We start from the raw sequence: 57,671 nt of genomic DNA, 5'->3' as shown, positions 1-57,671 counted from the left end.
ATCGGAACACCATAAGCCTGAACCTTTTTCATTTCAGCCTCACGTTTTTCAGGAGTTAAATGAGCACAGGACAGAATAGCTATTGTAATATACGGACATACTTTTTCTAAGTATTCATCTGTCCATCTGATTGAAAAATCGTATGCGATTGGTACGCCTGTTGCTTTTAATTCTGCAAGATTTTCTTCAATATAAGAGTTTAAATTCGTATAAATGATCTGAAATTTCTTGATATAATCAAAATCTTCCTGTGTAAAATCAAAAGAATACTCTTTTGCTATTCCTCCTTTATTAGATCCAAGAAATACACGATCATTGTCTTTAAGAGTAACCAGGGCGAAACCATTTTCACCTTCAAAATGCCGGCTGTGACTATCATCAATTCCAAGCTGTGCTAAGGTATTCTGTACATGTTCTGCTACTTCATCACTTCCATACTTTCCAAGATATGCAGCCTCTGTGCCATTCATTTTTGCATAAACACAGGTATTCACACATTGTCCACCAGGATACATTTTTCCACGAGAAAGATACTTATCGCATACGTTATCTCCAATGGAAATAATTCTACAATTCTTCATTTTTCCTCTCCTATCCATATCCGATATCAGATATCAAAGTTAATACTCAACCTTCCACATATAACGACGAGTAGTTAATGGATGCTCACGCACTGCAGCCAATGCTTGGTTATATACCGGATAAACATTGTTGAAAAGAGAATGGTTGAAGTAGTCAACTACAGAAGCATCAATTGTGGAAAGTCCAAGATCCTTTGCATCCAGAATTTCAATACGTTTTGCATAGGTATTTAAAAACTTCAGTGCACGCTCATCCAGTGTACGAGTAGAACCTTCTGAAATCTGAATTACAAATGGAATGTTTGCATCTGTGATTTCGAATGGTCCATGGAAATATTCACCGCTGTGAATGCTGCTAGAATTAATCCACTGCATTTCCATGAAGATACAGATGCTTTCCATATATGCTGCGCCGTATCCTGCACCACTTGCCATAGTGTAAATTACTTTGTCATCTTTATGAGCTTCTGCAAATATCTGTGCTCGTTTCTCTACATGCTTACATGCATTCTTTACAATACGATTAATCATACCAACACCCTGCAGGAATTTATCATAATTCTCATATCCTTCTGTCTGTTTCAGCAGTTCAACAGCAACAAGCAGTCCGCATATAGTTTTTTCTCCTGCAATATCTTTTTCATCACCAAACGTATAACGTACAATGTAATCACCATACTGAATAATTTCAGACTCTTGGAACCAAGTAAGAATGATAACAGTTGCTCCCATCTTCTTTCCAAGTGCTGCTGCTCGGATGGTCTCTGGTGTATTACCTTTGTGGCATGCAAGGCAGATGATAGAGTTCTCTCCAAAATCTTTCGGTGTGCTGTGAACAAATTCATTACTGTTGATCCATGCAGACTTGATACTTGCACATTCCTTTTCCATAAAGATCTTAGCTGGATAAAGAGCTCCTAATGAACCGCCGCACCCAACAAAATAAAGTGATTTTACTCCGCCTTTGTCTTTTTTCTCTTCTAAAATTTCTTCAATAATTTTTGTAATATCTGTACTCTTGTATCCCATTATATTTTCTCCTCCATCTATTTGAAATTTCATACTTGTTGTTCACTTATATTTCAGCGAGAGCAATCTCTCTTAGATATATGGGTTGAATTGCTGAATAATCTTTGTTGCACGGCTCTTGCCTCGAAGCATACATTCCGGAATCGTTTCCCCTAAACTGACACCATAAGTAAATGCAGCTATATAAGAATCTCCGGCTCCCACCGTATTAATTACCGGAACGTTTTCCGCATGCATTTGGTAAAACTGATTTCCATCATAAGCAAGGCTTCCATATTCACCAAGCATTGCGATAACGCATCCAGTTCCCTTCTGTTTGGTTTTGATCATAAAACTTCTGATATAATCATCATCCCTATCGTAGGAAAAGAAAGCATAATCAATATAAGGTAATATAGCATCATTACTTTCCAGCTCCAGGCGCTTAGAAAAATCATAAACCCAAATCTGACCAGGTTGCTTCAGTTTCTTGATATAGCGGTCAACTTTTGTCCACCGCTCCGCATATACAATGTCAAACTGCTTTACAAATTCCAGATCCTCTTCGGAAAGTTTAATCTCCTCCATGGCATTTCCCTCGAAATGAATATGTTTTTTGTCACCATCTACAATGTCCATAGTTGCCATTCCCGTTGGGCGATCGACCTGTTTGATCACACGCAATGGAATCTTACGTTCTTTCAACCGCTCTTCCAACGCTATGGCAAAGACATCATTTCCGAGAATAGTCATTTCTGACACATCGCCGCCCATATCCTTATAATTCAACGCAAAATCAATACTATTTCCCGTCAGATAATAACGGTCAAGCTTATAATAGACATCAATACAATTGTCTGCCATTGCAATTGCTTTTTTCATCTTTCTATTCCCCTCTTTCACCCATTATATAGATCATGAAGTGCCTATTTTTAATTCCATCATATTCGCAAAAATAAATATCCACAGCATGTCCAAGCTTCAACTTTCCATTCATAATGGGAAAGACACAATGATTTCCTGTCAACAGTGATTTTAAATGGCCAGGTGCATTCCCTCCAATTGTTCCATAACTCGGTAAATAGTGATTATGATTATACGGATAATTTTCAGGTGCAAGTCTATCTAAAGTTTCCATAATATCTGCTTCTACGCATGGAAGGCTTTCATTCACAGTGATTCCTGTTGTTGTATGTTCCGTTATAACAAAAACTACTCCATTTTCGATCCCGCTTTCGGCGATGAAGTTTCTTACTTCATCTGTAATCTTGATCATCTCAAATTCCTTATCAGCACAAACTGCAACTTCCTTTAGTTTGAATTCCATTTACTCATTCCTCCATTCCAAGAAATCTCAGTGTATTTTTGTAATATATTTTTTCAAATGTCTCGGAGCAAAAATCAAGGCTGTCTAAGCCTCTCTTGCTTCGCACCGGACGGATTCTTGGAGAATCAGAACCAAACATGATCTTATCTGCAATATTATGTTCAACCCAATACTCACCCATATCTTCTTTAAATACCTTATGATAAATCTGATAAGGTCCATCAAAATTCATCAACGCTGTATTTGCATATGCATTAGGATATTTGAGCAACAATGCTGCTGTCTCCTGGACCCATGGCCAGCCAAAATGTGTAAGACATATATTAATATCCGGATAATCATGAATTACATCTTCAAAGTCTACAGGACGAGAATAGCGGGCTAAAGCATTTTGCTCCAGGCAGATTCCTGAGTGAAAAATAATGGGTTTATAATATTTCCTGCATACTTCATACAATTTATACAACTTCTTATCATAAGGATACATTTGGAGCCGGGCCGTATTGATCGTCAATCCTTTCAACTTCAATGTATCAAAAGCTCTTTCTAATTCTTCACTGGCATTTTCATTTCGTGGATCTACGGAAGCAAATCCATAGAAGAAGTCCTTATCATAAGAAACAAGTTCTGCAATCTCATCGTTTGATATAGCAGGATCCCCGGTTTCTGCAGAACAATCTTCCGGCAACAAAAATGCTCGTTGAATATCTGCAAGGGCATATTGTTTTTTCAGAAGATCAATTCCTGACGGACTCATAAGATGATAATTCATCTCATCGCAACGCTGTTTAAACCGTTGCTTATCTTTGCATATTGGCGCAAATAGTGCCGGATGAATATGCGTATCTATAACCATAGTAAAAACCTCCATAACTACTTTTTTCTGAGTGAAATCTATAATAAGTTCTCTGTTATTTAAATACAGATTCCGATAACATTCGTAATTCAATGAAGTATTACTTCAACTCATCGGTATTGGCCTGCAGCCATGCAACAATATCATCAATCGCCTTATCTGGATTGCAGTAATAGCGGCGATCACATATTTCAAATGAGCATGTACCATCATATCCATGAGCCTTGATTGCATCAAAATAATCCTTCATGGGAAAATCAGCATCTCCCGGAACTGTATGTCCGCGGTCATTAAAATGAATGTGTCTTAATTTGTCACCAAGATTATTAAAATAATCAGCTACAGTCTCTCCGGCATAAGTCATCTGATCCATATCAAGCATTCCAACCACATTCGGTGAATCAATCTCCTTGATCATCTTCGCCAGATCCTTACTAGTAACAAGTACATTTGTAGTTGTTACTTTTAGTTCCTCAAGGAAAAGTGTTACATTCTTCTTTTCGCAGTATGCCGCAAGCTGTGCCACAGATTCGCGGCAATTCTTCCATGCTTCTTCACGCGATGCATCAAAGTATCCAAATCCAGTACTTATTTGGATGTTCGGACATTCTAAAAACTCCGCAGTATCGATTGCTCTCTGATAATAACGAAGACTTGATTCTCGTGTTATAATATCCTGTGTACAGAAATTAACAGGATAAGTGCAGTTTTCAGGTGTCATCGCCATGACTTTCAGATGTCGGCGGCGGATCTCTTTATCCAGATTTATTAAACGGCTGAGTGGATAATCAAACATATTAAGTTGTGGAGCAGAACAGTATAAATCTATACTATCAAACGGGGATCTTTCCACCTTATCAAGAAATTTTGTTATTGGATAACGCAGGTAATGGTAGCTCATAGGAGCAAATTTCATATGAATAACCTCCTTTAATTTTACAAATCAAAGACCGCAGGCCGAAGCTAATCTGCAAGTTTCAGTCACTATACCAGCTGCGATCCAATTAAGCATTTAACAGTTGATAATTGTTATTAGAATACGATTGCACCAAGACCAATAGCAACCAGTACAGAAACAACTGTACAAACCAAACCAGGAACCATATAACTATGATTTAATACAAATTTTCCAATCTTTGTTGTACCTGCAGAATCAAATGCAATAGCAGCAACACATTGACCTGATGCAGGAATAAAATAGTTAGATGAACAAGCTATCCATCCAGCAACAATAATATTTGCAGGAAGACCTAAAGCGATACCGATGGGAACCATGATCATTGTTGTAGACGACTGACTAGTTGTGATAGCACCAACGATAAATACGGCAATAATGTAGATCCAAGGATACTGTTTAGTTAAAGAAGACATGTTTTTAGTAATGAAAGAAGACTGGTCTCCAATAAATGTATTTACTAACCAGCAAAGACCAAAGGCTAAAACAACTGCAAACATACCTGTACGAAAAACTGGCTGATCCAAAATCTTATCACTATCAAGCTTACAAGCGATAACCATAATTGCTGCAGCTACAAGCATAAAGATTTCAATTACGGAAGTCATAGGTAATACAGTTCCATTAGCAAATTTAGGAAGATGCGAACTGTATGCGCCTAATGCAACAATTACTACCATTGCAATTAAGAAGATTGCTACTGAAATCTTTGCATTCTTTGTAGCAGGTTTTTCTTCAACTGTTTTCTTTGAAAAGTCCTCTATAAGTCCAGCAGCCACACGAGCCTGAAATTCAGGATCACCAGCTAACTCTTTGCCCTTTTTAATAACAGAAAATGCTGCGGCAATTGTTCCTATCAATGTTGCAGGAACACATACAAGCAACAATGTGAAAAGGTTTACCGACTTATAAGATGAGTCCGCCATAAAAGCAAGAATTGCAACTGTAGCTGCAGCTATCGGACATGCTGTGATTGCTTGCTGAGAAGAAACAATGGCTGCAGATATTGGACGTTCCGGACGAACACCAGTCTCAATGGAAATTTCATTGATAACCGGAAGCAAGCTGTAAACAATATGGCCGGTACCACACATAAATGTGAATAAGTAAGAAATAACTGGTGCTAAAACAGTAATCATTTGCGGATTCTTACGAAGAATCTTTTCTGCCAGCTTAACCATAAACTCTAGACCTCCACAGGCCTGCATAGTTGAAGCCGCACAGATTACTGCAATCATAATTAGAATAACTGTGATTGGCGGATCGGATGGGGGTACACGAAGAATAAAAGTCATAATTAACATACCAATACCACCGGCCATAGCCAGAAATGTTCCTCCCTTACGAACGCCCCAGAAAATAATAGCTAGTACAATAATCAACTCTACCCAGAACATAAATTTACCTCCTCATATGTTGAAATTTTTAGTATTTGTACACGTTTTCTAAAGATGGTGCGCACATCTTTTAATTTAATAATACAAAAGCAATTCAGATTCTCTTTAATTTTATTGTATTCATTTGTATTTAGTTGTATTGCTTTGTATCTAATACAATATTATATTCTTTTTGGAGTCTTGTCAATAAGTATTACTTATTTTATCTGTATAATATAAGTTTTTTATACGTTTTCAAAAATAGTAATACATTATAATACATTTTATCGCTAAGCAAATCTAAAAACTCCATAAAATGCATTTTTTCTATTTTGGTATAATTACTGCATATTTCAGACTTAGCCAACCATTTATTGATTCAATGATTGAATTATCTGTTGGACGGGTACATTTAATTTAAGTTAAGAAAAAATTTAGGGATGCGAATTTAAAAATAGAATCAAAGCTCCATTAAAAAGATAAAACAAGGGATGAGCGACCTCCGTCGGCTCAAAAATGCCTCCTACGGCCACTCACCCCTTTAACCAGCTCTATGCATTTACAAAGTAGTATTTTCTAGATTACTTCTTCCAAATTATTTTTCTTGTTTATTTGCTTAATTGTGTTTTCTTCAAAGTAACCTTCATATTACTTCGTATATTCTATAGTTACTTCTTCAACCATACATGTACTATGTTCCTGTATGGTTGAAAGTTATCCACAATTAGGAAAAAGCACAAATTCTTAGAGACTAAAAAATAATCTAAGATACCCTTGCATACACAAAAACTTAAGAGAAATCTTAGATTATAATGAAAAAACGTTAACAATATTGTAGCACAAAGCATAAGAGAATCCGAGAGAATTTTAGTGGAATACATGGAAAAAACGATTAATTTTGAGGGACAGGAAGAACTGTCTATTAATAATATCGAAATAGGACATAAAAATGGTTACACCCTATGTCGGCCGGTTACGTTCATTAATCAATTACACCACATCTTTTAGGCAAATCTCCTAATGGCTCATAACTCGGCTGCGCCTCAAACAATTCGCCATCTTAACGGAAATTTGCCTAAAAGACATGGGTAATTGCTAAATTCACTCCAAATGCCGACGTCGGCTGCAACCATTTTTAATGCCCTAACTCTTAATATCCACAAAATACTCTTATTATATTGTTTCTGTTGCCTTCTTATCTTAATTCATTAACTTCAAAATATATTTTGGTAAAATACATAATTTCCTTAAGACATAAAAGAGCGGTGTCTTTTTAGGCACCGCTCAAGGAAGTCTGATATTTAAACTCTTCAGATACGCTCTTTATACCAGTTCATCGCCTGTTTCATAGTTGCTTCAGGATCCATAATATATCTACGATCCAATATTTCAAGGCCTAAATAACCCCTATAATCAATATTTTTTAACGTCTGCAGCACCTTATCCAGATTTAATTTTCCATCTCCAGGAATAAGATGTCCACCAGGATTTCCGTCAACAAAATGAACATGTGCCAAGTTCTCCTTGCCCAGCATACTTACAAAGGTATCAAAAGTATCAACACCAGTAGTTGCTATAACATCAGTATCTGCTAATCCTTTAAGCATAGGGCTGTTAACCTCACGCAGCAAGCGCAAAAGTTGGCTTGCTTCATTGCATATATGTGTCGTAAATTTTGTGAATGGTTCTAGGGCTAAAGTCACACCTTCTGTTTCTGCTTTTCTACAAATTTGGATAAACGCATCTACGCACCAGCCAAATGCATCTTCAGGATCAATATCTAAATAAGCAAATCCCGTAGAAACCACCATCTGATTACAGTCAAGTCTAACTGCAGCCTCAATATGCTGTTTAAAAAATTCTATAGTCCTGTCTCGGTATTGCTTATCAGGATGCGAAACACTTATAGCATATACACATTGTTCCGGAGTGAAGCATGCAAGTTTTAGATGATGTGCTTTTATTGCTCGTTTTAAATTATCAAGACCATCCTTATTAAAATCCTCTAAGTGTAAATGTGGTCCTGATGCCCATAGTTCTATAGCATCAAACCCTAATCTTTCTGCAGAATTCAAAAAATATTCTAAAGTATAGCGCTTGTAATGATAATTAGCCGCGCAAAGTTGTGAACAATCCATAACCTTATCCTCCCTAAAAATTGATTTCCCTATCCTAAGCTAGAAATCATCTCTCACATACATATTAATACTCAACCTTCCACATATAACGACGAGTAGTTAATGGATGCTCACGCACTGCAGCCAATGCTTGGTTATATACCGGATAAACATTGTTGAAAAGAGAATGGTTGAAGTAGTCAACTACAGAAGTATCAATTGTGGAAAGTCCAAGATCCTTTGCATCCAGAATTTCAATACGTTTTGCATAGGTATTTAAAAACTTCAATGCACGCTCATCCAGTGTACGAGTAGAACCTTCTGAAATCTGAATTACAAATGGAATGTTTGCATCTGTGATTTCGAATGGTCCATGGAAATATTCACCGCTGTGAATGCTGCTAGAATTAATCCACTGCATTTCCATGAAGATACAGATGCTTTCCATATATGCTGCGCCGTATCCTGCACCACTTGCCATAGTGTAAATTACTTTGTCATCTTTATGAGCTTCTGCAAATATCTGTGCTCGTTTCTCTACATGCTTACATGCATTCTTTACAATACGATTAATCATACCAACACCCTGCAGGAATTTATCATAATTCTCATATCCTTCTGTCTGTTTCAGCAGTTCAACAGCAACAAGCAGTCCGCATATAGTTTTTTCTCCTGCAATATCTTTTTCATCACCAAACGTATAACGTACAATGTAATCACCATACTGAATAATTTCAGACTCTTGGAACCAAGTAAGAATGATAACAGTTGCTCCCATCTTCTTTCCAAGTGCTGCTGCTCGGATGGTCTCTGGTGTATTACCTTTGTGGCATGCAAGGCAGATGATAGAGTTCTCTCCAAAATCTTTCGGTGTGCTGTGAACAAATTCATTACTGTTGATCCATGCAGACTTGATACTTGTACATTCCTTTTCCATAAAGATCTTAGCTGGATAAAGAGCTCCTAATGAACCCCCGCACCCAACAAAATAAAGTGATTTTACTCCGCCTTTGTCTTTCTTCTCTTCTAGAATTTTCTCAATAATCTTCTTTATATCTGTGCTCTTGTATTCCATTGTCTTATTCTCCTTTTAATATGTGTATTTTATTGTTTCATTATTAAGATAATACATTATGATACATTTTGTCAATACGTATTTTGAATTTTTTAATATATACAATGTTCCTTAAATGTATTATAATTAATCATAAATATCGGGCATAAATATTGATAAGAGGATGGAATATTCATATGAAACTAGATAATACAATAGCAACTCCCTTGTATAAGCAGCTAGAGGAGATGTTACGAAAAGAAATTGAAACTGGAGAACGTCCAGCTGGAAGCAAAATTCCAACGGAAAACGAATTAAGCGAACAGTACAATGTAAGCCGTGTAACAGTTCGAAAAGCTCTGACCAAGTTAACTAATATGGGGTATCTAGACCGAAAATCTGGAAAAGGAACCTTTGTTGCCGAAAAAAAATTGCAGCGTGGACTTTCAAATAGAGTTATCGGTTTTACAGAAATGTGCAATTTGATGGGAGTAAAGCCTGGTGCAAGAATCATCAAAATCGCATTAGAAGACCCTTCTCCGAAAGAAGCGGAATTATTGCATCTAAAAACAGATGAAAAAGTACTTGTGCTTGAACGCATCCGGTATGCAGATGATAAACCAGTTATTTTAGAATTAAACAAATTCTCTGAATCTTTTTCCTTTTTATTCAATGAGAATTTCAACGATACTTCTTTGTACCAAATTCTCAAAGAAAAGCATAATATTATTTTTAATCATTCTTCAAAAACACTTGATATTATATTTGCTTCCTCCAAAGAAGCAAAAGCTTTAAATATTTCCAAAGGTTATCCTCTCTTAAGGATAGATAGCGTTTTACAAGATACAAATAATGATATATTTAATCTTTCTCAGCAACTTTGTATTGGTGATAAGTTTAAATTAATTGTTTAATGGCGGAGTTTTATACTTAACCAAAGATATCAAGAAGGTTTACGCGCAGACTTCACAGCTTTAGTTTTCTCCGTCATATAAAAAGTCTGCAAAATCCTACGCTTTCCTGGAACATAAAAAAAACAGCCGGAAAGTGGGGGACCAACCGACTGCATGTTCTATATTAACTATTTTAAAGGGGATGTTTCTTTCTTATGGTTATATTGTAAACGATATTTATGACTTTTATGTGTACATTTTGAGTATTATTTGTTAATTATAAAAATAATGAGGAACCTCAATTCAGCACAGCTGAATTTCTACCTTGACTTTACTCTCTTTATTCTTTCTTAATAAGTACTTCATCTCCTACAAACTTTAATTTTATCTCATTGTGATACTCTCCTCCGCCTTCATGTCCATTAAAGGGATATATTTTTATATACTTTTCTCCTTTAATTCTGTTATATGTAGCAAAATAAAGTTTTCCAGGACATATATTGTCTTTCAGTCCTACAGAAGCTAGTACTTTACAAGTAATTTTATCAGCCATATTCATCGTATCAAAATAACTTAGAGTCTCAAATGCTTTTTCTATCTTATCGGGATAATGCTTAAGATAATCCGTCACACTGCTGAATGATCCAAAAGCTCCTTCAACCCTCTTCTGAATATTACTGTTACTTGGCACATCTGCCAAAGCTAAATACGGTCTTGAATCTAACGCACATACAGCCATAGTTAAAGCCCCTCCCTGACTGCCGCCTTCAATAATAATCTTGCTCTGATCCACTTCTTTCTGCTCACAAGCAAAATCAATAGCCTTAAGGCAGTCCATATAAACAGCTCTATAGTAATATTCCTCCTTATTAAGAATACCTTTACAATTTAAGTTGGTAGTATATCCATTTGTGTACTCAGCACTATTACCAGTTTGTCCACTTTGATCTCTGCAATCCACAGAAACCACTGCAATACCCATCATGATCCACTGCATAAAGTCGGCTGGTTTTCCGCAGTTTCCACTGAAACCGTGATAGTGAATAAGACAAGGATATTTCTCCTTTTTGCTCAAGAAATTAGGCACAAGGTATAATCCATGTATCCTTGTTTCATCAAAACCATTATATGTAATAGAATATGCTTTCACATAAGGACTCGGATAATCATACACCTCCTTTTTTATATTCATTGGAATAGATTTAGCTTTACTTATTGTATTTTCCCAAAACTCATCAAAGTCTTCTCTTTTTGTAAGCTCCGGAAGGTAAGTATACAAATCTCTAGATATATCATCTATGTAGCCCAAATTAACATCTCCAATCTCCGATTTTATATAGTATTTCGATATTTAAATTGTAATACTATTTTTTATCCAATTCTATCTATCTGGTTTAAATGCTAATATAATACATCCTATAGTTATTTTTTTATCTAGCTTTACGTACACGCCACCATTTTTACAAACAATACAAACCTTTATATTGTAATGCTTATATTAAAGTGTTAGTCTACTTATATATAAGTTAAGTATTGCGTGTAAATTTAAGGTTGCTGTATTTGATTAATAGTAAAATTTTAACACATACAATGTATAATTTAATTCTTTATAGGTAAACGCTAAAGGAGAGCTGATTTTGTATGGGAAACATTCATAATTCTAATATGATTAATAATCTTGACTTAAAAATGTATTACTGTGGTACTCAAGCCTGTCCTTCTAACCATTCTTGGGGCCCAGCTATAAAAGAACATTATAAAATTCATTACATACACAGCGGTAAAGGTATTTTCAAATTTAACGACAAAACCTACCACTTAGAGAAAGGTCAGGGTTTTCTGATCTGCCCTAATGTTGTTTCTTACTACGAAGCGGATAGTGTAGACCCCTGGGATTATTCTTGGTGTGCCTTCGACGGATTTAATGCTGATAGTTATCTTAATAGAGCTAATCTAAGTATCGACAATCCTATATTTAACTACAATAAAAATGACAAATTGAATGAATGCTTTAAGCAAATGATGGAAGCTATCTATGTCAAAAAAAGTAACGATTTAAGACTACAGAGCCTGCTTTACCTATTTTTAGCTATAATAATAGATGAGTCTGATGAAACTGCAGCCTCAAATTTACGCTCAATAAACAAAAATATGTATGTAAGCAAGATAATCGAATTTATACGGCTTAACTATTCTCATAAAATAAAGATTGGTGAACTTGCTAAACATATTGGTTTAGATAGAAAGTATATGTCATCACTCTTTAAAAGCGCAGTAGGAATTACTCTGCAGGATTATTTAATCAATTTTAGATTAAACAAAGCTAACGATATATCTCCTAAAGAATATCGAAACCAAAAGGGTTAAGACATCAACAATTTCTATTTTTGCTGATTCCTTAACCCTCTCTTTTTCATGTTGATTTCCTTTTTTACATTCCTACTAGATGTTTCAACAGTTTCATCACTATTATATAGATGTATTCTCCCTTAACCAACTAAAGCCAAAGTCTCCAAGCCCAATCTGAATAACTTTCACAATAAACATCCCCTAACTGCTATTAGCTATTTAATATTGTTTCTATCTTAGTTAGTTCATCCTCTGAAAACTGGAGATTATTTAATGTAGCTACATTTTCTTCAATCTGACTTACTCTGCTGGCTCCTGTAAGCACTGAAGTTACATGTCCTTTCCTCAAAACCCAAGCAAGTGCCATCTGAGCCATACTTTGGCCTCTTTCCTTCGCTATTTCGTTCAGAAGTTTAACCTTCGCCACATTTTCTTTAGTTATACTGGACTTTATCCAGGCATTATGTGCTGCTCTTGAATCCTTTGGGATGCCATTTAGATATTTATCAGTAAGCAACCCGCTTGCTAGAGGACGGAAAGCTATCATACCTACTCCTTCTTCCTCTAACACTTGCTGAAGCCCATTCTCAACCCATCTGTTAAACATCGAATAATCAGGCTGATGTATCAGACATGGAGTGCCTAATTCCTTAAGTATTTTTACAGCTTTCTCAGCTTCTTCTGCTCCATAGTTTGATATACCTACATACAGCGCCTTACCTTGTCTTACTATAAAATCAAGTGCAGCCATAGTCTCTTCCAGAGGAGTTTCTGGATCAGGTCTGTGATGATAAAATATATCTACATAATCTAAGCCCATTCTCTTTAAACTCTGATCTAAGCTTGCTACTAAATACTTCTTTGAGCCCCAATTACCATATGGTCCCGGCCACATATCAAAGCCAGCTTTAGAAGATATAATAAGTTCATCCCTATATTGTTTTAAGTCTTCTCTAAATATCTTTCCAAAATTCTCTTCAGCTGAACCATATGGTGGTCCATAATTATTAGCTAGGTCAAAATGAGTTATGCCCAAGTCAAAGGCTTTATGCAGCATGCTCCTCATATTGTCCATAGTGTTGTTGTGCCCGAAATTTTGCCATAATCCTAACGAGATGGCTGGCAGCTTTATTCCGCTTCTTCCACATCTGTTATATATCATTTTAGTATATCTATTTTCATCTGCTATATAAGTCATTTTTTTAACCTCCTTTTGTATTTATATAAAGCTTACCACCATTTTTATATCTTATTTAAAAGCTATCTTATAGATTTCAAGGATTTCTTCTTCAGAAGTATCTCTTGGATTTCCCGGTGTACAAACATCAGCAAAGGCACTCTTTGCAAGCTTTGGAAGATCCTCTTCCTTAGCTCCAATCTCTATTAAGGTCTGAGGAATTCCTATCTTCTTTGATAACTCTTTTACTGCATCGACAGCTGCTTTTCTGTACTCTTCCTGACTCATGGAATCAACATTTTGAACTCCCATCTGGCGGGCTACTTCCCTATATTTATCTCCTGTCGCTGGGGCATTATACTCCATAACGTATGGAAGAAGAAGTGCATTTGCTACGCCGTGAGGTGTATCATAAAAAGCACCAAGTGAGTGAGCCATTGAGTGAACTATTCCTAGCCCAACATTTGAGAAGCCCATACCTGCGATGTACTGAGCAACTCCCATAGCTTCTCTTGCCTGCATGTTTTTAGGCTCAAAAACTGCTGTTTCAAGGTTTTTAGCTATAAGCTCTATTGCTTTTAATTCAAAGGTATCAGTAAGTACCCAGGCACCTTTTGTTATATATCCTTCAATAGCATGCGTAAGTGCATCCATACCAGTTGATGCTGTAAGTCCTTTTGGCATAGAAGACATCATTTCAGGATCTATAACAGCAATGATTGGAATATCCTTAGGATCTACGCATACCATCTTCTTAACTGCTTTTTCATCAGTGATTACATAGTTTATTGTAACCTCTGCTGCAGTACCTGCTGTTGTTGGAATAGCTATTATAGATACTGACTTATTCTTTGTTGCAGCAACTCCTTCCAGAGATACTACGTCTGCAAATTCTGGATTATTTATTATGATACCAATAGCTTTTCCGGTATCCATTGAGGAACCGCCGCCAATAGCAACTATGAAATCCGCACCGGATTTTTTATAGCTTTCAACTCCAGTTGTAACATTTTCTGTAGTTGGATTAGGTTTTACATTATCGTAGATTTCAAAAGGTATGCCTGCTTCTTCTAATTTAGCTGTTACCTTCTGGGCTACATTGAATTTTATGAGGTCCTTATCTGTTACTACAAAAGCTTTTTTAAATCCTCTGTTTTTAATTTCGTCTGGAATGACACCTATCGCTCCCTGTCCAAAATATGAAGTTTCATTAAGCACTATACGGTTTACCATTAATACCACTCCTCGTTAAATATATTAGCCCAAAAATTTTTCGGGCAAACTAACATTAAAATCTTTTGCCAGATCTCTGAAATTATCCGAAGTTATAGTCTGCTTCTTTCCTCCCATGGATAATACCTTTACTAAGATTTCTGCTGATTTTTCAGCTGTATCCATAAGACCAAAAGCCAAATCCATTGTCTCCCCAGAAGCAAAGGTTCCATGATGTGCCCAGACTACTATGTCAAATTCCTTCATAAGTTTGCTGGTTTCCTTAGCTATGGCAGCTCCGCCAGGAACCATCCACGGAACTACACCAACACCAGAAGGAAATACAACTGGGCACTCTGTAGCCATTTCCCAAAGCTCTCTCGTAAATACCTTGCTATCTAAGGGTAAAACAAAGGTTAAAGCAATAATATTTGTAGTATGTGAATGAAGAATAACCCTGTTCTTCCCATTAGTTACTTCCTTCTTCACAGAATGACTCATGAGATGTGATGGAAATTCACTAGTTGGTCTTGCACCATTTATAAGTCCCCAAACCACTTTATAGTTTTTACCTTTTTCATCAATTTTAGCAATTCCAATATTTGCTTCCGGATCCAGTATAACGTTTCTCATATATTTTCCACTGCCAGTAACAAGGAAATATTCATTAGCTAAGTTAGGAACTGATACCCCTATAGGAGTACACTCAGAAGTTTCATTAATTAATTCCTTTAATTCTGCTACTTCCTCATCTTTTATTCTATAAGAAAAGTTTCCGCCATTGCGCTCGTGCCATCCTTTAAGCCATGCATCATGCGTAATCCTAACAAAATCCTTAACAAACTTTAATTCTTCTACTTTCATCTGTACGCCCTACTTTCTTTTTGATAATACTTCTTTTTCGTATGCTTTTACTTCTTCTAACCACTGCTCTTTAACTGGTGTATTGTTGATTTGGCAGTAATAATTCCATATGTCGCCTAACGGATATGTCTTAAACTCCTCCATTAAGACCAATCTCTCAGTGAAGTTTCCTTCGTCCTGAAGCTGCTTTAACTTTTTATTAGGCATTAGCATAGCTGATAGAAGTGCCTTTATCATATTTCTTGTTCCAATAACCCAAGCTGCTATTCTGTTGATACTTGCATCAAAGAAATCTAACCCTATAATTACTCTATCTAAAGCATCATTTCTTACTATCTCTTTTGCAATTTCTTTAAGTTCATCATCCAAAACTATAACGTGGTCGCTGTCCCATCGAACCGGTCTGCTTACATGTAAAGCAACCTTATTTGAGAATAAGAGCATCGCTGAAAGTTTGTCGGAAACCATTTCTGTAGGGTGATAGTGACCTGTATCAAGCAAGGATAAGATGTTGTTCTTAGCTGCATAATTTATATAAAACTCACTGGAGCCTACTGTGTAGGATTCTGCTCCTAAGCCAAATACCTTCGACTCTACAGCATCAAGATTATATTTATTATCAACTTTTACCTTAAATATTTCGTCTAAAGCATCCTTTAGTCTCTGTCTAGGTCCTAGTCTATCACTTGGAATATCTTTGTAACCATCTGGTATCCAAATATTCGTCAGGCAAGGTTGTCCTAATTCTTTTCCAAAATATTCTCCAATTTTTCTGGAAGCTATGCAGTGCCTTATCCAGAAATCACGGATATCTTTATTAGGATGAGAAAGTGTTAAGCCATCAGCAGCCTTTTCATGTGAGAATATAGTAGGGTTGAAATCAAGTCCTAGACCTCTCCTTTTCGCCCATTGAACCCAATTTGCAAAATGTTCTGGCCTTAATTCATCTCTTTCTACCTTTTCTTCACCAGTTTCTGCATATATTGCATGTAAATTAACCTTGTGCTTTCCAGGAATAAGGCTTAATGCTTTATCTAAATCAGCTCTCAGCTCAGCCGCATTTCTAGCTTTTCCCGGGTAATTACCCGTAGCTGCAATACCTCCGGATAATTCCTGGTTGCTGTTCTCAAAACCTGTAACATCATCTCCCTGCCAGCAGTGTACAGATATTTTTACGTCTTTAAGCTTATCTAAAACCTTTTCTACATCTATTCCCCATTTTTCATATTCGTTTTTTGCCGCTTCATATTTTTCCCTTATATTCATAATTCTACCTCCATTCTAGCGTTTTATAAACGTTTTTATGTCAAAGGATTGTCTAATTAATTTTCTTACCTCACCTAAATCTTTAATAATGCCTAGACTTATAAGTTGAGCTGCAATATTTCCTATGGCTGTTGCCTCTGCAGGTCCTGCAAGGACCTCCTTTTCAGTTACATTTGAAACTATTTGATTTAAAAGATTATTTTGGCATCCACCTCCGAAAATGTTAATTCTTTTGAATTGCTTTTCAAACACTTCTTCTAATGAAGTCACTGCTTTTTTATAACTATATGCCAGACTGTTAAATACACAGAATGCTATTTCTCCAACTTCTTCCGGAACCTTTTGAGCAGTTTCCCTGCAATAGTTCCTAATTTCTTCTATCATGTTGTCTGGCTTTAAAAACCTATCGTGATCTACATCAATAACTGATGGGAAATCCATGTATTCTCTTGCTAAATCCACTAGTTCCGCAAAAGAATGTTTATTATTTAAATTTCTCCTAACTTCTTGTATTATCCAAAGCCCCATAATATTCTTCAAAAACCTGTACCTATAATCTATTCCACCTTCATTAGTAAAATTATAATTCATTGCCTGCGGAACACATATCGGAAAGCGGTTTTCAACTCCTATTAATGACCAAGTTCCCGAGCTTAAATAAATACTATCACTGTCATTACAAACTGATGCTATAAATGCTGACCCTGTATCATGCGTAGCTGTAAGTATAACATCCATATCAAAGCCAAATTCTTCTACAAGTTCTTTTCGCAATCCTCCCAAATTTGTTTTAGGCAGTTTTATCTCTTGGAACATGTCCTTATTGATGCCATATTCCTGTAATATATTTTCATCCCAAACTCTATCAAAAGAATTAACCAATTGCGTAGTTGACGCATTTGTGTATTCATTCACCTTTTTTCCCGTAAGCAGATAATTTAAATAATCTGGTATCATTAGAAAAACCTTTGCTCTTTCTAATATTCCCTTGTTTTTATTCTTTATTGCTAAAAGTTGATATAATGTATTAAATCGTTGAAACTGAATACCTGTGTATAGATAAAGCATATCCTTAGGTATCTTTTTAAAAGCCTCTTCCATCGCCCCTTCCGTTCTGTCGTCTCTATATGCTACTGCGTTGCCTAAAATATCATCATTTTTGTCTAACAGAACAAAATCAACTCCCCAAGTATCAATTCCTATACTTTGGGGTACCTTACCCATTTCTTTACACTTCTTAATACCATCTTTTATTTCGTTAAATAATCCTTTAATGTCCCAGCAATATTCATCACCTAATTTGCTTATGCCATTTTGAAATCTGTATATCTCTTCAATTTTCAGTTTACCTTCATGAATGTAACCAAGAATATGTCTCCCGCTCGAAGCGCCAATATCAATCGCTAAATGGTACTCCATTATTTATCACCTTTCCTGTTATCGTTTACTCATCATGATAATTATATTTCTTAAGCATATGATTTTTAATATCTAAATCAATTATATTTTTTATCCTTATTTGCAAGAAAAAAAAGATGGAAGTGATTTTCACCGACTAAAAAATGCCTTCTCCAATCACTTCCCACTCTAATGCCAAAAGTTTTAATGATCATTATATTTTCTTGGTGTTACACCATACTTCTTCTCAAATATCTTATAAAAATATGTTGGATTTTCGTAACCAACACATTCAATAATCTCTGATATAGAATAGCTGCTTATTTTTAATAATTCTATAGCTTTACTGAGTCTTTTTTCCTGAAGCAATTCCTTAAAAGTCATTCCCGTATGTTTTTTAATCAATTTGCTCAACTTATAATTAGGCTGCTTAAGCTTCTCTGAAATTTCCGCTAAAGTAGCTTTATCATAATTTTGGTCAATATATTTAAACACGTTTATTATTATCATCTTCTCATAATTATTAGTTGAATAAACTTCTATGTTATGAGAATTTCTTGAAAGCTCTACCAGCAATAAACCAACTAAAAGCTTTATGGCGGCAGTACTCAATATAGATGGTTCATATAATTCGTTAATTATCCTCTCCAGCAAATTCTGAATTTCTTTTTTCTCTGATACCTTAAAATACAAATATTCTCCAGCATCATAATCTCTATATAAAGTTGTTATCAGAAATTTACTTATTACATTTTGATCATCTAAAAGCATTAACATATAATCAAAAAACTCTGGTCTGATAATAAAATTTATTATTATATCGTCTTCGTTTGAAGCTTTTATTTCATGAGCAATATACTGATTTAAAAAAATGATTTCACCTTTTTCTAATCTTATTTTTCTTCCGCCTATTATTTGAGTTAAAGACCCTTGATATACATAGTTAACTTCAATATAATTATGGTTATGCTCTGGGAAGTCAATAAATCTAGTATGTTTCCTAATATCAATCAGCTGTCCCTTAGGAAGAAGTTTATTGCTATCTATAATAAACTTACCAGCATCCGTGTACAAACTTTTATTAACTTCGCTCTCTCCATTTAAAATTCTTATTTCTTCCTCCGTTAATGCAGTCAATTTATCATATATATCAGCCTTCATAATCTTATCTCCATCTTTATAGAACTACTTTTTTATATCATTAACATATTCTATCATCATTATAATAAAAAAATCGGCCTGACTCCAATCAATACTGAAGCCAGACCGTTATTTTACGATTTATTTAACTGAAATATTTTTTCCTGTTAGTCCTATAAATGCTCCCTGCGCACCTAAGTCAGTATCCTTATGCCCTATTAACCATTTATTTCTAGCAAAAAGCAAAGCATCTTCGCCAGCCTTTTTAACTTCTTTCACTAAAGGTAAATTTGTATCTTTTGGTAAAACTACAACGCATCTAAATCCGTCTTTGTTTACATTACATGGTGCATAGTGAAGAGTAGTTGCATAAACCTCAATTATAGTTCCTGCAGGTACTTTGAAAGCTTCAATTTTAGAAGTATCATATGTATAATCATCATTTATATCCTGCTGAGAACCTAAAAGTAATACAAGATCAGTTACTGCTATATTTATTTCAGAAGAACGGTGGTACTCAACTGCATTCAATAAGTAGTTATTACCATTGCAATATCCTATCTGTATTGGAAGTCCGCCATATTCCCTTTCCTCTAATTCTTTAGCAAGCTTCAAGCCTTCCAGTTCTTTAATTGATGGCTCATATATTACATCCTCCGGCAGTGGTGTACTCTTCATTTTCTCAATTATTTCTGAACAATCATAGTTTTTCAATACTTGTCCATATTTTTTAAACTCTTTATCGTTAACACTTTTAATAACCATATTTTTATTCCTTCCTTATATATAATTTTAAATATAAAAGGACTTTTTAAATCCATTTTATTAAGTCTATTTTACTTTTCTTTCTAGCAATAGTCAAGGCTTAATGTAAACTTTTTCATATTTTACACTCACACTCTTTTTTCATATATAAGATACATTCCCCATCTCTTCGTCTCTTCTCTGCTGAGTTAATATATTATTATCCCTGATTCTAAATATCTTGTCACATATTTTCAGTGCTGCAGTTCTATGCGTAATAATAATACAGGTTGGTGCGGGTTTTAAATTTTTAATAGCTCTTAGTACTTCTATTTCAGTACCTGCATCTAGTGCGGAAGTAGCTTCATCTAATATCAATATTGGTTTTTTACGCAACAACGCCCTTGCTATAGCTATCCTTTGTGCCTGCCCCTCTGAAATTCCTACTCCTCGTTCTCCTAATACTTTGTCAAAGCCTTCAGGATTGCTTTTAATAAACTCATATGCGCTGGCTGCTTTTGCTGCACAATCTATTTCCTCCTCTGCAGCTTCAGGATTTCCAAATAATAAATTATCCCTAATCGTTCCTGAAAATAATGTATTTCCCTGTGGGACATATGAAATGAGCTGCCTTGTGCTTGAACTTACGTTAATTCTATCGTCATTATCCTTAATGAATATCTTTCCTTTATCAGGATACAGCAGTGCTAACAGAAGATTAATAAATGTCGTCTTTCCCTCTCCGGACGGTCCAACCAATGCTGCTATCTCACCAGGTTCAATATTGGCTGAAATATTCTTTAATATCGGCTTACCCTTCTCGTATGAAAAATCTACATTTTCATATACTATACCAGCAGCTTTTAGCTCTCTGCATCTTGTATCTGAATAGTCTATATCTAAACCCTCTAACTCCTGCAGTCTTTCTGTAGAGCCAATTGCGGCAACAACTTGCGGCAGCAGCATTGCCATACCAGAAAAGGGGCCTTGAATGTTTCCAATAAGGCTTATCATTGCTGTAAGCGACCCGAAAGTTATAGTGTTGTTGTAAAGTTTTAGAGCACCCCAGCCAAAAACCAAAAAGTAATTTATCCAGAAGCCTGATATCAAAATACTGTTTGCAAGAGCAGATACTTTTGCTTTCGATACAGTGAGAGACGTCCTCTCATTTTGTATATTATTTAATGTTGAAATGTTTTTTTGTTCTAAACAGAAGGTTTTTACAACAACCATATTCTGAATTGATTCATTTATAAATGATCTATACTTTGATTCTATCTGCTGAAATTTAAGGTAGAATTTTTTTAGTTTAATTGAAAAGTACTTGCTCAAAAACACAGTAATTGGTGAAAGAACTATTAATAGAATTCCAAGAACCGGATCTAAAAAAAGAAATGCAATAAATGAGCCTATGAGCAATACTGTCAGCGAAACCAGAGTAGGAATAGTCGAGGTTATAATATTTGTTATTGCATCAACATCGCTAGTCATTCTAGTTAATACATCTCCACTATGATATCGTGTGAATTCAGACCACTTTGTTTTCATTACTTTACTAAACAATTGCTGCTGAATATTGTTTGAAATTTTAATATTGCACTTTGAAGATACTAAAGTAACAATCGCTTTTACAATAAGCTCTGTAATGATAGTTGCTGCAATAATTACTATAAGCTGAAACACTATTTGTAACTGTTGTGAAGTAGCCGCATCAACCAATTGTTTTGAAAGTACTGCACGCAAAACATTTATAAGTGATGTTCCTGCTCCAGCTAATATTATTATAAGCAAATATTTTGTAAATGGTTTGGCTATACCAAAAATCCATTTTGTACTAGTCCATAATTTTTTCACTGCTCATACCTCCTTTTGCTGCAGTTATTGCAATACTAATTCCGATATACTGCTTTCAATAACTTCGATCTGTTTCTCTACTGTGTATCCTTCCTTAGGTCGTATTATTCTATATGTCTCAATATTCTTTGCTAACTGCAGACACTTTCTAAAGTAAAGAGGATCCATACCTATATAGTCAATAAGTCCAAAACGAAATATATTTTTAAAAATAGTGATTAGTTTATTCTTACCCGTAACCTTAACGAGCTTTACACTGTCTACGTCATCAGTAATCAATTCATATATAGCCTTGAGCCTAACAGCAGTTTTTCGAAAATTATCATTAATTCTAATTGCGTATTTATCTCTGCCTTCATCTATCTTTCTTATATCGCTGTTATTTCGATATTTAAATTTATCAACCGCATCGCTGCACAATTTCTGTTGAGGATATCCAGGCATAATCACTATATTATTATTTTCATCCTTATCAATAGCAGAAACATCATCTGCCAAAAAGTCATAACCTTTTTCTCTTAATGCTGCTGTTAACGTCGATTTACCAGCCCCACTGTCTCCAGTTAATATTATTCCCTTTTCATTTATCACTACGGCTCCACCATGAATAGCAATACTCTTTCTCATAATTAACAGCATTCCAAGAGCACTGCCTAATAAAAATGTCTTAACACTTTGTTCATTAGCTTCTGAGAAAACTTCGATTTCGATACAATCAATATCCTTAATATAATAAGTCGCTGTATCCTTTATTGAAAACCAGATTTTATCCTTTTTAAAACAGTGATCTTTACCTTCATCAAGTGCTTCTTTTATATCTTTGGGCATATCTTTAGTATATATTCTTACATCTTTTTTGTGTCTATAAGTTCCGTCATATATCTGAAGTTCTGGTAATGGTATTTGCGATTGTACTACAAGTCCATATATCCAATACTTATATTCCATATTTTTACCTCCACCGTTATAAACATTGAAAAAATGTTTATTATATGCCTTCTCGCTATAGTTTAGATAATAAAAATATATCCCTAGAATATTAAATATCTATGGGATATATTTCTATGTTATTATTTTGAATTAGGAAAATGAGAAGAAAACATCACCTGAAGTATCATTGAAAGTAGCATCCACATGGCTAGTGATTTTTGTTCCATATTCAGTATTTTCTATGCCTAATTCATTAATTTCTGGCTCAATCCATTGTTGTTTTTCCATATAGCTCACCCCCTTTCATAAGCTTTTAGAAATTTATAGAAAATTAATACTATAAATAACCTTCTTAAACTTTCTTCATTCTCTTCATCTAATACTTCATCTATCTGCTTTAGTGCCTCCTGTACTTTACCTATATCTATATACTTCTTAATCAGTCCATCATCACTTACCAAACACTCTAGTTCTTTTCTTATATTCTTCCAGTAAGGTTTTAACCTTTGAACCCAGTCAGCACTTTGTATACCCCTTCTTGCTGTATTTAATCTTATTTTATCTGGTATTATCCCCTTCAGTGCCCTTCTAATAAGAAGTCTTTGCTCACCATTTCTTACAAACTGCTCACTGGGCAAACTTAAACAAAATTCAATCACTCTTTTATCTCTCGATGGGTCTCTTATTGCAATTTTATTTGCAAGAGAAATTCTTGTTTCTATAGTTCCAATATGTGAAAATGCAAGTTGGTCAACTATGTATTTATGATTTTGGTATAAATCATAGTATCTTTCTATTGGCTGATTATATCCCTCCATATCAAAACGCTGTCCAACATTCCATTTTTTTATCATATTCTTACTAACCATTACAGAAGAAAATTTATCGTAATTTCTATGTTTAATCTTACTGCTTATTATTTTTCTTATATTATATGGTATAACTACCTTTAAAATGATTTTTTCTATTTTTCTCTTAGGCATTTTTACTTTTTTACTTAACGCATCTATTTCTCTCCTCAACGTTATAAACTTTCCTTTATTAAAGAGTGTTTTTGCATGGACAATGAAATCACCATATGAGATAGTACTATTACCCGATTGTCCATTTAAAAGTACTCTGCATCCTTCTTCATAAGCCTTTTCAGCAAAGCTATTATACCAAAACAGGTTTTGGAACGTTTTATAGGGCTGCTCCAGAATATTTATAAACTCATCTATATTGGTATAAGAATTCATATCCTCATTTCTACAATAATTTACCAGAATGTTATCATAATCATCACTGATGGATTTTATATATTCACTTTCATTAGGAATATAGTATTTTGATAAGCTGTTTTCATATTCCTTTATTGGAATTGAACTATAACCTTTCAGAATTTCGTTTTTATCTGCTAGTTTCCTAGCTGCAACGCAGGCTATAGAACTTGAATCTAAGCCTCCGCTTAGCATTATTCCCACTCCCTTGAAACTTCGCAGTCTGCAGTTTACAGCCTCAAAAAATACTTCTCGAAAAGCCTTATCATATTCTTCATCACTGTTTAATTTTAATTCCTTTATATTCTCCAGCGGCTTCCAGTAATGATTTTTAATTATACCTTTACTGCTTACTATCATTGCATAGGCCGGCGGCAATTGAAAAATATCTTCATAGGGTGTTTCATTACATTCAGTAACATGTAATATTCCATCTACAGCTAAATAATCAGTAAGCCATCTTTCATTTAAACGCATATCAGTTATAGTTAAAAGTGGATTAATAATAGTACTAAAGGCAAATGTATTATTGACATGATAATAATAAAGCGTCCTCTTCCCAACATGATCTCTTGCACAAAATAGCTGCTGTTTTTTTTCATCCCATATAGCAAAGGAAAAATCACCCACTAAATATTTAGGACTGTCTTCCTGCCATTTTTCATATGCAAGTAAAATAAGTCTGCTGTCCGTCGTTTCATTCCACAAATTCTTTGGGATCTGAAATTGTTCCAAAAGCTGCTGCCTGTTATCTATAATTGCATCTGCTGTTATTGATAAGCCTGATGCTTCATATCTTTGTGGCATTTCCTCCAAGCATGACTCAGGTGTATCATACTGTATTCCGCATCCCAAGAATATTTTCTCACGCTGCCAGGCCTGTAATTTATCAAAGGAATAAGTTTTTATTCTTTCAAGCATATTCATGCAATATTCTTTGTTTACTTGATTATCAGCACTGTATATACCAAATATAGTTCCCATTACTTATCCTCTCCCGCATAATTCGCAAACTTGGCTACTTCTTTAAAACCGCCGCGTTCTCTCGCTCCAGTAATTATTACTTTCCCACTTCTAAGCCAAGCATGTGCAAGCAGCTTATTGTCCTCACTTTTAGCTAATCCTAAATACAACGTACTGCTTATCTTTCGCCTTGCTAACATCAGCTGTGCCGTAAGAGCTTTAACAAGACATTTGCTCTGCCAAGGTGTCCTGTAACTCATTTCGCTAACTGCCCATCCAACTCTATAAATAACTTCTTTATGAACTTCAGATATCTCAGTTGAGGTTTCCTGCTTATACTTTCCTAAAAACATCGCTAGTTTCTTAAACTTTATAAAAAGAATTGCAAAACGCACCAATCCCGAAATACAAAAGGCTTCAAGTAATGCATTTCTTTCTTTCGAGGAAAGCTTAATAATTTTTCTTATCTTTCTAGGCAATTTTAACAAGTTCATCATCAACCAGCCTGTCCACAAATTTCATTACAGCAGCTTCACAAGTTTCCTGATCTATATCAAATTCCTTTAATAGCTCATCTACTATTTCTCTTATTGAGATTGGCTTTTCAATTAGCTGCCATATTCTGCTTCCAACTATATTAAAATTGTAGTATTTCCCTCTATCCATATCCATCATAACTGCTTCACCATCTAAATCAGCTGTGTCCAAACCATTTTTTTGAGTGATTATAGAAGTCATTTTTATTAAAATATTTTTTTGCATCATATTTTCCCCCTTTTTCACATTTGTGCCTATATCTGTTTACCAAATTAGCAATTCTTTTACTAGCTTCATCGCTTCAAATATTTTATATAACATCATCACTAAATATACCATTTATGGTTATATATGTAAATAACTATTTAAAAAAATTTTGCTCTTTTTTTATAAATTCAAATATTTAAATAGTCTATATCTATTTATTGACATTGGAATAAAAAAGATAATTGACTTGGCTCTTAGTATATGTCTACTAATATAATGCACCCATGCAACTGGAAGTAACACAGTACATCTTTTAGAGTATGGAAATTCTTCATATATTTTTTTGATATGCGGAAATATAGCTTTAACTATTTGACTTATTATTTGTTTCATTGTTATGATTATATATTTTAAATTATGATTATATATATTAAAAGCTAACTTACCACCATATACACTTGCAAAATCTTTTCTTCCATATACTCCACCTAAACAAATATAATTTATAAATTTATTTAAATTTTCATTTTCATCTTTTATACGGTTATTTACTATCTCAGGGACTTCCATACCAAATAAGCTTTTACAAGCCATAAATACAACTACCATAAGTTTTTCTATTCTGATAGTTCGTATTTTATTGTAAAAAGATTCCCAATTAATAAGATGCCCTTTTCTTTCTATAACAAGTACAACATCACACATCTGTCTTATTCCAAATCCACTGTACACAACATGCCCAGCCATATGAATAAGCAGATGGATCAACATATCTTCCCAAGATAATGATAGAAAACTAGCTTGTCCTATACTCATCTTAATTGTATTATTCCAAATTTCATTTTCTAAATCAGATACATTTCCCTCTCCTCTTTTGTCATCAATCGTCCAATGTAAATCTATATTTAAAAATCTTTTATGTTTAAAACTCAAATGATTTTTAGTAATTCCAAACCTTACGTATCCTAGCTTTAAAAGTATCTTTTCTGAATTTTCAATATCGCCTTTACGTACTAGTAAATCTAGATCAGACATAGTTCTAAACTCAGGTCTCGGGTATAAGTTTCTTAAAGCTGCTCCCTTTAGTCCAATAACAGATATTTTATTATCATTAAATTCCTTAAAAACTTTTTCTACTTGCTTCATATGTTGAATTTGCAATACAGAAGCCAATATAGTGTACCTTTTAACATCATTGAATAATTTATCATTTATTTTATAGATATCATTTCGTAATGACGAATAAACCAGTGGTTTTACATTATGATCTTCTGCTTTTTTAAAAACTTCTAACCAATCAACCTCTCTATCACAAATTGTATTTATCTTATATCCGCGTATTGCTGCAGAAATACATTCTATAAACTGTTTTTCACAACTGTGCATACATATCCCCCTTAACGTTCTATAATAACTTATTTTGAAAATATTTTAATCAAGACAGCTTTTCAATAAGATGAATCTTGGATCGAAATTTCATTAATAGGTCATATATAATATCATTTTTCATCAGAATTAAAAAGAAACCATATATAATAACACTACCTGTAAATGCTGCGATTATTACCAAGATATCCTGATTAATTTCAATTTTGATAAATATTATATATATTAAAATTAATATAGATCCTATAAACGACTGTATAATATTTTTAAAATTTATTCTTATAGAAATATTCTTAAGGGTACAATACATAGAAATTAATAATACAATTAATTCAGATAGTAAAGTAGTAAATGCACAACCATTCTGTTTAAATTTATGAATAAAATACACATTTAGTATAATATTAACAGAGGCGCTTATTATTGTAGCTATAAGAATATTATTTTCTGCTTTTAACGGTAATAAAACTAGTTGCATATAAAAGTATCCAAAAGTACAAAATAAAATAGATATAGATAAAATTCTTAATGTCGGTATGGCTGCAGCATATTCCTTCCCTGCTAAAATTTTAATAATTTCAGGACTAAGCATAAATAAACCTATGACTATAGGAAATACCAATATTATTAATACATCATGTACTTTCATCAGAATACTTTTATATTCTTCTGTACTTGTATTATTATACATAAATGTAAGTCGTGGCAAGGAAACAACTATAATTGCAAATAACACTTGCTTAAATATATTATATATTTTAACTGCCGTACTATATAAACCTACTGAATAGTCTCCAACCATACACCCTAGCATAGTTGTATCCGCACTTGTATAGATAACAGAAGCAATACTGGTAGCAAATAAGATCATTATTGGTTTAAGATGTTTTTGAATATTAAATTGTAGTGTAAATCTTCTCTTACAATATTTTTTAGTGTAAAAGTAATTCAGCACTCCCGCGCCCACGCTGGAGACAACTGTGCTTAATGCATATATACAATAGTCATCTTTCTTTTTAACAAAAAAAATTATAATAAGTAACGCTATAAATTGAAATACTATAGTTCTTATAGAAATATAGATATAATCTTCAAAAATTGAATTTATCCAATCTACACTAAATGTTGTAAATGGAATTAGCATACTCAATATAAGCAATACAGCTCTATAATTATGTAAATACGGATCAAATAGTATAAAAAGTAATAAAATAAAGCAAGAAATAATTGTTGTAACAATATTTACACTATATACTTCAGAAACGAATCTCTCAAATCTCCTCTTGTCATTGCGTATTCCTGCACCTTCTCTAATAGCATATACTGAAATACCTAAAGAGGCTAGCAGTGAGAAATAACTAATAATAGATGATGAATAGTTTACTTTTCCTAAGTTATCTACGTGAAGTACACGTGAAGCATATGGAAAAGTTACTAATGGAAAAATTATTGATGATATTGTTTTTATAATATTTAATACTGCGTTCTTCCCAATTGTTTTATACATAAACTAATCCTCTCATATTTATTATTTATGTAATGCTTTATTTTTAGTTTTCTATTAATATATAAATTATTAAGCTTTCTATATAATAGAAATAGCCTATACTTCTTTTTATGCAATAAGGATAAAGGTATAATATGTTGCAAATATTTAATTGAAAAGACTTTTCTTCGATTATGTTGATATGTGGTTTCTATAGCTTCGTCTATTATTGGAATACTAATGACTCTCTTAAGCTCAACGCATTTTTCCTTAGTACTATAGTCAGTATTCTCATGACATAAATTACTTACTACACCTACCTCAATATGAAAATATATTTGATAGCACATGTTTATATAAAATGTTCTGTTTTTTTTATTTTTTTTATAAAACGCATATATATCAGTTGCAAATGAACATGCATATCTAAGCATTCTGACATTAAACCTTCTTGTTGAAGAATTTGCATTCTTTATAATTTTGTACACAGGAGAATTAACTAATATAACTTTTGTACAATGCTCTAGCGCTTCAATATAGAATAATAAATCCTCTCCTAAACCTAACCCTTCAACAAATTTAATACCATATTTCATTAAATAAGCTCTATTAAAAAGTTTGCAGTAAACACCATGTACAGAATCTATCATACTTTTATATTGAGGTTGTACTATATTTACATATGCTTTTCTATTAAGAGCTATATTTTGTAATTTCTCAGAAGAAATCAAATATCGCTTATTATCACCTGAGAATGTTGAATTCTCATATACTTGGCAGGCTTGTATTATTGGGATATTTTCTGATAAATAATTTGAAAATATATCAATGCATTCCTTTAATAACACATCATCTGCATCAGCAAAAAATATCCAATCACCTTTAGCATGGTTTAATCCAGTATTTCTTGCTGCCGAAACCCCCTTATTCTCTTGTTTATAGACTCTAATTCTAGAGTTCCTACACTGTATATCTTTGCAAACTGAATATGTATCATCAGTAGACCCATCATCTATAATGATTACCTCAAAATCATCTTTTGAATAAAGTAGTTCAGATATACACCGTTCTATGTTTTTTCCTTCATTGTAACAAGCTATTATAAAACTTATCATCTCTAAATCCTCCTCTACGCATCTGCATAATATTAAACCGATACGTTTGAAATAAAATCGGTATAATAACTAATGATGGGTAAAATGGACTAGACTGTGCTAAAGCAGTATTAAAATATAAGAAAACTATCAAAATTTTAATAGATATTGATTCATGAGATACTATAATAGGATAGAATAACCAAGTCAGTATGAAAATAAATGGAATAATCCCTAGCATTGCTCCTATCGTCAATATTGAAGCCGCCACATATCCAGTTTGAATAGTATTTAAAATTATTTGCAAGCCGTCAGCTCCAACCCCCAGTGGATGCTCCAAAATAGTTTTTATACAAATATATATTGTTCCCAATCTATACCTGCCAGTACTAACATTTAAATCAATTGAACCTGATTTAGATATTTTTGAAATTACAACAGAATATATCATACTTCCATTTCCACGTACAATTAAGTCAATTACCAAAAACATTACTACTGCCGCTACTAAACTAAGTACACTAGCCCTTAATTCTTTATAATTTTTCTGCCTAAGCAAATATAAAACCAATATATTTCCAACAAATCCAATATAGCCTGTGGTAGATTGGCATAAAATAATAGTCAGCATAAGAATTAAGAAATATTGGATTCTTCTCTTTGATGATATTGATACCTTATCACAAAAAAATAATAGTAGAAGTATAGCGGAATTTAGAACCATTTGGTAAACACCTGGCTCAGTAAAAATACCTATATTTCTCATATTACCGTTATCTATAAAAGTATATAGAAATAATCCGTATCCTTTAAAACTGTAAGTTCTATATGAATTGCTTGATAACCATACATTGTAATGCCAGGAAGAGTTATAGCACATTAAAAAGGATTTAAGTATATTAGGTGCAATCATTTGTATGCTAAATCCAATAATACTGATGATTGCTAAAATTACAACTGTTCTAATATATCTAATTATAAATTTGTCTCTATCATAAATTACCGCCAATAGTGCTGCCAATATCTTTATAGCCCAATTTGCCCAAGCTGATAGTCCAATTCCTCCTACAAAAATACGAACAAAAAGAATTGAATCCAATAATATTAGTAAGAAAAGTGTTGTATATTGCTTACTACTTCTTCTAATAAATACTAGCAAACATGCAGCCAGTACAACCAGAAAATAATTATACTGTTGGATATACATTTTATATAGTTGCGATTGATTAATAATAAGCATAAAGTATATTAGTGAATATTGGACTATAGGTCTATATTTCATACGAATTGTCATCTTTTTTCCTCTTTCAAATTAATATAGCTTTTTAACCTGTAAAATTTCTATCATTTCTTTCACTCTTTAAATGCAATATCAAGCTACGTTTAACAATACTAATATATGGGCGAATAAAAACAAGCGGGGCAAATATGCCATAATATTTTTTACAATAATGCCAACTAGACCTAGGCGGAATTCCAGTCTTCTTCTGTAAGGCTTTTAATCGTGCAACCAATCCTAAACTTGTGTCTTGCCAAGTCCCTGCAATACTATTTCTAGAACAGTATCCTATATATTCTTTTGCAACATATATCGGGAATCCTTTACGGCAAATTCTATTAGAATAATCATAATCAGCCATAGAATGCTCGAAATAATCGTCAATTGTTCCCACCATGTTATAGACACATGAAGGAATTAAAAAACAGTTCCAATTTGTTTGTTCGCATTTAACGCAAGGAAATCTAGGTTCTATACGTGTTTCTTTTTCATGAATTACTTTTTTGTCCCATTTAATCCCACCATAAGTTAGCTTACCCGTAAGCTTGTCCTTAGTTGATCCTACAATCGATGCGTACCTATCTTGTACACTGTCATAGCTTGAAAGCATAATTTCTAAAGCATCTTCAAAAAAATCGACATCATCATTAATCATAAGATAAAAATCAGGATTGCTCTTTTCTGCTTCTTCTATTGCTTTAGCCATACCCTTTGCCCAGAATAAATTACCAGTTCCTAATATAAGATTCACGGAATTAAACCTTGAATGAATCATTTCATAGGTTCCATCAGTCGAATTATCATCACAGCAAAATATTTCGAGCTCGATTTTATTCGATAGTTTTTTTCCTTGTTTCGTAATTTTTTCTAAACAGTTTTTCGTTTTCTCTATTCTGTTGTAACATGTAAAAATCACAGCGATTTTTAATTTATTCATAACCCAATCCTCAAAATTCATATTATTTAAAAGTACATGAAAATCTTCATAACTTTCATTGCTTACCTTCTCCATGTAATATTTTCTTTAATTACTTTTCCTGGAATTCCCCCTATTATCACCTCTTTACCAAAGCTGCCACTGACTATAGCTCCATATCCAACAACTGAATCTTTGGATATTATTGTTCCTTTTAAAATAGTAGTCCTTGAACATATCCATACATGATCTCCAATAATTACTTCTTCTGCTCCATTAATCTTATTCTTACAACTTATAATGTCATGACCATCACCATCTATAATCGTGACATCCCATCCTATCGCGGTATTACCTCCAATAGTAATCTCTTTCTCGCAAGATATTAATAGGCCACTGTTACTTTCAAAATTGCTCCCTAAATTCAAAATTCCGGCTACATTAACAATTGATGCAGCTGGAATAATGGCAGTGTCTGTAACATTAATTACTCCTGCTTCATTGAAATTAACATAAGTTGGAATACCACGACCTTTTTGAAATGAACCATCCGAGAATCCTATTCTCATAGAGCCATGTTTTACAACTCCACTTGGAAATAAAACTGAACCCTTACGTGGATGTAATATTTGGGAGTTGTACGTACAAAAAACCGGTAGCTTAAGTGCAGTTTTTATGTCAAACAATTTTAAGTTCAACCATAACGTCTTAGGTATAGATAATATTTTTTTTATTAACATAATTATGTCATTTCACATCCTTTATTCATTCCGTAATTTCTGTTTGATTCCCTAACTTAATTAGTTGCTTACTGTATTCATTACTACCATCTTTTATAAAACCAAAGGCTAATACTCCAAATAATATATAAGCAACATCCATTCTTAGCGATGAATTATACCACATAAGAATTATTGAAAGTATGGCTATTATTGTGGTTGATATTGAAATTAATTTGTAATTATCATTCTTTTGTTTCATCGCTGATATTATTATAAAAACAAAGATTAAAATATAAAGTGAAAGCCCCATCCAACCTACTTCAAGTAATAAAAATGTATGCAGGAACCAAGCATAGTTGGTGCGCCAATAAAGTGAATAATATGGGCTGATAAAGTACGATGAATAATCAGCATTTCCAAAACCAACGCCAAATATTTTATGCAATATACCAGTTAAGTAATTTTGAGATATAATAGATAGTCCAGTCAAACGATTTATGGAAGACGATGTATAACTATAGCTGCCGATTGTTGCATACGTAGTTAATGAGCTAATCTTATAGAATTGATATTCCTTGAACCGATTATTATATTTATTAAAATAAGATGTACCAAGAACAAAAGTTGTACATGAGATACAAATAATTAAAATTGTTTTTAAACTAGGCTTTCTTAAAACCACATTTAATATAACAATAATAAAAAATTCATAAAAAAAGAATTTCAATTCAGCCATGATAGAACATGCAAAACAACAAAATAGTATTATTATAATCTTAATTAAACTTATTTTTCTTTGCATATACATTCCAAAGCCATAGGTTATCATGATTACGAATAGGATATTTGAATATGCATTACAACCTGCAGCAGTTCCAAATATTCCGCCTAAATTATCCCCCTTATATCCGAGTATAGAATACTGATATACACTTAGTAAAAAGTTTATAATTAGTAAATAATATAATATTTTCAATATTTTTTTGACATCTGCTTGGCCTAAAAAAGTATAGCAAGCAAAGAAAAAAGTAAAAAATCTCATGTAATTTCTTGTTGCCCATACTGCCAACAATATCGAGGATTGATTTACTAAAACTGAAATTAATGCAAATATAAAAAAGGCTAATATTTCAAAAGTTACAATTCTATTTTTTCTATCAAATAAATAATTAAATTTACGGTGCTGTAATACTTGAATAAATAATATTAATGTATTAACATCTCCTAGGTATAATACAATTCTTGAAGCGCCTTCATTATTAGTTAGATATTGTACTATAAGAATATAGATAAACTGAGAAAATATAATTTTCTTTGGGTTTTGTATATTGAACAATGTATAAATTAGAAATACTTCAGATATTGCCATGCCTACCATAACAAACCTCAACCTTTACAAATTTTACTTTAATTTATTTTTTAATTTTGCTTTTACATATACAAGAATTTTAACCATCAATATGTATTTTCTTAAAATTGCTTGCCTCGTCAAAACTCTGTCTATTCTTTTACTATTCGAATTAATTACTATTTCTATAATTTCAGGTGAATCAAGTATTTCCCGAACATCTGCTCCATTTCTGAAATTAGACTCTATTGCAGCTATGATGAAAGTAAACATAACATTTGACAAGGTATTACTATTCAAATTAATATTCCATTTTTTGTGCAATGCTAGAATATCTTTGTAAATCAGTATAATCGTTCTATAATAATTATCTTTCAATTTCAAAACATAGATTGAAGGATCTCTTCTATAAAAGTATGAAATTTCATCACATATAGATAGCTTCTGAACAAAATCATAATACCTATAATTAAATACAATATCTTGAGACCTTCTTAAATCTGGAAACTTGATATCATTATTTTTAATGATATCAGTTTTAAAGAGTTTTCTTGTAGGTGCACCTAACGCCCCTATACTAAAAAGCCTAATATAATTCTCTCTGACAGATTTTTGTGTTAATAATGTTTCATTATCGTATCTATGAATTCTATCATTTTTTTCTTGTTGTCCACAGATTACGACATCCGTAAATCCACTTAATACAAGATCTACATCCTGCTCTTTTTGTACCACATACATATTCTCAATTAGCTTATCACCTATCCAGTCATCCGGATCTACAAACATAATAAACTTACCACTTGCATGGGATAATCCGTTATTTCTTGCCGGACCAGAACCTTGATTCTCCTGCCAAATTACCTTAAGCCTATTTTCAAGCTTACTATAGCCATTCGCTATAGATAGAGTATTATCTGTAGCACCATCGACAACTACAATAATTTCAAGATTACTATAAGTTTGTTTACTTATTGACATAAGACATTGTTTAATATATTTCTCAACATTATATGCTGGTAAAATCACGCTAATAAGCGGTTTATCATTATTCAAGATTCAACTCATCCCCTTCTATATGTCAACTGCAATATGACCTTTACAGCTTCATCTGCGCCTGAATATCCTTATTGACAATTTCTTCACCTGTAGTTCCAACTAATGCTTCCCTTGATACACAAGTCAACCCATCATTAGCTATACAGTTTTTATCACAAGTTGAGCATGCATCTAATTCCTCTTTAGTAACTTTACCATCTCGATAATCACATACAATCTTATTCTCGTACATAGAATATTTACTACTTTTCCAATAACGTAAAAATTTATGATTGATTACCCACCAGGCTGGTATCCAAATATATTTATGCATTGCTGGAGAAACAGATCCTATCATCCAACAATTACGATCACATTTTCTAACCTTAGCCCGCACAGTATCAGCCCTCGTGCTATTCCAAAGTTCATCCCAAGACTGTTCATTTAGATTGCCCATGACTTCCTTTTCCTTAGTTCCATTGCACGGCATAACATCACTGTAAGGATCGATAAAAAATGTATCAAAAGCCATATCACATTTAAGCAGACGCTTTTGCCCAAATATGTAATTAATAAGTCCATGGTTAAAATAGGCTCTAAACCACTTTTTAGGTTGATTGGATTTTAAAAGTTCATTTATCAAATTTTCAAAATTCTGTGCAACCATCAGCCTATCTCTGATAATATTTTTAGCTTCCACAAAATAGAAAGAATTGTGCAAAGAGGCTGTAGCAAACTCGATATTCAGTTCATCTGATAATCTGTAAAGAGCAACTAAATCTTTTGCATTAGCATCCTGAACTGTCATGCCGAACCCAACATCTGGATGTTTCATCTCAACTAGTTTTTTTAATGTCGTATAACCACGATTGAATCCGTCCTGAAGACCTCTGATTTTGTTATTAGTTTCCTCAAGTCCCTCGATAGATATACGTATGCCCACATTAGGAAACTCTTTGCAAAGATCAATTATTCGATCTGTAAAAAAACCATTTGTAGAAATTACAATTCGATCAGATTTTTTATACAGCTCATATATGATTTCCTTTAAATCGCTACGAATAAAAGGTTCACCACCAGTTATGTTTGTAAAATACATCTGAGGAAGCTTTTTAATTGTTTCAATACCAAGCTCCTCTTCTGGCTTAGAGGGTCGTTTATAGCGATTGCACATATTACAACGTGCATTACAGCGATATGTAACAATAACAGTTCCATTTAACTTCTTCATAATTCATGACTCCTATTCTAAAATTTATGCTGATAGACTTTCATAATTTTATGGTAGTATTGTTCTAAGGTATCAAATTTAATAGTTCTACAGTTTTGACTGAATTTATCTGTTAGCTTTTTATCACTCCATAACTTTTGTATTTTGGCTTTCAATTCCTTCTTATCTCCGCTTCTAAACAATTCACCAGTTTTTCCAACCTCAATTATCTCAGGTATTCCTCCAATGTCAGCACCTAGTACAGGTGTACCATACATCTGCGATTCCATAACTGAAAATGGACAATTCTCGTACCATTCGGACGGATAAATACTAAATCTAGCTCTACGAATCAACATTTCTAACTCTTCACCGGTTTTAAACCCTTCATTTATAATATTGGATGCTCCATTTATCTCCTTCTCAAGAGGGCCTCCTCCTGCAAAAACAAGCTGAACATTCGGAAGCTGTTTGCTAATATCAACTAGTGTCTTAACACCTTTTTCGCTTGAATAACGTCCAAAGTACAAGGCATAATTTTCTTTCTTTATATTTTTCCATTCCACAGCATCAATAAAGTTTTGCAACACTATAGTTTTACTTTTGAATAAAGGATTAGTATCCATTTTAGATTTCATAAATTTTGTAGGACAAATTATTGTATCTATATATCTATAAACCTTTCTCCATTTCCAAAAATGTCCTTCCAACGATCCTATAAAACTTTTAGCAGTAGATCCGTGAATACATTTTCCTCTAGTACAATTAATAAATTTAAATCCAACACATTTCTCACAGTTTTCATGTGTAATAGGATTATTCATCATATGATTAGGGCAAATAAGCTGATAATCGTGTGCTGTAAACACAATTCTAACCTTACATCCATTAGCTTTCTCAAATTTCTTAATTTCCAATATTATTGACGGTGTAAGTTGAAAATTAAAATTATTCAGGTGCACGACATCTGGTCTAAAATTGTCAAGTACTAATCTTATTTTTTCCCTAGCCTCACTTGAATAAATAGTTTTGAATGGATATGTAAGTTTCATCAGCTTACTTCCACCATGAAAGTCCATGCTAGAAGTATAAGAATTAACATTATTACCTACACAGCGTCCTTCATGTTCCATACCAAAGTATTGCACTTCATGTCCTAGTAACTTTAAATAGTTACCCAGTTTAAAAACATAAGTTTCAGAACCTCCATTAGGATAAAGAAACTTATTTACCATTAATATTTTCATACTATTTACCCTCATATTCTAAAAACATCTGGATTTTTTAATTGTATTGCCCACATTTATTCCATATTTATATAAAGTGTATTTTTTCTCATATAATACACGTGCATTCTGTGATAATTTTTCATATAATTCCTTATCCGAATATATTCTTTCTACAGCTTTGATAATAGTTTGAGGATCTTTATCTACAACCAACCCATTATATTCATCTATAACATAATCGTTTGCCAGACAGCTTGGCCTAGTAATAATTATTGGCTTTGAAAAAGACATAGCTAACAATAAAACAGTATCTCCCGACGCTATTTCGCCTTTATCAATAGTAATTACAACACATTTGCAATTATAAAAAAATTTATATGATTCTTCATTCCAAATATTATTATAAATTTTAATATTCCCAGATGGAGAATCTACTCTTAATTCATCACAAACAATTCTTAATGGATATTTCGTTTCTTTAAAACTCTTAATTAATACATCCCAATCCCTATTACTTCTACCAATAGATAAAACAAAGTCACATGTAGGTTTCAATGATGTATCAATCGCTTTTGTCATATCATTAACTCCAAAAGGTAAAAACACAAATTTATCGCGTCTCAAATTAAATACATCAGAGCAAAATTTACAATTTGTGTCAGAAGCACTTGTAAATATGTCAACATATTTTCCCGTAGCAATATATCTCATAAACCTAAAATAAATTTTACCTATAATCCCTTTCTTCGGCTTGTATATAAAATTTTCTATTACAAGAAAATTACTCTTTTTAACATGAAACAATCGACAATAAAAAGCATATATAAGTCCGTAAAACTCTTGCCAACCAATGATGTTATCATACTTCTTTCTTTGTATAAATATCTTGAGCGGGAACCAAAAGTATTTAAAATATCTCTTTAAATTATCAAACTTATTCTTTCTTCCCTGATTACTAGTACAAATTATAGGTTTCCATTCGAGTCCAGTAGATTCTTTTAAGCCACATATAAACTCCTCTGTTTCCTGTAAATTACTATCAATTAATGCGATATTCCTTGCATTCAAAAAAATCATTCCTCTCTCACCATTTTGTAAATAGTAAAGCCTGTCCTTATCCCACTTAACTGTATAGCGCTAATGTCCTAGCCACCACATTACTCCAGTTATACTTGTTACAAATAAACTCTGATGCTTTAACTCTATATTTTTCAACTATAGCTGGTTCATTAATAAGATTCTCCAGCTTATTTTTCAAATCCTGAGCATCAGATTTTTTAAATACAACTGCTTTATCTTCCACCACTTCTGTACATTCAGGAATATCACTTACAACACAGCAATTTCCATAACTCATAGCTTCCAGTAAACTTATAGGCATTCCTTCAAGATCCGAAGGAAGAACATAAATGTACGCATTACTAAATAATTCCTCAAGCTCTTGCCCCTGTACAAATCCAGTTAATATAACTTGTCTATCATTTTCTACAGCTCGAGTAACTTCACTCATAAACTGGTTAGTATCAGATGACCCGCCAGCAATCACAAGTTTCTTAGCTGTATTTAATTGTTTGTATGCATCTATCAAATACAATATTCCTTTTTCTGGAACTATACGTCCTAAAAAAAGAATATAACTATCTTTATCCAGATTCCATTTTTCTTTAATCAATTGTACTTGCTTTATCTGTGGACGTTCTATTCCATTCGGAATAAAAACAGTTTCTCGATGGTATTGTTCTCTAAAATATCGTTCTACATTCCTACTAAGCACTATTATTTGACTAGCATATTTAACTGCTATTTTTTCACCAAATTTAAGATACTTTGTAGCAAACCCGCCCCATTTGGCTCTCTTCCAATCAAGGCCATGAATTGTTACCACCGTCCTGATGCCAAAAATATGAGGTATAATAACCATTGCTGCAGGTCCTTCGGCATGATAATGAATGCAATCATAATGCTTAAACAATGCCATCACTGTGCCAAAGAAGGACGAAGTCAATGCCGCAAGTCCTCTTCCTTCAATTGTCGGTACCGACACAACCGTCAATTCTTTATATCTCTTCATCGTTTCCGAATTACTTGGAGTATCATATTCTTTTCCTCCTACATGATGTCCTTTTCGGTTATATACTGTTACTTTGTGACCTAATGCTGCCATACGGATAGATAGTTGTTCAACTACAATTTCTACTCCGCCTTCTCGAGAAGGTACACGCTTATGTCCAATCATTGCAATACTTAACCGCTTAGCATTGTTATCTAAAGTTACTTTGTCCTTAATTATCTTTTTATTCATAATCATTCCTCACATAGCTTCAGTAAAATATTTTTAAGAAAACATATAATTTTCTTTAAACCATTTATAAGTTGCCTTAATTCCTTCCCTTAGCTCAATTTTATATTTCCATCCTAGACTCTCCAGCTTGCTTATATCCAAGAGTTTCCTTGGGGTACCATCTAGTTTATCAGTGTTAAACTTTATTTCACCTTCAAATCCAACAATATCTTTAATAGTCTCTGCCAATTCAGCTATTGTAACTTCCTTTCCAGTACCTATGTTCATATGTTGTTCTCCATCATAATTTTCCATCAAAAATACACATCCATCTGCCATATCATCAACATGTAAAAATTCTCTTAGAGGCTTACCACTTCCCCAAACTTCCACATAAGATTGATCATTAACCTTTGCTTCATAAAATTTTCTAATCAATGCAGGCATAACATGGGAACTATTTAAGTCAAAATTATCATTAGGTCCATATAGATTAGTAGGCATACAGCTTATAAAATTAGCTCCATATTGTCTCTTAAAGAATTGGCACATTTTAAGGCCAGATATTTTAGCTAAAGCATACGCCTCATTAGTTGATTCAAGATAACCTGAAAGAAGATATTCCTCGTTTATCGGTTGAGGACACATTTTAGGGTAAATACATGAACTTCCTAAAAATAATAGTTTTTTTACGTTAAAATCAAAGGAAGCTCCTATCACATTATTCTGTATTTCTAAGTTCTGAAATATAAAGTCTGCTGGGTATTTATTATTGGCATTTATACCTCCAACCTTCGCAGCAGCAAGAAAAACATATTCTGGTTTTTCTTGCTTAAAAAATTTCCTTACAGCAGCCTGATTAGTTAAATCAAGTTCACTGTGAGTTTTATATATCAAGTTTGTATAGCCTTTTTGCTTAAGGTTTCTGACTATTGCCGATCCTACTAATCCCCTATGTCCTGCTACATATATTCTTGAGTTTTTTTCCACATGAATCCCCCCAATATCAAATTAAACCTCACTAATCTGTAGTCGCTACTTCAAGTTTTGATAAATATTCATCTATATTCATTCCAGCAATTTCCTTCATATCCGATTCCACCATCATCTTCACTAACTCTTTAAAACTTGTTTTTCTTCTCCAGCCAAGCTCTTTTTCAGCCCTTGAACAATCTCCCCAAAGTAATTCAACTTCTGCAGGCCTGAAATATCTAGGGTTAATGTCTACAAGTACTTTACCAGTAGCCTTATCAATTCCTTTCTCATCAACTCCAGATCCAACCCACTCTATATCTATTCCAACTTGTTTAAACGCAAGTTCTGTAAATTCTCTTACAGTGTGTGTTTCATTCGATGCAATAACATAATCTTTTGGCTTTTTCTGTTGAAGCATCAGCCACATAGCCTGAATATAGTCGCCAGCAAAGCCCCAGTCACGTTTTGCCTCCAAATTACCAAGAGACAACTTTTCCTGTTTTCCTATTACTATACTTGCTATAGCTCTTGTTATCTTCCTTGTAACAAATGTTTCACCTCTCCTTGGTGATTCATGATTGAATAATATTCCGTTACAAGCATACAATCCGTAGGATTCTCTATAATTTACCGTAATCCAATATGCATAAAGTTTTGCCGCTCCATACGGACTCTTAGGATAAAAAGGTGTTTTTTCACTCTGAGGTGCAGTATTAGGAATACCTCCAAATAACTCTGACGTAGATGCCTGATAAAACCTACAATTTACTCCAGTTTCTCTTATTGCGTCAAGGATTCTCAGTGTTCCTATGGCATCTGCCTCAGCAGTGTATTCTGGGACTTCAAAAGACACCTGAACGTGACTTTGAGCTCCCAGATTATAGATTTCCTGTGGTTGTATCTTATATATCAACCTGTTTAAATTACTCGAGTCACTTAGATCACCATAATGCAGAAATAACCTTTTATTCCCTATCCCCGGATTGTCATATAAGTGATCTATCCTTTTTGTATTTATAGTACTATGTCTTCTTATAATTCCATGTACTTCATAACCTTTTTCTAATAAAAATTCTGCTAAATAAGATCCATCTTGTCCAGTTATGCCTGTGATCAATATTTTCTTGCCCATACGAATTCTCCTAACTTATTATTACCTAATTTTTTGAAACTTTTCTTATACTCTTTCCTTGCTCACAACCTGCTACTATCCGTACATGCAACATCGTCTGGAACATTTATTAGGTCGTTGATACTTTTCAATCTTAATTCGGATTTATTTAGATTTCTGTTTATACTTACATTCCTTCTTCCTATGGAATAATAATCAATCTTAGCTTGTTCCGCTTCCTCAACACTATAACAATTACGTCCATCAAAAATTACTGGATTTTTCATTAACATTTTGTATTGATCAAGTTTAATTGAAGTTATTTCCTTCCATTCTGTAAATATGAATGCCAAATCGGCATTTTCTAATGCTATTTCTGGACATTTCACATATTCAACTCCCGTTGGGAACAACTTTCTGAAATTATTTACTCCTATAGGATCATATGCGTACACATTTGCACCCTCTTCTAACATCATCTTTACATTAGGTATTGAGGGTGCTTCTCTTAAATCATCAGTTCCCGGCTTAAAAGTCAGACCCAGTACTGCTATCTTAAGTCCTTCAAAACTCTTAAACTCTTTTTTTGCCTTTCTAATAAGCCTAAATTTTTGATTTTCATTTATTTCAATGGCAGCTTTTACTGTTTTGAATTCATAACCATTATCCGATGCTAACCAGTGCAAAGCTTTTGTGTCCTTAGGAAAACATGATCCCCCATAGCCTATTCCCGCTTTTAAAAACTTATCTCCTATTCTGCTGTCATAACTCATTCCTTTTGCCACATCTCCCACATCGGCTCCTACAATCTCACAAAGATTCGCAATTTCATTTATAAAAGAAATCTTCAGTGCAAGAAAATCATTTGATGCATACTTCACCATTTCAGCTGATTTTCTATTAGTTACTACAATTGGAATACCAAATCTTTCATATATACCTCTCAATGTTTTCTCAGCCTTTTTTGTCTCGACTCCAATTATTATTCTTTTTGCTTTCAAAGTATCTTTAACTGCAGTGCCTTGCGATAAAAACTCTGGATTGGAAGCAACCTCTACATTGACTTTATTCCTCAACCTTTCCCTTATAAAAACTTCTACCTTTTCGTTCGTACCTATCGGCACTGTAGATTTTATTACTATAAGACAATCTCTCTCTATGGAATATGCTATCTGATCTGCAACTTTATACACATATTTAAGATTTGCAGATCCATCCGCTCTCTCAGGTGTACCAACTCCTATAAATATAACTTCTGCATTTCTGTATGCTTTTTCATATTCCGTAGTAAAGTGTAATTTTCCTAAATTTATACTTTCTCTCATGATTTCATCTAAACCGGGTTCATATATGGGCGAAACTCCCTGTTCCATTAATGCCACTTTTTCTTTATTTACATCTACACATGTAACATTATGTCCAGAATGTGCAAGACAAGCTCCAGTTACAAGTCCGACATATCCAGTCCCTGCTATGACAATATCCATGTTATTTACCCCCCACTTTATATCTTTCTAAATATTTGGACTAACACTGCTATTAGCTGATTCTACTATTTTTTTAGTCTTATTATCTGTTCTGAAAAAGTCATTATATTTATCCTTAAATAACTTTGTCGGTTTCTTCTCTTTTTCTAATATGCAGCCAAGAACTTTACATCCCATAGTATTAAGTTTCTCCTTGATATTTCTTGCTTCATTCAATTCATTAACCTTATCTTTTAATACAAACATACATCCGTCTGCAGCACTGGTAATGATTTGTGTGAAACTTAAATTTTCAAATGATGGTGCATCGACAACTATGCAATCAAAGCCCTGTTTAAGGACATCAATGGTTCTTTTCAGATATTCCTTTTTCAATATTGGACTATACTTTTCCAAATTGTTTGTACCTAATTCTAAGACTGACAAATAGTCACTCTCAGTTTTTTCAATACAATTTTTAATCTCTAAACCATTTATGCGTGAACCACTAATAGCTTCCACTACACTAACAAATCCCCTTGCATTATCAGAATTATTGTATTTAGTTCTTGAATTCTTGGATAAACTGCAATCAATAAATAATGTTTTCCTACCGCTCTTAGCTAATACCATTGCGATATTCTTTGCTACAACTTCTTTACCTTCTAAGTTACTGTTACTAATAATAGCTAAGCATCTGATGTTTTCTTCACGATAGTTCTCAAACAAATTAAGTAATATTCTATACTTTTCTATAATTTTTTCTTTACTCTTTTTCATTTTTCCACCTACTTCTATTCCACTGTTACTAATACTGGTATGTTTAATAAATCATTGACTTGTTTTTCATTAGATATCTTGAGACTATAAATATAATTCTTAAAAAGTACTATTCCAACAGATAATATGAGCCCAAATAGGAACCCAACTCCAATGTTCATAAGTTTATTTTGAGGAATCGGGCTATCAGGAGTTTCTGCTGAATCTAATACTTTAATTTCTCCTACTGGCAATATATTCATGCTTTCATTAATAAAATTTTTGCAGTATATGTTTGCAATGTTAGCAACATCATTTTTATTGCTGCTTACTGCCGTTAGCTTGATTATTTGTGTTTCTCCAGACGAAGTAGATATTGGTGCAGCTGTTATCATCTTTGATAGTTCTGCTGCTTGATAAGTTCCTAATTCTTGAGCGGATTTGCTTAATACTAGATTAGATTGAGCTATTTGTACATAGGTATCCACCATCTTTTGATATAGGGAAATATCATTTTCAGTATAATACTGGGCTTTATGACTACTCTTTACAACGCTCGTATCACCTTTAACTATTACAGCTGTTGTAGAAGCCATATATATAGGCTTAGTGAGAAACGCCACCTTTATCATCATTATGCTCGTACATATTCCTGTGAGCAAAATAATAAAGACAATTTTTTTTCTTAAGATTTTCATTATATCAACTATAGATAAATATTCTGTGCTATCTACATTATCCAAGTTTTTCACCCTCCTATTTTTTTATAATTCCATATTTATTTGCATAAAGTGCTGCCTCTGTTCTGTCATTAATTTTCAGCTTTTCATATATATGATTAATATGCTTTTTAACTGTGTACTCAGTTATACAAAATTTCTCTGAGATTTCATGGTTATTTAGCCCCTTCGCTATTTCCACCAATATTTCCTTTTCCCTAACAGTTAGAAGTCCTATTTTATCAAGTGTATTTCTTTTACTATCAATTAAATAATCTACAAAATAGGAATCATAGTACTTCTTACCCTTTACAACCTGTTTTATCCCATACATTATCTCGCTTTCATTAGATTTTCCAAGAATATACCCATGAACTCCATACTTTAATGAATTAACAAATAACTCACTATCACCTCCAAAATCCAATACCATAAATTTTGTATTCACAGCTGCTTTTTTAGCCTCCTCTATTAATTCAAGTTCCTCAGTTGAATCAATAGTCATAATCACGATATGTATATCACCATCTTTAATAAAGGGTATTGCCTCCCTTATTGTTTGACATACAAAATCTATGGATAAAATATACTCATACTTTGATATAAGAGCTATTATTCCTTCCCTTATAACATCACAGTTCGATATAATTATTGTTCTCATAATATATCTGTTCCTCTTTCATTGAAGTTCATAGCCTGCATTTTAGTGATGCTAATGTAAATATTTTACAGTAATAATGCTACCACTACATCCATTACTTTTCATCCCACTTTAGTTTGATTTTTTTGTGTTCTATTCATACTACCGTATAACACATTCTTTCCACTTTAGTGGTATATTAACTAATATCAGTTTGGCAGCAGTAGTATCTAAATACTCTCTATAGGACCTAATTTAATTTAAAAAAAACTGTAAATCTAATAAAAATTTTTTTATTACTTTCACAGCCTATTAAAATATTTTAAAAATGCAGGGCAAACATTTTTATATACTATGCCAATAAACTAAGAGATTAATTCCTTTGCTAATTTTATTTCCTGCTCACTGTCCTTGGAAGATATCAGTATATACTCATCGGTTTCTACTACTATAAGATTCTTAACATTATTAAGCAGAGTCTTCTTTTTAGTCATGACTATATTACTTTTGGACTTATACACTTTAATGTTATTATCTCTAACATTTCCCTCTTCATCTTTGGGATTATACCTTTCAATACTGCTCCAATTACCAATATCGTCCCACCCAATATCACTTGGAATTACATACACGCTATCTGCATTCTCCATTATTGCATAGTCCACTGATACACTTTCAACTTCATTGTATCTGCTGCTTAATGCATTTAAGAATTCTCCCTTTCTAGCAGATGATATCTGATTTAATACATCATACGTATGCCGTATATACTTCTTAGTAAGTTTAAGAATATTTTCTGCTTTCCATATAAAGATCCCGCCATTCCATAGATAGTTATTACTATCTATGTATTTTTCTGCTTTTATCAAATCCGGCTTCTCAACAAAACTTGCTACTTTCAAAATATCAACATTATTAATTGAACTTTTAACCTCTGAACACTTTATATATCCGTATCCTGTTTCAGGCCTATCCGGTTTCATTCCAAGTGTGACGATAGCACTTTTATGGTGTTCAATAAACTTCTCTGCAGCATTCAATGTATTTATAAATTTATCTTCATTTCTAATTAGATGATCTGATGGCAAAACAGCAATTGTGGCATTCCTGTAATATTTTTTTATAATGAAAGCTGAGAGTGCAATACACGGTGCTGTATTCTTGCCTACAGGTTCCACGATAATATTTCTTTCATCTATCTTAGGCAGCTGCACTCTCACTAAATCCACATATTGTTTAGCTGTTACTATAAATATTCTCTCTTTAGGTACAATTTTAGCTATCCTATTCACGGTCATCTGTATCATTGTGTTATTTCCAAACAAATTTAAAAATTGTTTGGGCTTTTCTTCAGTTGATAACGGCCAAAACCTAGTTCCCTTACCTCCAGCCATAATAAGTGCACAAAGCATTGTTATTCCCCTCCCTACCTGGCATTCTTATCTCCAAATAATACAAAAAACGTTCTAAAAATAAGCTTTATGTCTACCCATAAATTTCTATCCTTCAAATATTTTATGTCCAGCTCCATCCATTCATCAAAATCAATCTCATTTCTCCCCATTACCTGCCAATAACATGTAAGCCCCGGCTTGGCCAATAATTTTAATTTCTGATATGACGAAAACTGATCAACTTCTCTGGGTAAATTAGGCCTTGGGCCAACCAATGACATATTCCCTTTTAACACATTGAATAATTGTGGTAATTCATCTATGCTAGTTTTTCTAATGAACCTTCCTACCCTCGTTATTCTAGGATCATCCTTCATTTTAAACATTGGTCCAGACATCTCATTTCTTTCTTTCAAATCGCCTAAAAGTTCCTCTGCATTTACTACCATAGATCTGAACTTATACATTTTAAATTCCTTACCATTTTTGCCAACTCGCCGCTGCGAGAAAATAACAGGACCTTTTGAATCGATTTTTATAGCAAGCGCAGTGATAATCAATATAGGACTTAAACATACTAACCCGAAAAATGCACCTATAGTATCAATTATGAGCTTTACAATTGTATACCCCCTTCCCTTCCTGTATTCTGTCTCATTTTTAAAATAAATATAATTGCTGTCGACCCGGACCGGCTCCATAAAATTTAACACCCCCTAAAAATACTTAACTCATGTTATTAATTTAGCCAATAATCCTATATATGCAAAAATTAATCAGACCATTCCACGTATAAATAAGCTAAAAAAGATTTTAATAAGATTACTCTATTTACAACGTGACATTATTCATAAGTAATAATTTATACTGAACATCAAAGGTTCAATATATAATTACCTCCTAATGACTAATTTTACCATTTATTAAATGATTTTCTATGGTCTTTGAGTCTAATTTTTTTTAACTCCTTTTAGGTACTGAGTATGATACACCAATACCTTTCAAGTAGTACTCCTGATAATATCTTCACTATTGCTGAAGCAAAAAATAAAAAGATAATCTTCCAAATTAAGATTATCTTTCTCAAAACTACTAATACCTATTTAATTATTTTCTTATTAACATGCACTTTTATCTACTATACCGCAATTATTAGCAAACAATGCAGCTTGAGTTCTGTCCTTTATATTGAGTTTCTCAAATATGTGATAAATGTGCTTTTTTACGGTGTTTTCTGAAATATGCAGCCTTTCAGATATCCTGCGATTAGTCATCCCTTTTCCTATCTCACCCAATATCTCTTTTTCTCTAATAGTCAACTGTTCTAGATCATCTGTTTCTAGTTTTTCTTCGTTAATCATACTATCTATAAAAAATGCATCATAGTACTTTTTGCCTTTATTTATCTGCCCAACAATATGTAATATTTCAGATTCACTTGATTTTCCCAAAATGTAGCCTTCAACTCCGATTTTTATCGCTTTTACAAATAGCTCTTTGCTGTTGTTAAAGTCTATTATTACAACTTTCGTTCTAATACCTTGTTGTTTTAATTCTTTGATTATGTCCAATTCAGTTGAATTATAGATATGCAAATCAAGAAATATTATATCTATATCATTTGTCCTTACTGAGCCAATCACCTGACTCATCTTCTCCGCCACGGCATCAATGTTTACATTGTCATACCTAGAAATAATAGAGCATAACCCTTCTCGTATTAATGCGTAATTTGATATTATTATCGTTCTCATTTTTAATTTTCCCCCAAAATAGATATTAATATTATTACAAAACAAAAACCGACCATCTATGTATATACTGGCCGGTTGCACCATTAACTCCGCACATCCAAGGTGCCCAGATAGAGGATGTGTTTCTTTATTTCCGAGTATAAAATTGTATGTATCTGCATAAATATGCTTAAGTATGCTCAACAGCGCCGGAATTTAATATGTATATATTTTAGCATCACGAAATATGCATGTCTATACATTGTTACCAATTATTGGTTGACAATTATTTATGTATATTTACTGTTCATCCAATTTTTCACTATGTTAGAGATACCATTTTAGTAGTATACAGGATTATTTTCTCCAATCTTGGGGATATATCATTTATAATTTCAATTTTCAGCTCTAGAACCTAATTCCAGCTGATAAAAATTAATTTCTATACATCAAATTTATTTCACCAATTTTTGTCCTGTATATAAAGTAATTGTGACGAGATTTATAGTGTTAATTAGTATATACTTTTTTCATACAAGCATGATTATTTTTATTCAGGAGGAATTTATATGAGCAATATATTTTTTAATGCACACCATTCACCCATAGGTGCCTTCTCCAGCTTCACTTTGGGTTTCAAGGGTAACGGCGGTGGCCTTGGTCTAGAGCTTGCAGGGCCTGCTAAGCAAAACATATTTATTGGACTTGAAACAGTTGAAGGAGGAAGTTATAATTTTCTGCCTTTCTTTGAGGAATCAGAAGACGAATCTAAACGTTATGATTTAGAAAAGACTGAAGAGGAAGATAAGAAAAGCTTTATTTCGACTTACGCTGATAAAGATATTATAAGAGACTTTAAATTATGCACCGATTCTTTTGAAGCAGGTGATTTAAAGTTTACTATATATTCCCCAGTTACTTCAGTGCCTGATCCTAGCTCAGCTTCAGAAGAGGAATTGAAGAAAGTTATTGTTCCCTCTGTATTTGTGGAGATAACAATAGATAACAGTAACCATGATAAAAAGAGAAGAGCAGTCTTTGGCTATGAAGGTAATGATATCTATAGTGGTATGCGAAAGGTTGATTATACCACTGAAGATAATATTATAGGTGTGGCTCAGGGTAGAATCACAGGTATTGGTACTAAAGACAAAAGTGTAAAATCTGCTTTGAGTTTTAACATAAAGGACTTGCTTTCGGAAAAGCTAACGGAAAATTGGACCTTTGGCTTAGGTTCACTAGGTGCATTAGTAATGGAAGTGCTTCCAGGAGAGAAACGTACCTTTAAGTTTGCTGTCAGCTTCTATCGTCAAGGGATAGCTACCTCCGGCATGGACACAAGCTATTATTACACTCGTTATTTCAAAAATATCGAAGAAGTATTAACTTATTCCTTAGATAATTTTGATGAATTAGTTGAAAACTGCAAAAAAGGCAATGCCCTGGTATATGATTCAAAACTATCTGAGGATCAAAAGTTCATGCTCAGCCACTCCATAAGAAGTTACTATGGGAGTACAGAATTATTGGAGCATGAAAGTAAGGCTATCTGGGTAGTTAATGAAGGTGAATACAGAATGATGAATACCTTCGATCTTACCGTGGATCAGCTGTTCTATGAATTAAAATTTAATCCTTGGACGGTTAAAAACGAACTCGATATGTTCTCAAAACGCTACAGTTATTATGATACAGTTAGCTTCCCTGATGACGATAAACAATATCCAGGTGGAATAAGTTTTACTCACGACATGGGAATAACCAATGTATTCTCTAGAAAGAATTATTCCTCATATGAAAAATACGGAATAAGCGGATGCTTTTCTCATATGACTCATGAGCAGCTCACCAACTGGGTATGCTGTGCCGCCGTTTATTTGGAGAATACAAAGGATAAGGAATGGCTAAAACAAAATCTAAATCTGTTGACGGAATGCTTTAAGAGTATGGTAAATAGAGATCATCCAGACGCAGAAAAGAGAACAGGAATAATGAAACTTGATTCGAGCAGAGTAATGGGAGGAGCAGAGATTACAACTTACGATAGTTTAGATGTCTCTTTGGGACAGGCAAGAAATAATATTTACTTGGCAGGCAAGTGTTGGGCATCTTATGTAGCTCTAGAAAAAATATTTGCTGAAAATAATTTATCTGATCTTTCAGAAGAAGCTGGTAAGCAGGCTGAAAGATGCGCTGCAACATTGGTTGCCCATGTTACAGAAGGCGGCTACATACCTGCTGTACTTGAAAATAGTAATGACTCAAAAATCATTCCAGCTATTGAAGGCCTTGTCTTCCCTTATTTTACAGGAAATAAAGAGGCTTTGGATGAAAACGGAAAATTTGGAGCGTATATAAAAGCTTTAAAGAAACATCTTAAAATAATACTTGTAAAGGGAACTTGCCTATTTGAAGATGGTGGCTGGAAGCTTTCTTCTACTAGCAATAATTCCTGGCTTAGTAAGATTTATTTATGTCAGTTTATTGCACGGGAAATACTTCATTTCGACTACACAGGATCAGCTGAGGCAGATGCTGCTCATGTAAATTGGCTTTTACACCCCAAAGAAAGTTTCTATTGCTGGAGCGACCAAATGATTTCCGGCGTAGCTACCGGCAGTAAGTATTATCCAAGAGGGGTCACAAGCATATTATGGCTAGAAGAATAGAAATTTTATAGCGGCTTCAATTTTAATTGATTCTTCACTATTAATTATTCAGAATCATAAAAGTGCTATTGCTAAACAGCAATAGCACTTTATTTTTATAGAGCCAACCTAAAGCTTTTATTTTTAGCTTCATTTTTCTCTGCTTTAATATATTTCAATACTGATTATAAAGCTTATAACAGCTAGACAAAAATTGGTTAATAAAATATAATAAGCTCAAACAATAGATATATTTGGAGGAAATTCTGCATAGGTGAATTTTAACCTTTATTTCTAATTTTTCATTCCTCATTAAAACATTATGTAAGTAGGTGGCGTTATGCAATTTTATTATGAAAATAGATTAAATGTGCTATATGACAGTATTCAGATGTCCATTTACGAGAATACTGATTTTAGCTATGCTGCCCATTGGCATAACGATTTTGAGCTAGCCTATGTTAAAGAAGGCAGTATAATGGCTGGAGTTAACAATGAAAAGTACTTCTTAGAATCAGGAGATATGCTTATTTTAAGCAGTGGCGACATTCATTATTACGACAGTACCAACCGTTGTTCGAAAATTATGCTGTTGGTGTTTAGCATGGAATTTATCGGCTTGCCTGCTAAATGGCCTCCCAAAGGACATTTTAAATCTCCTTTGATTAAGAAAGACGTAATTAGGAAGTGCAATCTATCAAAAATAGAAAATATCCTTATGAAAATTAATGCCGAAAAAAATGCAAACATCAATCCTTACTCGGAATTCTTTATTAAAGCCTACCTTAATGAAATCTGTGGTATTCTTTTAAGAAACCTAAATACTGATAGCAGCAGCAAAAATGAAAACAATTATTCTAAAAATCTAGAAATATTGCAGCAAGTATTAATATATATAGAAGAGAATTTCTCATCAGATATTTCACTGAGAGATATAGCAGCACATTGTAATATAGACCCCTACAACTTGAGTAAGACTTTTAATAACGTAACGGGAACTAATCTAAAAACTTACCTTAATACGTTAAGGGTATTGAAGGCGGAAAATATGATATTAAATACGGATAAATCGCTTACAGATATTGCCTTGGAAAGCGGATTTAACAGCATACGCAGCTTTAATAGAGCCTTTAAATCAATAAAAAGCATAACCCCCTCAAGCCTAAGAGGTAAATAAAAAATGAAATGTTGTGGCACTACGGAGATTGATCCGTTCATTAAGCACTTGTAACACAAATATTATGAATATATTTTCTATTATGTCTAATAATATTTTTAGAAGCATAGGAGAATACTTGAAATTAAACAAAATTGTTTGACTAGCTATTGTCCTTTATGTTCTATAAATATAAAGTAGGTGAAGTAATGATAGTAATATATCACGACGTTGGAGGTGCACACTCTACAGCAGTAGCTGCCAATATACATATCAACAAACTACCAATGGACAGAGTGCCAAGTAAAGAAGAATTATTAGCACTGCCAACCTTCGATAAAATTGAAAAGAATCAGATGGGACGCTTAATATTTATAGGTGAAGATGAAAAGAAGAATAAGATTTATACACTGGCAAGACAGTATGTACCCCAACTGGTAATACCAGCAGTTTCTGATATGTATTCGATGATTAATGGAAGTACAGAAGGCTTATATATAGTAGACACAAAACCTACTGTGAATCTTCTTATGAACATAGGCGGATATACTTCAAGAAAACTGCATTGGATATGGTTTGGAAGACCAATAGTAACCAAAGGAACGCAACAGGCATATATGAATATAGCTAACATGGTTAGACAAACTAAAGAAAAACTTGTATAAAAGAGAGAAAAGAGAAGGATGAAATTTCCGCCTTCATTCTACTCCTTTCTCTTTACTCTTATAAAATCATAACAATATTGCATTTAATTTTTACTACTTTTCAAATTGCAGAAAACTAATCTACCCCACCGTTGACAAATCCCATTTCTCATAAATCTTAGGTACATCACTTATAAGTCGCTTTGTGTACTTTTCTTTAGGTTTTAAAATAACATCGTCTGCATTACCATGCTCTACAAATTTACCATGTTCCATTATATACACAGTATCAGATACATAGTATGCTAAACCAATATCATGTGTAATGAATACAATTGTCATATTGTTCTCGCTACGTAGTTTTAACAGCATATCGAGTATAGTTGCCCTAGAACATGCATCTACCATGGATGTAGGTTCATCTGCAATAAGAATTTTAGGCTTAAGCAGAAAAATTCTCGCGATCATAAGACGCTGCATCTGACCGCCTGATAATTCAAACGGATATTTATTTGTAAGCTCATCAAACTTTAAATTTACAAAGCTGCAAGCCTCCGTCATAAGCTCGCGCTTTTTCTCTTTGGGCAAGTGCTTGCCGCCTCTCATGTTAATGCAGTCTAAAAGTACTGAATCTATCTTGTAAAACATGTTAAAAGATGCAAAAGGATCTTGAAATACAGCTTGTATCTCTTTCCAATAATTCTCTCTCTTTTTGCGTGACGATATATCTCTTATCTTTCCATCGAAATAAATTTCTCCTTCTGAGATACTGGTGAGGCCTAGAATCATTTTAGAGAAAGTAGTCTTACCGCTTCCACTCTCACCTACAATAGAAATAACCTCTCCTTTAGAAAAATCAAAATCTACATGATCTACAGCCACAGTCCTCGTTCTGCTATTACCAAATATCTTAGTCAATCCTTTGCCGCTTAAACAGGAAACATTTTTTTCACTACTCATCTGCATAAACCTCCTTAAGCTCCTCTATTGAATGAATACATCGATACATTCTCCCATTACCAAACTCGCGTTCAGGAATTTTCTTTTGTCTGCAATCCGAATCAGCATATTTACAGCGCTCTGCAAATCTACAGCCTTCCGGCGGGTGCTTCAAATTTGGAGGAGTTCCCGGTATTACCGTAAGCTTATTGTTCTTTATTCCCATCTCTGGTACTATGATTGATCCCATAAGTCCATTAGAATACGGGTGCATAGGATCAAATACCATTTCCTTAGCATTTCCTTTCTCTACAATCTGCCCTGCATACATAACCATGATATCATTGGTTACATTATAAAGCAGCGGAAGCTCATGAGTAATAAAGATCATTGACTTAATAAAACCTTTTTCCATTAAGTTTCTCAGCATCTTGATAACCATCTTTTGAGAGGTAACATCAAGTGCTGATGATGGTTCGTCGGCAATAAGAACCTTAGGAGAAAGAATAGTTGAAATTGCAATGACTGTACGCTGCTTCATCCCCCCTGATAATTCCACAGCATGTTTTTGCAGCACTTCAGCAGGAAGTCCTAGAAGCTCAAATCTTTCCCTAGCAAGGTCATAAATATCTTTCTTTGGTGTCTTAGGATTATGTGCCCTGATAACATCTTCAATTAAACTTATTATTTTCTGCGTTGGGTTTAGTGCGTTCATGGCTGCCTGAGGAATATATGCAATTTCATTTCCTAAAATTTGCTTACGCACCTCATCTGGCTTCATATTGGAAATATTTTTTCCATCAATGATAATATCTCCGCTAATGTAATGAAGCGGAGCGAAGTAATATCCCATTAAACTGAGGGCTAGCGTAGATTTACCGCAACCAGATTCACCAGCTATACCAAGGGATTTACCTTCTTCAATCTTTAATGAAACATCGTTAACTGCGTAGACATCTTCTCTTAGTCTGGTTATATATTTTGTATTTAATTTATTAACTTCTAACATTATTTTTCCCATAACTGACTCCTTAATCTCTTAGCTGTGGATTGAATACCTGGTCAAGACCTGTATTCATCAAGTTAAGTGAAAATGATATTAATGTTATTGCCAGAATGACTGGTATGAAAGCCCACCATGCTCCAGTAAGAATAGCTTTATATGCCATAGCCCAATTCATCATAAGTCCAAGTGTAGAAACCTTAGTTGTAGCAGGTCCTAATCCAAGCATAGAAAGCTGCGCTTCAGAAAGAATTCCAGAGGATATCTGAAGTATAAACGCCATAACCACATAAGAAGCTACATAAGGCAGAATATCCGTCAAGATAATCCTTGGAAGACTGTGTCCTGATAGTTTGGATAGGTTTACATGGTCTCTATTTCTTAATGAAATTACCTGCGAACGTACAGACCTTGTAGTCCATGGCCAGGAAGTAAAGCCAATAATAGCTGCTGTCAGCATAACCCCTCTTGCACTTTGCCCCACACTAAACGATATTAATATAAGAAGAATGAAGGATGGAACAACAGTAAATATATTGGTTATGAACATGATAAAGTCGTCCAATGTTCCTCCTACGTACCCAGCTAATAATCCTAGCAGCAATCCAATTAGTGTAGCTATAGTTCCTGCTACCAATCCTATTTTTAGTGATGTGCCCATAGCTGCTACAAGCTCTGTAAGTACATCTCTTCCAAAGTTATCAGTCCCTAAAACAAAAGTTTTCTTATTCAAAAGGTCCTTTGTATTTACAAAAGCATGAGAACTAAGTGATGATGGTGCCTCCAACTCTCCATTTTTGTTTTTAGTTGCAATATATATTGGAATGCTGCTTACTAATTTTTTTATTTTAGTATCAAGCCTTATATATTGCTGCTTTTCAGCAGCAAGCAATCCTGTCTGATCTGCACTGACACTATAATTTTTATTCCAAAGTTTAACGAGCTGTGAGACATTTCTGATATCCACCTGAGATTTTTTCACATTTCCAAACTTAACAAGCCAATTAGCCATACTTTTTCTGTCCTCAGTTGATATAGAATTTAAATTTGCTGAAGCAGTGTTTATCTTTAGGGTATATTGTTTTGCCTGAACTGAGTCTTTCACAGAGATGTACGTGCCAGGTTTGTAAAATAATCCGCCTACCATATTTAGCGGGTCTGCGCTTACAAACAATGGATAGAATATAATTGTGAGCAATAACACAATAAAGATTACAAAACCTACAACAAATTTTGGAGAATGAAATACCTGTCTTATCATATTTTTCATAACTATATCTCCCCTCTCATTAGTCCTGCTGTACAGCCTTGACTCTTGGGTCTATGAATCCATAAAGTATTTCTACAAGGAGATTAGCAATAAGCACCATAATCGTAATAATCAAGGTACATCCGGAAATAACAGGATAATCTCTGCCAGTTATCGCTGCCATCAGAGTAGTACCAATCCCCGGGTAACTAAAAATCATTTCAGCCACTAATGCGCCGCCCACCATAGTGCCTAAGGATAATGCAAGTCCTGTAATCTGAGGAAGCATAGCATTTCTGAACACATATTTTACGATCTTTCTATCCTTTATACCTAGAAACCTACTATATTTAACATAGTCAGCATTAAGTTCATAAATTGACATTGAACGCATACCTATAGCCTGTCCTCCGATTGTTATAAGCACAATTGACCAGAATGGCAGTTGATAATGGTAGATAACAGAACCTATAAAATGAAAACTCATATTAGGGTTTAAATCATATCCATATCCCAATGAAGCAGGAAACCATTTTAAGTAAACTGCAAAAAAGAATTGTAACAAAATAGCCATGCCAAATGCTGGCATATTACTTAAAAACAAAAAAGCAGGAAGTATAGCTTTATCCCAGGCTCCTTTTATGTATGCTGCTATAGCACCCAAAACATTACCCAGGAGCCAACCTACAATAATTGCAGGCAGCTGCAAGCATATTGTCCACCATACAGACTTTGCTAACAGATCTGATACAGTCCTTGGATAATATATAAAGGAAACTCCAAGGTCTCCCTTAAATAGATTTTTAATAAATTGAAAAAACTGTACATACATCGGTTTATTTATTCCAAACGTCTTTACATAATCCTCATAAACTTTTTGTACTGCCGTTTGGTCGGTCATACCATTTGCCGTTCTTGCCGCTATGGCTGATACCGGATTTCCTGGCATTAGACGCGGCAAAAGGAAGTTTAACAATACTGCAATAATAAGAGTCAACAGATACCACATTATTTTGTTAAAGTAATACTTTTTATAACCCTTCAAGATGTATCACCTCGTATAATATGTTTATAGCCAAGTAAAACTGGTTATAAACTTATCTTTTTTGTAGTATAGAGGTAGGAGACATCTTTGAGGAATTCTCCCTCATCCTATTTTCATCTATACAATTAATATTT

53 protein-coding genes and 1 riboswitch (1 of these 54 running past the window's edge) are annotated in these 57,671 nt (G+C 33.4%); of the genes, 5 read left to right on the top strand and 48 right to left on the bottom strand.

Annotation, left to right across the window (positions count from 1 at the left end; genetic code table 11):
• From CLORY_RS08115 to CLORY_RS08075, 9 genes are all read right to left on the bottom strand, one after another.
• A protein-coding gene (locus tag CLORY_RS08115) for a fructoselysine 6-kinase (RefSeq protein ID WP_079423107.1) crosses the window boundary here: on the bottom strand, positions 1–581 show its 5' portion. Its footprint begins 307 nt before the window's first position; only the first 581 of its 888 coding nucleotides appear in the window; the start codon lies at positions 579–581; its stop codon lies off the left edge, out of view.
• A 39-nt stretch (positions 582–620) separates the two neighbouring features.
• The gene (locus CLORY_RS08110; RefSeq protein ID WP_079423105.1) at positions 621–1,610 is read right to left on the bottom strand and encodes an SIS domain-containing protein; all 990 of its coding nucleotides are present in this window, start codon (positions 1,608–1,610) and stop codon (positions 621–623) included.
• A gap of 72 nt (positions 1,611–1,682) precedes the next feature.
• Entirely contained in the window at positions 1,683–2,471 is a 789-nt protein-coding gene (locus CLORY_RS08105; protein ID WP_079423103.1) for a PfkB family carbohydrate kinase, read from the bottom strand.
• Between the two features lie 4 nt (positions 2,472–2,475).
• Positions 2,476–2,916, bottom strand: a complete 441-nt coding sequence (locus CLORY_RS08100) for a secondary thiamine-phosphate synthase enzyme YjbQ (protein ID WP_079423101.1) — start codon at positions 2,914–2,916, stop codon at positions 2,476–2,478.
• 4 nt (positions 2,917–2,920) lie between these two features.
• Positions 2,921–3,772, bottom strand: coding sequence for an amidohydrolase family protein (locus CLORY_RS08095; protein WP_079423099.1), 852 nt, complete (start codon positions 3,770–3,772; stop codon positions 2,921–2,923).
• A 100-nt stretch (positions 3,773–3,872) separates the two neighbouring features.
• A complete protein-coding gene (locus tag CLORY_RS08090) occupies positions 3,873–4,673 on the bottom strand; it encodes a sugar phosphate isomerase/epimerase family protein (RefSeq protein WP_242954373.1) in 801 nt (266 codons plus the stop codon).
• A 131-nt stretch (positions 4,674–4,804) separates the two neighbouring features.
• The gene (locus tag CLORY_RS08085; protein ID WP_079423096.1) at positions 4,805–6,124 is read right to left on the bottom strand and encodes an anaerobic C4-dicarboxylate transporter family protein; all 1,320 of its coding nucleotides are present in this window, start codon (positions 6,122–6,124) and stop codon (positions 4,805–4,807) included.
• 1,289 nt (positions 6,125–7,413) lie between these two features.
• The gene (locus CLORY_RS08080) at positions 7,414–8,241 is read right to left on the bottom strand and encodes a sugar phosphate isomerase/epimerase family protein (RefSeq protein ID WP_079423093.1); all 828 of its coding nucleotides are present in this window, start codon (positions 8,239–8,241) and stop codon (positions 7,414–7,416) included.
• A gap of 64 nt (positions 8,242–8,305) precedes the next feature.
• Positions 8,306–9,295, bottom strand: a complete 990-nt coding sequence (locus tag CLORY_RS08075) for an SIS domain-containing protein (protein WP_079423091.1) — start codon at positions 9,293–9,295, stop codon at positions 8,306–8,308.
• Positions 9,296–9,471: 176 nt separating this feature from the next.
• Between CLORY_RS08075 and CLORY_RS08070 the strand changes: the two genes are divergently transcribed.
• The gene (locus tag CLORY_RS08070; RefSeq protein ID WP_079423089.1) at positions 9,472–10,188 is read left to right on the top strand and encodes a GntR family transcriptional regulator; all 717 of its coding nucleotides are present in this window, start codon (positions 9,472–9,474) and stop codon (positions 10,186–10,188) included.
• Positions 10,189–10,507: 319 nt separating this feature from the next.
• Here CLORY_RS08070 and CLORY_RS08065 read toward each other — a convergent pair whose 3' ends face one another.
• Positions 10,508–11,476 carry an acetylxylan esterase gene (locus CLORY_RS08065; RefSeq protein WP_079423087.1) on the bottom strand — a complete coding sequence of 323 codons (969 nt, stop codon included), beginning with the start codon at positions 11,474–11,476 and terminating at the stop codon, positions 10,508–10,510.
• A gap of 332 nt (positions 11,477–11,808) precedes the next feature.
• Between CLORY_RS08065 and CLORY_RS08060 the strand changes: the two genes are divergently transcribed.
• On the top strand, positions 11,809–12,534 hold the full coding sequence (locus tag CLORY_RS08060; protein ID WP_079423085.1) for an AraC family transcriptional regulator: 726 nt from the start codon (positions 11,809–11,811) through the stop codon (positions 12,532–12,534).
• Positions 12,535–12,727: 193 nt separating this feature from the next.
• Here the strand turns inward: CLORY_RS08060 and mgrA are convergent, their stop codons facing one another.
• From mgrA to CLORY_RS07895, 34 genes are all read right to left on the bottom strand, one after another.
• Positions 12,728–13,714: an L-glyceraldehyde 3-phosphate reductase gene (gene mgrA / locus CLORY_RS08055; RefSeq protein ID WP_079423082.1), complete on the bottom strand. Its 987-nt coding sequence runs from the start codon at positions 13,712–13,714 to the stop codon at positions 12,728–12,730.
• A gap of 51 nt (positions 13,715–13,765) precedes the next feature.
• A complete protein-coding gene (fucO, locus tag CLORY_RS08050; protein ID WP_079423080.1) occupies positions 13,766–14,926 on the bottom strand; it encodes a lactaldehyde reductase in 1,161 nt (386 codons plus the stop codon).
• Positions 14,927–14,950: 24 nt separating this feature from the next.
• Positions 14,951–15,769: a rhamnulose-1-phosphate aldolase gene (gene rhaD, locus CLORY_RS08045; protein ID WP_079423077.1), complete on the bottom strand. Its 819-nt coding sequence runs from the start codon at positions 15,767–15,769 to the stop codon at positions 14,951–14,953.
• A 9-nt stretch (positions 15,770–15,778) separates the two neighbouring features.
• Positions 15,779–17,035: an L-rhamnose isomerase gene (gene rhaA, locus CLORY_RS08040; RefSeq protein WP_079423075.1), complete on the bottom strand. Its 1,257-nt coding sequence runs from the start codon at positions 17,033–17,035 to the stop codon at positions 15,779–15,781.
• A 15-nt stretch (positions 17,036–17,050) separates the two neighbouring features.
• Positions 17,051–18,454 (bottom strand): rhamnulokinase, encoded by a 1,404-nt coding sequence (rhaB, locus tag CLORY_RS08035; RefSeq protein ID WP_079423073.1) that lies wholly within the window; start codon positions 18,452–18,454, stop codon positions 17,051–17,053.
• A gap of 183 nt (positions 18,455–18,637) precedes the next feature.
• Entirely contained in the window at positions 18,638–19,594 is a 957-nt protein-coding gene (locus CLORY_RS08030; RefSeq protein ID WP_079423071.1) for an AraC family transcriptional regulator, read from the bottom strand.
• Positions 19,595–19,714: 120 nt separating this feature from the next.
• Positions 19,715–20,338 (bottom strand): DUF4867 family protein, encoded by a 624-nt coding sequence (locus CLORY_RS08025; RefSeq protein WP_079423069.1) that lies wholly within the window; start codon positions 20,336–20,338, stop codon positions 19,715–19,717.
• Positions 20,339–20,479: 141 nt separating this feature from the next.
• Positions 20,480–22,171, bottom strand: coding sequence for an ABC transporter ATP-binding protein (locus tag CLORY_RS08020; protein ID WP_079423067.1), 1,692 nt, complete (start codon positions 22,169–22,171; stop codon positions 20,480–20,482).
• Between the two features lie 24 nt (positions 22,172–22,195).
• On the bottom strand, positions 22,196–23,119 hold the full coding sequence (locus CLORY_RS08015; RefSeq protein WP_079423065.1) for a phosphoenolpyruvate carboxykinase (ATP): 924 nt from the start codon (positions 23,117–23,119) through the stop codon (positions 22,196–22,198).
• A 132-nt stretch (positions 23,120–23,251) separates the two neighbouring features.
• The gene (locus CLORY_RS23235) at positions 23,252–23,389 is read right to left on the bottom strand and encodes a hypothetical protein (protein WP_169911565.1); all 138 of its coding nucleotides are present in this window, start codon (positions 23,387–23,389) and stop codon (positions 23,252–23,254) included.
• Positions 23,390–23,394: 5 nt separating this feature from the next.
• The gene (locus CLORY_RS08010; protein ID WP_079423063.1) at positions 23,395–25,344 is read right to left on the bottom strand and encodes an asparagine synthase-related protein; all 1,950 of its coding nucleotides are present in this window, start codon (positions 25,342–25,344) and stop codon (positions 23,395–23,397) included.
• Positions 25,344–25,817 (bottom strand): lasso peptide biosynthesis B2 protein, encoded by a 474-nt coding sequence (locus tag CLORY_RS08005; RefSeq protein ID WP_139375997.1) that lies wholly within the window; start codon positions 25,815–25,817, stop codon positions 25,344–25,346. The genes CLORY_RS08010 and CLORY_RS08005 overlap by 1 nt, the downstream gene beginning before the upstream one ends.
• Positions 25,795–26,088 carry a lasso peptide biosynthesis PqqD family chaperone gene (locus tag CLORY_RS08000; RefSeq protein WP_079423059.1) on the bottom strand — a complete coding sequence of 98 codons (294 nt, stop codon included), beginning with the start codon at positions 26,086–26,088 and terminating at the stop codon, positions 25,795–25,797. The genes CLORY_RS08005 and CLORY_RS08000 overlap by 23 nt, the downstream gene beginning before the upstream one ends.
• Before the next feature lie 159 nt (positions 26,089–26,247).
• On the bottom strand, positions 26,248–27,453 hold the full coding sequence (locus tag CLORY_RS07995) for a nucleotidyltransferase domain-containing protein (protein ID WP_079423057.1): 1,206 nt from the start codon (positions 27,451–27,453) through the stop codon (positions 26,248–26,250).
• Positions 27,454–27,502: 49 nt separating this feature from the next.
• Entirely contained in the window at positions 27,503–28,960 is a 1,458-nt protein-coding gene (locus CLORY_RS07990) for a flippase (protein ID WP_079423055.1), read from the bottom strand.
• Positions 28,927–30,054 (bottom strand): glycosyltransferase, encoded by a 1,128-nt coding sequence (locus CLORY_RS07985; RefSeq protein WP_079423053.1) that lies wholly within the window; start codon positions 30,052–30,054, stop codon positions 28,927–28,929. The genes CLORY_RS07990 and CLORY_RS07985 overlap by 34 nt, the downstream gene beginning before the upstream one ends.
• Positions 30,023–31,327 (bottom strand): hypothetical protein, encoded by a 1,305-nt coding sequence (locus CLORY_RS07980; RefSeq protein WP_079423051.1) that lies wholly within the window; start codon positions 31,325–31,327, stop codon positions 30,023–30,025. The genes CLORY_RS07985 and CLORY_RS07980 overlap by 32 nt, the downstream gene beginning before the upstream one ends.
• A gap of 31 nt (positions 31,328–31,358) precedes the next feature.
• Positions 31,359–32,324, bottom strand: a complete 966-nt coding sequence (locus CLORY_RS07975; RefSeq protein ID WP_079423049.1) for a glycosyltransferase family 2 protein — start codon at positions 32,322–32,324, stop codon at positions 31,359–31,361.
• The gene (locus CLORY_RS07970) at positions 32,312–32,926 is read right to left on the bottom strand and encodes an acyltransferase (protein WP_139375996.1); all 615 of its coding nucleotides are present in this window, start codon (positions 32,924–32,926) and stop codon (positions 32,312–32,314) included. The genes CLORY_RS07975 and CLORY_RS07970 overlap by 13 nt, the downstream gene beginning before the upstream one ends.
• 67 nt (positions 32,927–32,993) lie before the next feature.
• Positions 32,994–34,328 carry a hypothetical protein gene (locus CLORY_RS07965; protein ID WP_079423044.1) on the bottom strand — a complete coding sequence of 445 codons (1,335 nt, stop codon included), beginning with the start codon at positions 34,326–34,328 and terminating at the stop codon, positions 32,994–32,996.
• Between the two features lie 24 nt (positions 34,329–34,352).
• Positions 34,353–35,354 carry a glycosyltransferase family 2 protein gene (locus CLORY_RS07960; RefSeq protein ID WP_169911564.1) on the bottom strand — a complete coding sequence of 334 codons (1,002 nt, stop codon included), beginning with the start codon at positions 35,352–35,354 and terminating at the stop codon, positions 34,353–34,355.
• Positions 35,355–35,397: 43 nt separating this feature from the next.
• Positions 35,398–36,567, bottom strand: a complete 1,170-nt coding sequence (locus CLORY_RS07955) for a radical SAM protein (protein WP_079423040.1) — start codon at positions 36,565–36,567, stop codon at positions 35,398–35,400.
• 17 nt (positions 36,568–36,584) lie between these two features.
• Positions 36,585–37,793: a glycosyltransferase gene (locus CLORY_RS07950; protein WP_079423038.1), complete on the bottom strand. Its 1,209-nt coding sequence runs from the start codon at positions 37,791–37,793 to the stop codon at positions 36,585–36,587.
• 18 nt (positions 37,794–37,811) lie between these two features.
• The gene (locus tag CLORY_RS07945; RefSeq protein WP_079423036.1) at positions 37,812–38,852 is read right to left on the bottom strand and encodes a glycosyltransferase; all 1,041 of its coding nucleotides are present in this window, start codon (positions 38,850–38,852) and stop codon (positions 37,812–37,814) included.
• Between the two features lie 46 nt (positions 38,853–38,898).
• A complete protein-coding gene (locus CLORY_RS07940) occupies positions 38,899–40,077 on the bottom strand; it encodes a glycosyltransferase family 4 protein (RefSeq protein WP_242954371.1) in 1,179 nt (392 codons plus the stop codon).
• Between the two features lie 33 nt (positions 40,078–40,110).
• Positions 40,111–41,046: a GDP-L-fucose synthase family protein gene (locus CLORY_RS07935; protein ID WP_079423034.1), complete on the bottom strand. Its 936-nt coding sequence runs from the start codon at positions 41,044–41,046 to the stop codon at positions 40,111–40,113.
• 31 nt (positions 41,047–41,077) lie between these two features.
• Complete coding sequence (gene gmd, locus CLORY_RS07930) at positions 41,078–42,163, bottom strand: GDP-mannose 4,6-dehydratase (RefSeq protein ID WP_079423032.1); 1,086 nt, start codon at positions 42,161–42,163, stop codon at positions 41,078–41,080.
• Between the two features lie 62 nt (positions 42,164–42,225).
• Positions 42,226–43,629: a UDP-glucose dehydrogenase family protein gene (locus CLORY_RS07925; protein ID WP_079423030.1), complete on the bottom strand. Its 1,404-nt coding sequence runs from the start codon at positions 43,627–43,629 to the stop codon at positions 42,226–42,228.
• Between the two features lie 27 nt (positions 43,630–43,656).
• The gene (locus tag CLORY_RS07920) at positions 43,657–44,388 is read right to left on the bottom strand and encodes a CpsD/CapB family tyrosine-protein kinase (protein ID WP_079423028.1); all 732 of its coding nucleotides are present in this window, start codon (positions 44,386–44,388) and stop codon (positions 43,657–43,659) included.
• Between the two features lie 14 nt (positions 44,389–44,402).
• Positions 44,403–45,110 carry a YveK family protein gene (locus CLORY_RS07915; RefSeq protein WP_079423026.1) on the bottom strand — a complete coding sequence of 236 codons (708 nt, stop codon included), beginning with the start codon at positions 45,108–45,110 and terminating at the stop codon, positions 44,403–44,405.
• Between the two features lie 13 nt (positions 45,111–45,123).
• Complete coding sequence (locus CLORY_RS07910; RefSeq protein WP_079423024.1) at positions 45,124–45,747, bottom strand: response regulator transcription factor; 624 nt, start codon at positions 45,745–45,747, stop codon at positions 45,124–45,126.
• Positions 45,748–46,091: 344 nt separating this feature from the next.
• Positions 46,092–47,138, bottom strand: a complete 1,047-nt coding sequence (locus CLORY_RS07905; protein WP_079423022.1) for a mannose-1-phosphate guanylyltransferase — start codon at positions 47,136–47,138, stop codon at positions 46,092–46,094.
• A 14-nt stretch (positions 47,139–47,152) separates the two neighbouring features.
• On the bottom strand, positions 47,153–47,821 hold the full coding sequence (locus tag CLORY_RS07900) for a sugar transferase (protein ID WP_079423020.1): 669 nt from the start codon (positions 47,819–47,821) through the stop codon (positions 47,153–47,155).
• A 417-nt stretch (positions 47,822–48,238) separates the two neighbouring features.
• Complete coding sequence (locus CLORY_RS07895; protein ID WP_079423019.1) at positions 48,239–48,874, bottom strand: LuxR C-terminal-related transcriptional regulator; 636 nt, start codon at positions 48,872–48,874, stop codon at positions 48,239–48,241.
• Between the two features lie 61 nt (positions 48,875–48,935).
• A riboswitch (cyclic di-GMP riboswitch) is annotated at positions 48,936–49,018 on the bottom strand.
• A 404-nt stretch (positions 49,019–49,422) separates the two neighbouring features.
• On the opposite strand from CLORY_RS07895, the gene CLORY_RS07890 reads away from it, so the two are divergent.
• From CLORY_RS07890 to CLORY_RS07880, 3 genes are all read left to right on the top strand, one after another.
• A complete protein-coding gene (locus CLORY_RS07890) occupies positions 49,423–51,522 on the top strand; it encodes a glycoside hydrolase family 52 protein (protein ID WP_079423017.1) in 2,100 nt (699 codons plus the stop codon).
• Between the two features lie 319 nt (positions 51,523–51,841).
• Positions 51,842–52,678, top strand: a complete 837-nt coding sequence (locus CLORY_RS07885; RefSeq protein WP_079423015.1) for an AraC family transcriptional regulator — start codon at positions 51,842–51,844, stop codon at positions 52,676–52,678.
• Between the two features lie 188 nt (positions 52,679–52,866).
• Positions 52,867–53,322: a DUF3189 family protein gene (locus CLORY_RS07880; protein WP_079423013.1), complete on the top strand. Its 456-nt coding sequence runs from the start codon at positions 52,867–52,869 to the stop codon at positions 53,320–53,322.
• A 120-nt stretch (positions 53,323–53,442) separates the two neighbouring features.
• Here the strand turns inward: CLORY_RS07880 and CLORY_RS07875 are convergent, their stop codons facing one another.
• The 4 genes from CLORY_RS07875 to CLORY_RS07860 are packed head-to-tail and all read right to left on the bottom strand — an operon-like array spanning position 53,443 to position 57,537.
• Positions 53,443–54,261 carry an ABC transporter ATP-binding protein gene (locus tag CLORY_RS07875; RefSeq protein ID WP_079423011.1) on the bottom strand — a complete coding sequence of 273 codons (819 nt, stop codon included), beginning with the start codon at positions 54,259–54,261 and terminating at the stop codon, positions 53,443–53,445.
• Positions 54,254–55,261, bottom strand: a complete 1,008-nt coding sequence (locus CLORY_RS07870; RefSeq protein WP_079423009.1) for an ABC transporter ATP-binding protein — start codon at positions 55,259–55,261, stop codon at positions 54,254–54,256. Before CLORY_RS07870 ends, CLORY_RS07875 begins: the two co-directional genes overlap by 8 nt.
• 10 nt (positions 55,262–55,271) lie before the next feature.
• Positions 55,272–56,513 carry an ABC transporter permease gene (locus tag CLORY_RS07865; protein ID WP_079423007.1) on the bottom strand — a complete coding sequence of 414 codons (1,242 nt, stop codon included), beginning with the start codon at positions 56,511–56,513 and terminating at the stop codon, positions 55,272–55,274.
• 19 nt (positions 56,514–56,532) lie between these two features.
• Positions 56,533–57,537 carry an ABC transporter permease gene (locus CLORY_RS07860; RefSeq protein ID WP_079423005.1) on the bottom strand — a complete coding sequence of 335 codons (1,005 nt, stop codon included), beginning with the start codon at positions 57,535–57,537 and terminating at the stop codon, positions 56,533–56,535.
• Positions 57,538–57,671 lie beyond the last annotated feature (134 nt).

The organism is Clostridium oryzae (genome assembly GCF_002029235.1).
GTDB lineage: Bacteria > Bacillota > Clostridia > Clostridiales > Clostridiaceae > Clostridium_AE > Clostridium_AE oryzae.
The sequence above is the reverse complement of the archived record's forward strand: the minus strand, read 5'-3'. Positions and strand labels throughout refer to the sequence as shown.

Bases quoted from the DNA above. Each gene is read 5' to 3' on its own strand.
- CLORY_RS07995 (WP_079423057.1), bottom strand. From the start codon at position 27,453: ATGCACAGTTGTGAAAAACAGTTTATAGAATGTATTTCTGCAGCAATA.
- CLORY_RS08095 (WP_079423099.1), bottom strand. From the start codon at position 3,772: ATGGTTATAGATACGCATATTCATCCGGCACTATTTGCGCCAATATGC.
- CLORY_RS08025 (WP_079423069.1), bottom strand. From the start codon at position 20,338: ATGGTTATTAAAAGTGTTAACGATAAAGAGTTTAAAAAATATGGACAA.
- CLORY_RS07945 (WP_079423036.1), bottom strand. From the start codon at position 38,852: ATGATTTTTTTGAATGCAAGGAATATCGCATTAATTGATAGTAATTTA.
- CLORY_RS07870 (WP_079423009.1), bottom strand. From the start codon at position 55,261: ATGGGAAAAATAATGTTAGAAGTTAATAAATTAAATACAAAATATATA.
- CLORY_RS07885 (WP_079423015.1), top strand. From the start codon at position 51,842: ATGCAATTTTATTATGAAAATAGATTAAATGTGCTATATGACAGTATT.
- CLORY_RS07865 (WP_079423007.1), bottom strand. From the start codon at position 56,513: ATGAAAAATATGATAAGACAGGTATTTCATTCTCCAAAATTTGTTGTA.
- CLORY_RS07890 (WP_079423017.1), top strand. From the start codon at position 49,423: ATGAGCAATATATTTTTTAATGCACACCATTCACCCATAGGTGCCTTC.
- CLORY_RS07985 (WP_079423053.1), bottom strand. From the start codon at position 30,054: ATGATAAGTTTTATAATAGCTTGTTACAATGAAGGAAAAAACATAGAA.
- CLORY_RS07895 (WP_079423019.1), bottom strand. From the start codon at position 48,874: ATGAGAACGATAATAATATCAAATTACGCATTAATACGAGAAGGGTTA.
- CLORY_RS08030 (WP_079423071.1), bottom strand. From the start codon at position 19,594: ATGAAGGCTGATATATATGATAAATTGACTGCATTAACGGAGGAAGAA.
- CLORY_RS07950 (WP_079423038.1), bottom strand. From the start codon at position 37,793: ATGAAAATATTAATGGTAAATAAGTTTCTTTATCCTAATGGAGGTTCT.
- CLORY_RS07905 (WP_079423022.1), bottom strand. From the start codon at position 47,138: ATGCTTTGTGCACTTATTATGGCTGGAGGTAAGGGAACTAGGTTTTGG.
- CLORY_RS08085 (WP_079423096.1), bottom strand. From the start codon at position 6,124: ATGTTCTGGGTAGAGTTGATTATTGTACTAGCTATTATTTTCTGGGGC.
- CLORY_RS07875 (WP_079423011.1), bottom strand. From the start codon at position 54,261: ATGAGTAGTGAAAAAAATGTTTCCTGTTTAAGCGGCAAAGGATTGACT.
- CLORY_RS07980 (WP_079423051.1), bottom strand. From the start codon at position 31,327: ATGACAATTCGTATGAAATATAGACCTATAGTCCAATATTCACTAATA.
- gmd (WP_079423032.1), bottom strand. From the start codon at position 42,163: ATGGGCAAGAAAATATTGATCACAGGCATAACTGGACAAGATGGATCT.
- CLORY_RS07925 (WP_079423030.1), bottom strand. From the start codon at position 43,629: ATGGATATTGTCATAGCAGGGACTGGATATGTCGGACTTGTAACTGGA.
- rhaD (WP_079423077.1), bottom strand. From the start codon at position 15,769: ATGAAAGTAGAAGAATTAAAGTTTGTTAAGGATTTTGTTAGGATTACG.
- CLORY_RS08010 (WP_079423063.1), bottom strand. From the start codon at position 25,344: ATGGGAACTATATTTGGTATATACAGTGCTGATAATCAAGTAAACAAA.
- CLORY_RS07975 (WP_079423049.1), bottom strand. From the start codon at position 32,324: ATGGAGAAGGTAAGCAATGAAAGTTATGAAGATTTTCATGTACTTTTA.
- CLORY_RS08070 (WP_079423089.1), top strand. From the start codon at position 9,472: ATGAAACTAGATAATACAATAGCAACTCCCTTGTATAAGCAGCTAGAG.
- rhaB (WP_079423073.1), bottom strand. From the start codon at position 18,454: ATGGAGTACCATTTAGCGATTGATATTGGCGCTTCGAGCGGGAGACAT.
- CLORY_RS07880 (WP_079423013.1), top strand. From the start codon at position 52,867: ATGATAGTAATATATCACGACGTTGGAGGTGCACACTCTACAGCAGTA.
- rhaA (WP_079423075.1), bottom strand. From the start codon at position 17,035: ATGAATATAAGGGAAAAATATGAAGCGGCAAAAAACGAATATGAAAAA.
- CLORY_RS08060 (WP_079423085.1), top strand. From the start codon at position 11,809: ATGGGAAACATTCATAATTCTAATATGATTAATAATCTTGACTTAAAA.
- CLORY_RS07920 (WP_079423028.1), bottom strand. From the start codon at position 44,388: ATGAAAAAGAGTAAAGAAAAAATTATAGAAAAGTATAGAATATTACTT.
- CLORY_RS08005 (WP_139375997.1), bottom strand. From the start codon at position 25,817: ATGAACTTGTTAAAATTGCCTAGAAAGATAAGAAAAATTATTAAGCTT.
- CLORY_RS07990 (WP_079423055.1), bottom strand. From the start codon at position 28,960: ATGTATAAAACAATTGGGAAGAACGCAGTATTAAATATTATAAAAACA.
- CLORY_RS08110 (WP_079423105.1), bottom strand. From the start codon at position 1,610: ATGGGATACAAGAGTACAGATATTACAAAAATTATTGAAGAAATTTTA.
- CLORY_RS08100 (WP_079423101.1), bottom strand. From the start codon at position 2,916: ATGGAATTCAAACTAAAGGAAGTTGCAGTTTGTGCTGATAAGGAATTT.
- CLORY_RS07940 (WP_242954371.1), bottom strand. From the start codon at position 40,077: ATGAATAAAAAGATAATTAAGGACAAAGTAACTTTAGATAACAATGCT.
- CLORY_RS08090 (WP_242954373.1), bottom strand. From the start codon at position 4,673: ATGAGCTACCATTACCTGCGTTATCCAATAACAAAATTTCTTGATAAG.
- CLORY_RS08000 (WP_079423059.1), bottom strand. From the start codon at position 26,088: ATGATGCAAAAAAATATTTTAATAAAAATGACTTCTATAATCACTCAA.
- CLORY_RS23235 (WP_169911565.1), bottom strand. From the start codon at position 23,389: ATGGAAAAACAACAATGGATTGAGCCAGAAATTAATGAATTAGGCATA.
- CLORY_RS07900 (WP_079423020.1), bottom strand. From the start codon at position 47,821: ATGGAGCCGGTCCGGGTCGACAGCAATTATATTTATTTTAAAAATGAG.
- CLORY_RS07910 (WP_079423024.1), bottom strand. From the start codon at position 45,747: ATGAGAACAATAATTATATCGAACTGTGATGTTATAAGGGAAGGAATA.
- CLORY_RS08105 (WP_079423103.1), bottom strand. From the start codon at position 2,471: ATGAAAAAAGCAATTGCAATGGCAGACAATTGTATTGATGTCTATTAT.
- mgrA (WP_079423082.1), bottom strand. From the start codon at position 13,714: ATGACTTATATAGCAGATGAAAATAGATATACTAAAATGATATATAAC.
- CLORY_RS07955 (WP_079423040.1), bottom strand. From the start codon at position 36,567: ATGAAGAAGTTAAATGGAACTGTTATTGTTACATATCGCTGTAATGCA.
- CLORY_RS08015 (WP_079423065.1), bottom strand. From the start codon at position 23,119: ATGGAATATAAGTATTGGATATATGGACTTGTAGTACAATCGCAAATA.
- CLORY_RS08075 (WP_079423091.1), bottom strand. From the start codon at position 9,295: ATGGAATACAAGAGCACAGATATAAAGAAGATTATTGAGAAAATTCTA.
- CLORY_RS08080 (WP_079423093.1), bottom strand. From the start codon at position 8,241: ATGGATTGTTCACAACTTTGCGCGGCTAATTATCATTACAAGCGCTAT.
- CLORY_RS07965 (WP_079423044.1), bottom strand. From the start codon at position 34,328: ATGGTAGGCATGGCAATATCTGAAGTATTTCTAATTTATACATTGTTC.
- fucO (WP_079423080.1), bottom strand. From the start codon at position 14,926: ATGGTAAACCGTATAGTGCTTAATGAAACTTCATATTTTGGACAGGGA.